Consider the following 55,267-nt stretch of genomic DNA (forward strand, 5'->3'; position numbering starts at 1 on the left):
GCACTGACTTTCAGGGAGACATGACCCTGCGCGGTGCCGACGACGTCGGTATCCCCGTACGGACGACGCTGTCCGGCTACGTCGACCCGCTCGACGGGCGCTTCCACTGGGGCGGGCGGATCGCGCCGAGCGGGCCCGTGGTCGCGTTGCTGCGCGCCGGCCGGCGCGACGTCACGCTCCAGGCCGAGGGCGGGGACCCGTTGCCGGCGCGTCTCACCGAGGTCGACCCGTGGGGCGGCGTCGTCGTCTCCGCGACCGGCCGGCCGCCCTGGCCCGCGGAGGAGCTGGACGCGCCGGCTACGTGAGGTGGCGGCAGAAGAAGCGCTCCCAGCTCTCCGCCTCGAACGACGGCGTCGCCAGGTGCCCGCCGGGGTTGAGGTGCAACGACTTCTCCCGCGACGCGAACGCGTCGAACAGCGCGAGACCCGCGTCGCGCTCGACGATCTCGTCGTCGGACTGCAGCACGAACTCGATCGGCACCGTGATCCGGGCGGCGGCCGCGGGCAGCGTGTCGTCGCCCGGTGCGAGGCCCGACAGGCCGAACACGGCGGCGACGATCCGTGGCTCGTCGGCCACCAGCGGCACCCCGATCCTCGTGCCCATCGACACGCCCCAGTAGCCCACCGGTCCCCATGCCTGGAGGTGGTCGAGGGCGGTCCGCCACTCCGGCACGGCCTCGGCCGCGCGCCGCGCCGCCGCCGCGGCGTCGGCCGGCGAGAGCTTGCGGCGCTCCGCGAGCCGGCGGCGCAGCTTGACCGCGGTCAGCGTCGCCTCGTGGGAGCTGACCCGCTCGCCGTGGCCCGGCGCGTCGAGGGCGGCGACCGCCCAGCCGTACCGCTCCACGTACCGGGCGGCCCGGCGGGCGATCGTGTCGACCTTCTTGTGCTGGGAGCGGCCGTGGCACATCAGTACCAGCGGCCGCCCGCCGTCGACGCCGTCCGGGGTCCAGAGGACGCCGGGCACGTCACCGACGGAGAACGGGGACTCGCGCACCTGCATGGGGAGAGAACCTACCGGCAGACCGCGTTCTCGGCGGCGGTGACGATCAGCCGGGCGACGTCGTCGACGGGCAGCCCGCGTCCGGTGTAGAGCGCGTCAAAGGAGTCGAAGCCGGTGAGCACGAACAGAATGTGCGCCGCCTCGGACTCGGCGAGGCCGGGCCGGAGCTCGCCCTGCGCGTGGAGGCGGCCGGCCAGGTACTCCATGCCGCCGGCGCGGCCGTCGTCGGCGCGGCGCATGGCGCCCGCGGTGGCCTCCGGGTCCAGCGCCGAGGTGGAGAACAGCACCCGGTGGACGTCGCGGTACGCGCCGTAGACCTCCATGCCGGCGCGGATGGCCTGGCGCAGGTGCTCGCGGGCGTCGGGGTGCGCGACGGCGGCGGTGACCCGCTCGAAGCCGCCCCGGTACAGCACGTCCTGGGCCAGCGCGTCGAACAGGCCGGCCCGCGACCCGAACGCCTGGTACACGGTCGATCGGGCGACCCGGGCCGCACGGGCGATCTCCTCGAGGCCCACCGGCCGGGTCGGCGCCGCCCGGACCCGGGCGTAGACCGCGTCGAGGATGCGCGCGCGGGTCTCGGCCGCCGACTCCGCGCGTAGTTTCTGCTCGTACTTCCGCGTGGCCATCGTCGGGCAGCTTACATTCGAGTTGACACCCTGTCTTCCGAAAGACAGCCTGTCTTCTGAAAACAAGGAGAGGGGACGCACATGAGGATGTCCGAGGCCATGGACCGCCTCCGGGCCGAGCTGAGGTACGAGCCGACCGGGAAGCGGGTGCGGGCCGAGGGCGGCGGCCACCTCGTCGTCGACACCACCCGGGCCGTGCTGGTGTGGGAGCCGCGCCGGATCACGCCGACGTACGCGGTTCCCGAAGAGGACCTGTGGGGTGCGCTGAGCCCGTCGACGCGTGCGGAGCCGGCGCCCGACGGCATCCTGCACCCCGGCATCCCGTTCACCGCGCACTCGACGCCGGGCGAGCCGCTCACGCTCTCCGCGCACGGGGAGATCCACGACGGCGGGGCGTTCCGCCCGGCCGACCCCGACCTCGCCGGGTACGTCATCGTCGACTTCGACGCGCTCCAGTGGTTCCAGGAGGACGAGCGGCTGCGCGGACACCCGCGCGACCCCTACCACCGCGTCGACGCGCACGCGTCCTCGCGGCACGTGCGCATCGTCCACAAGGGACGGACGGTGGCCGACACGACCGCCGCGACGCTCGTGTTCGAGACCAGCCTGCCGACGCGCTACTACATCCCCCGCGCCGACATCACCGTGCCGCTGACCCCGAGCGACCTGAGGACGTACTGCCCCTACAAGGGCGAGGCGAGCTACTTCTCCTTCGCCGACGGCGAGAACCTCGCCTGGTCGTACGAGAACCCACTGCCCGACGGCCCGCCGGTGCGGAACCTGATCGCGTTCTACGACGACCTGATGGAGGTCACCGTCGACGGGGTACGCAACGAGCACGTCGACAACCCGATCGCGCGCACCCTGCTGGACGAGTTCGGGGTGAGCTGACCTAGGGTCCCACCACGACGGTCCCGCCGGAGCGGACGCAGTTCACCGCCGGCCCGCCGGCGGTGAGCGCGCCGGTCAGGCACTGGCCGAGCACCGCGTGGCCGGCGGCGTTCGGGTGCCACGACTCCTGGCACGTCTGGAAGTACGTGACGCACGAGTTGGCGATGCGCTGGATGGCGATCTTGTCGTAGCCCGACAGGCTCGTCACGAACACGCCGGACGGGCCGTCCTGCAGGCGGATCGGGGTCGCCAGCGTGCCCGCCGGGCTGCCGCCGGCCTCGCACAGCCGGGCGCCGTCGAAGGCGCGCTGCACGTTGAGGTAGCGCAGGTCGCGACCGGGGAACTCGGCGGCCAGCTGTGCGCGGGTCTGCTGCACGAGCGTCCCGAGGCCCTGGGAGAACAGGTGTCCGGCGGCGAGGCTGGCGCGGTGCACCGGGCATCCGGCGGCATAGCGTTCGGCGCCCAGGGCCCGGAACTTGTCCCGGTCGTCCTCGCGGTTGTCCTCCTCGACGTACGGCTGGGCGACGTCGAACGGCAGCGGGTTCGTGTAGTCCTGGAACACCACCGTGTGCTGGCCGTCGGCGTCGACGGCGGCGAGTGTCTGCAGCAGGGCGCGGGTCGCGGTGATGGTTTCCGCCTGCGCGGCGGCGAACTGCTGCGCGGTGGCCAGGTCGGCGGCCGAGCACGGGTTCTGCGGCACCGGCCCGCCGAGGTAGGCCCAGAACTCCCACCAGCCGGTCCAGGCGTCGGCGATGAACCGGTTCGCGCACTTCGACGCCACGTCGCCGAACGTGAACGAGCTGTTGTTCGAGCCGAGGCCGACGAGCACCACGTCGATGTCGTGGGTCTGCGCGACGGCCCGTAGCTGGTCGAGCTGCGCGGCCACGTTGCGGCCGTTCGTCCTCGTGTGGGACGCGGACGCGAGGTCGTGCGGCTGGCCGCCCGAGCAGGCCAGGTTGAACCGGGCCTGTATCCCCGGCAGCGCGGCCCTGAAGATCGACGCGTTGGCCGAACGGTGGCAGAAGTACGCGTTGCCGTTCGGTGCCGACCAGCCGGGGAAGCCCTGTGCCACGCCGGCGGCGTCGACCACGGGCTGGTAGCCGCCGGCACCCTCGCCGCTGATGAAGCTGTCGCCGATGGCGACGGCCGCGGTGGGCAGGGCATTGACGGAGGCCGCTGCCGGCGCGGCGGGCAGAACGAGCACCGTGGCGAACAGTCCGGCGACGAGAACCCGCATGGCGCCTCCCGAGCGTATCGAGGGACGACATGACATCACGTTTGTGAGACGGCGGTCAACGGCGACATAGCCCCGAACTCGGGGATAGATTGATATGCACCTATAGATGTCGCGCGCCGATAGTTTCAAGCCTTCGAACTGCTCCGTCTGACCCTCGAGGAGCCCGCAATGCGTCTGCGCACCACCATGCTCGCTCTGCTCACCGCGGCGACGGCCGTGTTCGCCACCCCGGTGGCCGCACAGGCCGACGACCCGGGCGTCTACATCATCGGTGGCGGCACGGTGTCGTCCGCGCCGTGGAGCGCCCAGATCTACCGCAACGGCTCGTTCACCTGCTCCGGCACGATCATCGCGTCGCGGTACGTGCTCACAGCGCGCCACTGCACCGGTTCCGGGATGACCGTGCGGATCGGCAACGTCAACCGCGGTTCCGGGACGCTCGTGAGCGTCACCACGTACTCCAGCCGGTACGACCTCGCGGTGCTGACGCTCGCCAGCGCCGTCAACACGTCGTACATGCCGCTCGGGTCGACCAACCCGCCCGTCGGCGCGACGAACAACATCTACGGCTGGGGCATGACCTGCTACAGCGGCTGCTCGGCCAGCACCGTGCTGAAGACCGCGACCGTGCGCGTCACCGGCTTCTCGACCGACGCCTACGGCGGCCAGGCCATCGCCAGCACCCGGATCAACGGCAACGCCTGGCGCGGTGACTCCGGTGGACCGCAGGTCTACAACGGCGTGCAGGTCGGCGTCGCGTCGACGGCCGACGGCCAGAGCCGCCAGTACTACGGCAGCGTCCCCAACAGCCGCTCCTGGATCCGTTCCATCGCGGGCGTCTGACGCCCGTCCGCGGTCGACCCCGTGGATCGTGCCCGCGATCCACGGGGTCTCCCGTGCGGTCGTAAGGTTGACCGCATGAACTACGTGGTCTACGGAGCCGGCGCGGTCGGTGGGGTCATCGGCGGCAACCTGCACCGGGCGGGCCGGTCGACCACGCTGGTCGCCCGTGGCGAGCATCTGGCCGCGATCCGCAAGGGCGGGCTGCGCCTCGACACCGCCGACGGCGTCCACGTCATCGACGCGCCGGCCACCGACGGCGCCGCGGGCGTCGACTGGTCGGCCGGGCCGGTGGTCCTGCTGACCGTGAAGTCGCACCAGACCCACGCCGCCCTCGACGACCTGGCCGCGCACGCCCCCGCCGACACGGTCGTGGTGTCGGCGCAGAACGGTGTCGCCAACGAGGCCGGGATCCTGCGGCGTTTCCGGAACACCTATGCCATCACGGTGATGCTTCCGGCGACGCACCTCGAGCCCGGCACGGTGGTGCAGCGCGTCCACCCGGTCCCCGGGATCCTCGACATCGGCCGGTTCCCGACCGGAACCGACGCCACCACCGACGCGGTGTCCGCCGACCTGCGGGCGGCCGGCTTCGAGTCGGTGCCCCGTCCGGACATCATGGCGTGGAAGTACCGCAAGCTCCTGATGAACATCGGCAACGGCATCGACGCCGCGTGCCGCCGCGACAAGGCGGCCGAGGAGCTCATCGGCCGCGCCACCGCCGAGGGCGAGGCCGTCCTCGCGGCGGCGGGCATCGAGGTCGTCAGCCGGGATGTGGACCGGGAGCGCCGCGGCGACCTCCTGCGGATGCGCACCGACCCGGGTAGGCCCGACATGGGTGGCTCGACGTGGCAGAGCATCGCCCGCGGCACCGGCAACGTCGAGATCGACTACCTGTCCGGCGAGATCGTGCTCCTGGGCCGGCTGCACGGGCACCCGACGCCGGTGAACGACCTCGTGGTCCGCGTCACCACCGACCTGTCGCGCACCGGCGGCGAGCCGCGCAGCGTCGAGGCCGCCGACCTACTGTCCGAACTCGGGTAGTCCTTCGGTGTCGCCGGCCACGGCGACTACCCCGGCGGCGATGTCCGCGCCCAGTCGCGCCGCTTCGAGGGGACCCGCACCGCGCAGCCGCGCGGCCAGATACGCTCCCGCGAACGCGTCACCGGCGCCGACGGGGTCGACCACCTCGGCCGGTACCGCGGGCACGTGCACGTCCTCCGGGAGGAAACAGCCGTCGGCGCCGGCCTTGAGGACGGTTTCCCCCACGCCGGCGCGCCTGGCCGCCGCGAACACCGCGGCCGGCTCGTCGACGCCGAAAACCGGGCCGGCCTCGTCGGTGCCGAGCAGCAGGAAGTCGGCGTACGGCACCAGCTCGCGCACGGTGGCCGCCTGGTCCTCCAACGGGCCCAGGGCCGGCCGCAGGTTCGGGTCGAGTGCCAGCCGGATCCCGGCCCGGCGGGCACCCGCGGCGAGCGCGAACACCGCCCGGCGCGGGCCGGAGCCGAGGGCCGCCGTGATCCCGGAGACGGCCACCAGGCGCGGCCGCGCGGCGAGCACGCGCTCGGCGTCCACTGTGTCCAGTGCCGACGCGGCCGACCCGGCGCGGTAGTAGTGGACGCGACGCCGCCCGTCGGGCAGGGCCTCGCGGAGGAACAGCCCGGTCGGCCGGCCGTCGTCGACCTCGATGAGGTCGGTCGCCACGCCGAGGTCCGCGGCCGCGGCACGCACCCGGCGGCCGAACGGGTCGGCGCCGACGCGCGTGCAGAACGCCGCCGACAGGCCGAGCCGCACGACGGTCGCGCACAGCGTGAGCTCCGCGCCGGCGACGCTCATCCCGAGAGACGTGGCCGCTTCCAGCGGCACGCCCGGCGACGGCTGCAGCAGCACCATCGCCTCGCCGATCCCCACCACGTCGGTCACGGCAACCATCGTGCCCGCAGATCGGGGCGCAGGAACGCGGCCGGCGAGGCGATCGACAGCCCACCGCGGCGGGCCGTCGACGAACTCGACCTCCTGCTGCACCGCGCCGCCCAGGCCGTCGCGCAGGCCCGCATCCGGCTCGGCGGCGGCAAACCCGACTCGGCCACCCGGCTGGTCAGCCTGCACGACCCGCACGCCCGCCCGATCCGCAAAGGCCGCGTCGACCGGCCGGTCGAGTTCGGCTACAAGGCCCAGATCGTCGACAACGTCGACGGGATCGTCCTCGACCACACTGTCGAGGAGGGCAACCCGCCCGACGCGCCGCAACTGGAACCGGCGATCGGCCGCATCCGTCAACGCACCGGCCGGGTCCCCCGCGCGGTGGTCGCAGACCGGGGCTACGGCGAAGCCCGGGTCGAGGCCGGACTCCACGACCTCGGCGTCGAAAACGTCGCCATTCCTCGCAAAGGGACCACCGGCACCAGCCGCCGACAACACGAACAACGACCAGCCTTCCGCCGCCTGGTCAAATGGCGCACCGGCTGCGAAGGCCGCATCAGCCACCTCAAACACCGCTACGGCTGGCACCGCACCCGCCTGACCACCCTCACCGGCGCCCGAACCTGGTGCGGACACGGCATCCTCGCCCACAACCTCGTCAAAATCACCACCCTGGCAGCCGACCAAACCCGCTAACCAGCCGCGGACGGACCAGCATCATCGTCAGCGCTACCCACGTGCCGTCCGACGGACTTTTTCCGGTCGAAGTAGCTAGACACCTTCAGGGGTCAGGGTTTCGCCGGCCACTCGGCGCTGGGCCCGGTTGTTCCACCGTGAGGATCGGTCAGGGCTGCGGTGAGAGCCCGGTCCGCCGCAGAACCCAACCATGATCGAAAGTGGTGGGACTTTTCTGCTGTTGTGGCCGTGCCAGAACAGCAGAAGGTCGCCACCACTTTCGATCATCAGCTGACGCGGCACCGCACGATAGCGTTCCGTGCCCGGTCGTGGGTGCTGCACGGTCCAGCCCGGACCCTGACCCCAAAATGTCCCTAGAGCCGCAACTGCAGGAACGTGACCGGTCCCTCCCGGCGGACCTCGGGTACGACGACGGTGTCGCCGACCGCGGTCGGTGCCCCGAGCCACGCGCCGGGCCGGTCGACCGTGACGAGCACCCGGCCCCGGGTGCCGTCACGGTCGACCAGGTACAGGTGCGACCGTTGCGGTGCGTCGTCGGCGTCGACGCAGGTGTGGGTCACCAGCCACCGGTCCCCGATCCGACGTGGCCCGGAGACGGTCGCGCCCTGCCCGGCACCGCACGGGGATTCGACGACCGGCTGCCAGGCGACGCCGTCGGTGGAGCGCACCAGGACACCGGTCCGGGTCGTCGGAGCGGTCAGTGTGACGGCCGAACCGAGCCAGCCGCCACCGGGCAGGGCGACCGCGTCCTCCACCCGCGGGACGCTCGACGTGCCGACGGTCACGGGCTTCCAGGTTCGCCCGGCGTCGAGCGAGACGTCGGCCCCGCGCAGCCACAGGTCGCCTCCGGCGTCGCGGGGCACCTCGCACCGCGGTGAGCCCGCGGGCCGGAACGTCGCCGGGCAGTCGACCACCTGCCAGGTGGAACCGCCGTCGGCGGTGACCACGAGGCGGGCGTCGTCGCTGCCCTGGGTTCCCACGACGACCCGGCCGTCGGGCTGCCGCACGGCGGCGGCGAGCAGCGCGCCGCCCGGCTGCGTCGGCACGGGGCCGCCCCGCCAGCCCTGCCCGTCGCCGGTGACCCACGCGGAGTCGTTGTCGGTGCCGCCGGTGGCCACCACGAGCGGACCCGCCTCGGCGAGCCCGAGGCGCACGAGCGACGCCGTCAGGCCCGGCAGGTCCACGTACCGCCACGTCCGCCCGAGGTCGGCCGACCGCGCCACCCCGAGGACCTCGCCCTCCCGGTCGGTCGTCACCGCGACGAGTGAGCCACCGGCCGCGAACACCGGGGGCACGTCGGCACGGGTGTCGAAGTGCAGGTTCCGGTCGACCTCCGGTACCACCCGGACGGCCCGGATCCCGGCCGCGGCGAAGGGGTCGAGCGCCACCAACGGCTCCGGCGGCGGCCCATCGGGGGCCGGATCGTCGTCCCGCGCCGCCACACAGCCGCCGACCAGCAGCAGCACGCTGACGATGACACCGATCCCCGTTCGACGCATCCCACCATCTAAGCGGGTCGGTGCCACCCGCGCGGACCGCCGCGACCGCCTCCGGCGCGCACTTCGACGGGTTCAGCCCAGGAAGAAGCGCGTGAGAACCGCGGCCATCACGTCGGGGTCGGGCACGTGGGTCTGTCCCTCGACGACGAGCCGTTCCGCCTTCGGCACGGCGGCCGCCCGTCGCCGAGGCACGCGCCATCGTGGGCGAGGGTCGGCGCGAGCGCCTCCAGCGCCGGCCACACCGGCGCCGCCCGCGCGCCGGCGATGTCCTCCTCCGAGGCGCCGGCCAGCCGCATGAACAGGCCGACGGCGTCGCCCCGCCGGCCGGCGGCCAGGGCGGTGGCGAGGTCGTCGCCCCGCCCCCGTCGGACCACGTTGCACACCGTGAACCCGGGCGCGAGCGCCACGGCCAGCGGGGCGTTCTCCGCCCCGTCGTCGAGGTTGCCGCCCACCAGCACGACGGTGGGGCCGGCGCACAGCGGCGGGATTACAAGTACCCGGTGCCGACCGGTGCCGACCGGGGAAAGCAACGCGGCAGCCGGGCGGCGACGGCGCGCCGGCCGTCGACCGTCACCGTGCCGGCCTTCTCGGCCGCCGGCAGCGACGCACGGGCGAACACCAGCCCCTGCGGCGTCGGCGCGTCGGTGGTGAGCGTGACGTCGGCCTGTTCCGGAGCGCCGCGCGCCACCCGCACCCGGCCGTCGGCGACGTCGACCGTGAACTCGTCGTCGCCGACGCGGAGGTGACAGGCGACCCGCAGGTCACCGGCGGCCGCGGGGTCGAACGTGGTGCGCGCGAACGCCAGCGCGTCGACGCCCAGTTCGGCGGGCGCGTCGGCGGGCGGCTCGATGCGGCTGCCCCAGCGGCCGAGCGCGAGCAGCACCGGCATCAACCCTCGCCGTGCGGCGTCAGCTCGTACACGTGGGCCCGGCTGGGCGGCCCGAGCCGGTGCCGCCGCACCACGTCCACGGCCTCCAGCTCGCGCAGCCGTTGCGACAGGACGTTGTCGCTGACGCCGGGCAGCCCGGCCCGGAGGTCGGTGAACCGCTTCGGGCCGAAGGCCAGCTCCCGGACCACGAGCAGCGCCCACCGCTCCCCCACCGCGTTCAGCGCGCGGGCGATGCCACACGGGTCGTCGTACGACCGCATACGGAAAGGTTGGCGGTAGCTCCTGATAACTGAGCTAGTGGATGCGGCGGCCGTGTGCGTCGGGGACGCCGGACTTACGGAAGAAGTAGGTGTTGATCTGGTCGCGCCACTCGGTGGCCGACCGGACCTGCTCGTCGAGGAGGGCGGCGACCTTCGCGTGGAGGTCGGGGTCGACCGTTCGCACCTCGTGCCAGCGGGCGCGCATCCGTTCGGCTTCGGCGGCACCGGCGAAGTGGGTGTCGTAGATGTGCTGGATCACGGTGCGTCCGCTGTGGAGGACGTGGTCGTAGGGCACGTGGTGGAAGAACAGGAGCAGCTCGTCGGGGCAGGTGTCGAGGTGCTCGTACACGTCGCGCCAGGGCTCGGGGTACTGGCCGGTGAACCCCGTGCCGGTGGCCCTCGTGCGGTCGACGCCGACGCCGTCGCGGTCGGCGAAGTGGTAGGTGCCCCAGGGGGTGTACTCGTAGCCGTCGACGTCGGGGCCGTAGTGGTGGCCCGGGCGCACCATGAAGCCGACGCCGAGCGGTGCGGTGTACGACTCGTAGGCCCGCCAGGAGTGGTCGAGGATGTCGTGCAGCGGCTCGCGCAGGTGCGGGCCGAAGGTCAGGTCGGTCCACTCGTCGAGGATGGCGGCCGGGTCGAGGCGCGGGTTCCAGGCCAGCCGGCCGAACGCGTACAGGTTCGCCTGGGCCAGCGGGTGGCCGGTCCAGTACCCGTCGGCGCCGACGTTCGACACCGCGACGAGGCCGTCGCCGTCGGCCGCGATCCCGGCGACGCGGTCCCAGCCCAGGAGCTCGCTCCACTGTGGACCCAGGTAGCAGGCGTGCTTCTGCTGCCCCGTGTACTCCTGGGTCACCTGGAGCTCCACCGCGAGCGCGGTATCCGGCATCGCGAGGATCACCGGTGACACGGGCTCCCGCGTCTGGAAGTCGATCGGGCCGTACTTCACCTGCACCACGGCGTTGTCGCGGAACCGGCCGTCGAGCGGGGCGAAGTGGTCGTACGCGGCGCGGGCGCGGTCGGTGGACCGGTCGCGCCAGTCCTGCCGGTGGTTGTAGACGAACGCCCGCCAGTGCACCACGCCGCCGTGCGGGGCGAGCGCGTCGGCGAGGAGGTTGGCGCCGTCGGCGTGGTCGCGGCCGTACCGGAACGGGCCCGGCTGACCCTCGGAGTCGGCCTTGACGACGAATCCGCCGAAGTCGGGGATGCGGGCGTAGACGCGCGCCGCCGCATCGGCCCACCAGGTGCGCACGTCGGGGTCGAGCGGGTCGGCGGTCGACAGTCCACCGAGGACGATCGGCGCGGCGAACGACACCGACAGGTGGGTGCGGATCCCGTACGGGCGGAAGCGGTCGGCGAGCGCGGCCACGTCGTCGAGGCGGTCGGTCAACAGGCGGAAGGCCGCCCCGCTGACGTTGACGTTGTTGACCGACACGGCGTTGATGCCGGTGGAGGCGATCAGCCGGGCGTAGGTGGAGACGCGGTCGAGGTCGTCGGTGAGCCGTCCGGCGTCCCAGAAGAGGGAGCCACCCGAGTAGCCGCGCTCGACCTGACCCATGACCGGGTGCACGTCGACGTTGTCCCAGTGGTCGAGCATCCGCCGGCGCATCACGGGCCGGTGCTCCTCCGGCGGGAAGTCGGCGCCGAAGGCCGCCTCGCCGCGGCGGACCACCTCGAAGAAGCCGTACAGGAGGCCGTTCGCGTCGCCGGCCCGCACGTACGTCACCCCGTCGCGTCTCTGCAGCGAGAACTGCTCACCTACCCCGTACCCGGAGCCGAGGTGAAGATCGATCGGGTCGGTGCCCGTCTCCCCGGACACGACGCGGCCTCCCGCCGACGTGATCTCGTCGACCACCGTCTGCGCGACGGGGCCCGACGAACGCACGACGGCGCGGCGCGATGCGAGATGCCGCAACGCCTCCGGCGGCAGCCACGCGGGGTTCACCATGAGTGCACCGTTCCGTCCAGCAGTCGGTTGACCGGCAGTTGCGCGGGCCGGTAAGGGAAGCGCGCGGCGGCCTCCTCGTCGAGGTCGACGCCGAGGCCCGGTTCCTCCGACGGATGGAGGTACCCGTCGGCGAAGTGGTACGTGTGCGGGAAGACCGCGTCGGTCTCCGGCGTGTGGCGCATGTACTCCTGCAGGCCGAAGTTCGGGATGCTGATGTCGACGTGCAGCGCGGCGGCCATGCACACCGGCGACAGGTCGGTGGCGCCGTGCGAGCCGCTGCGCACGTGGTACAGCGCGGCGAGGTCGAAGATGCGGCGCAGGTGCGTGATGCCGCCGGCGTGCACGACCGTGGTGCGGATGTAGTCGACGAGCTGTTCGGTGACGAGCTGCCGGCAGTCGTGGATCGAGTTGAACACCTCGCCGACCGCGAGCGGCGTCGTGGTGTGCCGGCGGATGAGCCGGAAGCCCTCCTGGAGCTCGGCGGGCACCGGATCCTCCAGCCACGTCAGGCTGTACGGCTCCAGGCTCCTGCCCAGGCGCGCGGCTTCGATCGGGGTGAGTCGATGGTGCACGTCGTGCAGGAGTCGGAGACCCGGCCCGAACTCCTCACGGACGCGGGCGAACACCGACGGCACGTGCGCGAGATACGCCTCGGTGCTCCACGCGGTCTCGGTGGGCAGGGCGGCGTCGGCGGGCTCGTAGACCTCGCTCGTCGACACGCCGTACGTACCCGGGAGCCCGGGCACGCCGGTCTGCACCCGCACCGCGCGGTACCCCCGTTCGACGTAGCCCGACACCTCGACGAGGACGTCGTCGACGGTCTCGGCGTTGGCGTGCCCGTACACGGTGACGCCCTCGCGGCTGCGGCCGCCGAGCAGCTGGTACACCGGCAGTCCGGCGACCTTTCCCTTGATGTCCCACAGGGCCGTGTCGACGGCGGCGATCGCGGTCATCGTCACCGGGCCGCGCCGCCAGTACGCGCCCTTGTAAAGGTACTGCCAGGTGTCCTCGATGCGGGCCGGGTCGCGCCCGATGAGCACCGGCACCACGTGCTCGGTGAGGTACGCGGCCACGGCGAGCTCGCGCCCGTTGAGCGTGGCGTCGCCGACGCCGGTGACTCCCCCGTCGGTCACGAGCTTGAGCGTGACGAAGTTGCGGCCGGGACTGGTGACCACGACCCGCGCGTCGGTGATCCTCATCGGTCCTCTGCCACCACGAGAACCCCGTACGGGTCGACCTTCACCGTCTGTCCACCGTGGAACCGCGTGTCCGTGAGGAGGTCGACGCCGCCGGCGTGGACCGGGATCTCGACCGGCCCGGTGCGGTGGTTCAGCACGAACCGGATCCGTCGTCCCGCCGGGTCGACCCGCACGGTCGTCTCCACGTCGGCGAGGTCGGCGTACGGGCCGAGGAGGTCGTGCCGGGCGAGCACCCGCCGCACCACCCACGCGACGCCCGCACCGTCGAGGCCGGCCCCGACGTACCAGCCGTGCCCGGCGCCGAACGCGTGGCGCGTGACCGCGGGCGTACCGGCGTAGAAGTCGGCCCCGTACGTGCCGACGACCTCCGCGCCGTCGGGCACCACGAGCTCGAAGATCAGCCGCGACTCCACAGTGGAGGAACCCAGGCGCACCGGGTTCACCACGTCGGGCGGGCGGGCGTCCCACTCGTCGACCCGGATGCCCATCAGCGGCGCCAGCGGACCGGGCACGTCGGAGGGGAACGCGAGGTCGTCGACGTCGACGCGGCCGGAGAGGAACGTCGTCAGCACCGACCCGCCGCGCGCCGCCACCGCCTCCAGCCGCGTCGCCAGGTCGCCCTTGACCATGTGCAGCGCCGGCGCCACCACCACGTCGTACCCGGTGAGGTCGGCGGTGACCGGCACGACGTCGAGGTCGGCACCGGCGTCCCACAGGGCGCGGTGGTAGGCCAGCACCACGTCGAGGTAGCGCACGAGGCGGTTCGGGCCGTCGGAGATCTCCAGGACCCACCAGCTGTCCCAGTCGAACAGCAGCGCGACCCGCGCCGGGGTGCGGGCGCCGAGCGTCGCGTCGCCCAGCCGTTCCAGCTCCGCGCCGAGGTCGGCCACCTCGCGGAAGACCCGGGTGTCGGACCGGTCGCCGTGGCCGATGACCGCGCCGTGGTACTTCTCGCACGCCCCGCGCGAGGCGCGCATCTGGAAGTAGAGGACCGCGTCGGCGCCGTGGGCGACCGCCTGCCAGCTCCACAGCCGCAGCAGCCCCGGACGCTTGAGCGGGTTCACGTCGCGCGAGGCGGTGCAGCTCGGGGTCTGCTCCATCAGCCAGAACGGCTGTCCGCCCTTGAGCCCGCGCATCAGGTCGTGGGCGAGCGCCATCCGCGCCTGCGAGGTGTCGTCGGGCGGGTAGTTGTCCCACGAGGCGAAGTCGAGGTCGTCGGCCCACCGGTGGTAGTCGATGGGCCGGTACATGCCCATGAGGTTGGTGGTGACGGGAAGGCCGCTGTGCGCGCGGATCGCGGCCTTCTCGGCGCGGAAGTTCGCCAGCATCGCGTCGGACATGAACCGCAGGTAGTCCAGCGTGATGCCCTGGAACGCGGTGTGGTCGGGGCCCCGCCAGTGCTCGGTGAGCGCCGACGGTGGCTCGATCTGGGCCCAGTCGGTGAACCGGTGCGACCAGAACGTGGTGTACCAGGCGGCGTTCAGCGCGTCGAGGGTCGTGTACCGCTGCCGGAGCCAGGCCCGGAAGGCCTCGCCGCAGAGGTCGCAGTAGCACGCGCCGCCGTACTCGTTGCCGACGTGCCAGGCGACCACCGCCGGGCTGCCCGCGTAGCGCTGCGCCACGCGCCGGGCCAGCTCCGCCGACAGCCGTTGGAACGCCGGCGAGCTCGGACACGAGTTGTGCCGCTGGCCGAACCGGTGCCGGCGCCCCTCGAAGTCGGTGCGGGTCACCTCCGGGTACGCGCGCGCCAGCCACGGCGGGTGGGCGCCGGTTCCGGTCGCGAGGCACACCGAGCGGCCCTCGGCGGCGGCCCGCTCGACGATCCGGTCGAGCACCGCGAAGTCGTAGACGCCCTCGGCCGGATTGGTGAGCGCCCACACGAACACGCCGACCGTCAGCGTGTCGATGCGGGCCAGGTCGAACAGTTCGTGGTCGCGGTCCCACACCGCGTCGGGCCACTGTTCGGGGTTGTAGTCGCCGCCGTACCGGACCTTCCTCACGCGGTGAACTCCGCGCGGATCCGCCCGGTCATCGGCGCGCACACGCGCACCAGGGCCAGCACGAGCAGCGGGGCCAGCAGCAGCGGCACGACCTCCGACAGCAGCACCGTCGCGCCCACGGTGACGACGAGCACGCAGGCCACGCCGACCGTCACCCCCGGAGCGGCGCCGAGGAAGTACGCGGCGAGCCGGGCCACGTCGCGCGCCCGGAACGAGAACAGCGAGGTGACCACGAGCGCGAGCACCACCCACAGCGTCACCGCCACCGCGATGACCACGAGCAGCACGGCCCACCACCCCGGCACGCCGGCCGCGGTGAAGTTCGCCAGCGTCACGGCGACGACGGTGAGCCACGCCAGCGCCGGGACCCACACCGCCAGCGCACCGCGCGCGTTCACCCGGTAGCCACGCACGAACGCGGCCGCGGGCGCCAGGTCGGTGATGTCGTTGCGCCGGTGGTGCAGCGCGTAGATCGCGGCCGACAGTGCCGGGCCGAGCGGCACCGCGCACAGCGCCACCAGCGGCAGGTTGCTGACGTCGCGGTCGAGCAGTGCCAACGGGACCAGCCCCGGCAGCGTGGCGAGCACGAGGAACAGCCCGACCACCAGCACCGTGTAGACGTGCGCCGCGGCGCGCGACAGTGGGCCGTCACCCAGTTGGCGCGGGGCGCCCACGTCCGTCATGTCGACAGCCTTTCATGGAGGCGGCCCGGCCGCGCCGACGCGGCCGGGCCCCGATGAAGGATCAGCTGTTGGCCTTCTTGAAGCGCTCGTAGGCCTTGTTCTTGAGGTCGATGTACTGCTGGCTGTTCTTCGCCTTCAGCTCGGCCACGTAGGCGTTCCACTCCGACAGCGGCCGCTGACCGAGGATGAACTTCAGCGTCATCTGGGTGACGTGGTCCTTGAGCGCGGTCTCCCAGAGGGTGGCCTGTTCGCGTTCCTCGTCGGTGAACGGCGCCGGCGGCTGGGGAGCGACCGGCTTCCGCGCGCCCATCACCTTCTGGATCTCCTGCTCCTCGGCGGAGAAGAATCCGTTGACCAGTTCCGGGTTGCCGCCGTACGCGAACACACCGTTGTAGAAGCCGAAGTCCTTCTGCAGGTGCTTGGTGCCCGACGGGTTGAGCCCGACGACGTTGACGTCCGACGCCAGCGACCGCTTGCCGGACCCGTCCTTGGTGAACGTGGTGCCCTCGACACCCCACTTGGCGAACTCCTGGCCCGCGTCGGAGTACCAGAGCCAGTCGATGAACTGCATCATGGCCACGAAGTTCTTGCTCTCGCGGGCCTTCTTGGAGATCATGATGCCGTTCTCGGTGCGGCTGGCCGGGTTGATCTCACCGGCGGGGCCGACCGGCAGCGGGATCTTCGCGAGCTTCGCGGTCGGGAGCGTCTTGGCGAGGTCGGCCCGGTAGTCGTTCACCAGCGTCTGCGCGTTGCTGCTGATCACGAACGACTTACCGTTGGCCAGCTTCTGCCGGGCCTGGTCGTCGCTCTGGATGAAGCTCTCCGGGTCGAGAAGCCCTTCGGACACGAGCTTGTGCAGGTACTCCACCGACTGCTTGTAGGTGTCGGACGCACCGTTGTACTCGAACTTCTTGGTTCCCTCGTTGAACTTGGCGTGCTGGTAGTTCCAGCCGCCGAAGGCCCCGAACGACGCGGTGACGATGTTGATCAGGTTGCCGCCCGGGGTCGGCTTGCTCCACCGGTCGGAGAACGGGTACGTCGACGGGTTCGCCGCCTTCATCGCCTTGAGCATCGTGTACACGTCGTCCCAGGTCTTCGGGACCTGGAGGTTGAGCTGCTGCAGCACGTCGGTGCGCACGGCGATCGAGTAGTCCTGCCACGGCCTCTCGTGCAGGCCCGGCAGCAGGTAGTACTTGCCGTCCTGCTGCCGGAGCGAGTCGATCTCCGGCTTGAGGTTCCACTTGGCGACCTTGTCCTTGAAGTTCGGCATCAGGTCGACGTAGTCGCTCACCGGCAGGATCGCGCCCGAGGACACGAACGCGTCCTCCTGCGGGTGGTAGGTCTTCGGGATGATGAACGGCGCGTCGCCGGCGCCGATGAGAAGGCTGCGCTTCTGCTCGTAGTCGCTCAGCGGCACCGCGACGTTCTCGAGCTTCACGTTGGTGCGCTTCGACAGCTCCGACCAGAACAGCCAGTCGTCCTTGAGCGCGTAGCTCGGGTGGTTGTTGTACAGCATGGAGAACGACAGCGCCTCGGTCGCCTTGAACTGGTCGCCGAGCTTGTAGTCGGCCATCGCGCCGGTGCGGTTGCCGCTCAGGTCCTCGGCCTCGGACTCGTCGGGACCGGTGTCGCACGCGACAAGCGTCAGCATCAGCGCCCCTGCGGCGAGTATCGCCGCGCGCCGGGATGTGCGGAACATCGGACTTTCCTTTCGGGGGTGGGTGGGTGGCGATTGCGGAGAGGATCAGCCCTTGACGGCGCCGAGGAGGACGCCGGAGACGAAGTACCGCTGGATGAACGGGTACAGGACGAGGATCGGCAGTACGGTGAGGACGATCGTCACCGACTGGATGGTGGCGCCGGACTGCACGAGGTCGTCGGGGCTGCCGCCGAGCGCCTCGGCACCGGTGGCACCGGCGAGCAGGTTCCGCAGGTACACGGTCACCGGGAACATGTCGACCTGGTCCATGTACAGGAACGCGGTGAACCACGAGTTCCAGAACGACACCGCGTAGAACAGCACCATCGTGGCGACCACGGCCTTCGACAGCGGCAGCACGATGCGCCACAGCACGCCGTAGGTCGACAGGCCGTCGACGGCGGCGGCCTCCTCGAGCTCCAGCGGCAGGCTCTCGAAGAACGCCTTCATCACCAGCAGGTTGAACACGTTGATGGCGTTGGGCAGCACCACCGCCCAGATCGTGTTCGTCATGTTCAGGCTGCTGATGAGCACGTAGTTGGGGATCAGGCCGCCGGAGAAGAACATCGTGAACACGGCGATGCCGACCAGGAACGTGCGGCCCTTGAGGTGCTTCTTCGACAGCACGTAGGCGTAGCACGTGGTGAGCACGATCGAGATGACGGTGGCGACGACCGTGTACACCACGGTGTTGCGGTAGTTGGTCCAGAACATCGGGTCCGACATCACCAGCTTGTACGAGGTGAGGTTGAACCCGCGCGGCCACAGGCTCACCCGGCCGGCGATGATCTGGGCCTCGTCGCTGAGCGAGCGCGCGACGACGTTCACGAACGGGTACAGCGTCACGACGACGACAACGGTCAGGACGACCACGTTGAACACCTGGAACACCCGGTACCCGCGGCTGACCCGCTGACGGCTCTTCCGCGGCCGCAGCGGGCTCCGGACGGCGGTCGCGGCCTCCGGCGCGGGGTCGGGCGTGCGGTGACGGGCGGGGGTGGCTACCACAGGCTCGCTCCCACGGTGCGTCGGGAGATGGCGTTCGCGCTCAGGACGAGCGTCAGGCCGATGAGGGCCTCGAAGAGACCGATCGCCGCGGCGTAGCTGAAGTTGTTGGACTGGAAGCCCATCCGGTACAGGTACGTCGAGATGACGTCGGCGGTCGGGTACGTCAGCGGGTTGTACAGCAGCAGGATCTTCTCAAAGCCGACCGCCATGAACGTGCCGATGTTGAGGATCAGCAGCGTCACCATCGTCGGCCGGATGCCCGGCAGCGTGATGTGCCAGGTCTGGCGCCAGCGGCTCGCGCCGTCGATGCGGGCCGCCTCGTAGAGGTTGTCGTCGATGGTGGTCAGCGCGGCGAGGTAGAGGATCGTGCCCCAGCCGACGGTCTGCCACACCTCTGACGACACGTAGATGGTCCGGAACCACTCCGACTGCTGCAGGAACGGTGTCGGCTCGCCACCGACCGACCGCACGATCTGGTTGACCGTGCCGTCGATCGACGTCAGCTGGAACACCATCGCCGCCACGATGACGATCGACAGGAAGTGCGGCAGGTACGACACCGACTGCACGAACCGCTTCATGAACCGGTTGCGCACCTCGTTGAGCAGCAGGGCGAGCACGATCGGCAGCGGGAAGCAGAACAGCAGCGACAGCGCGCCGATGACGAGGGTGTTGGTGAACACGTCCCAGAACGTCGGGTCGCTGAGGAACATCTTCACGTACCGCAGCCCGACCCAGTACTCGCCGAGCACGCTCCCACCGGGCCGGAACCGGCGGAACGCGATGACGTTGCCGACCATCGGCGCGTACCGGAACACCGCGAAGAACAGCAGCGGCAGGATGGCCAGCGAGTAGAGCTGCCAGTCGCGGCGGATCGCCCGGCTCCACGACGATCGCCGTGGCTTGGCGACCTTGCGCGGGGCGATCGTGGTCATGACACGTCCTCCGCGGCCTCGATCCGCACCGGCACGGCCAGTCGGCGGTGATGACCGACCGGGCGCTCCGGCCCCACCAGCCGCAGCGGCAGCGTGGCGGCGACGTCACCGCTGGACCGGCCGAACCGCAGCTCCACGTCGCCGGGCTCGACCAGGCGGTGGCCGTCGACGCCGGTGAACGAGGTCGCGTCGGCCGGAACGGTGAACACCACGCGGGCCCGCGCACCCGGCGCCAGCGGCACCCGGGCGTAGCCGACGAGCCGCACCACCGGGCGGGTGGTCTGCGCGACCGGGTCGTGCAGGTACAGCTGCACCACCTCGGTGCCGGCCCGGCGGCCTGTGTTGCGCACGGTCACCGCCGCGGTCACCTCGCCGTCGGTGGTCCAGATGCCGTCGGAGGAGGCGTCGGTCCACTCGAACGTCGTGTAGCCGAGGCCGTGGCCGAACGGGAAGGCGGGCGTGGGGTCCACGGAGGACACGTCGCTGCGCCGGCCCAGCGGCGGCGACAGGTACGTCGTCGGCACCCCGCCGGCGTCGCGCGGGATGCTGACCGGCAGCCGCCCCGACGGGTCGACCGCGCCCGTGAGCACCTCGGCGATCGCCTGCCCGCCGCGCTGGCCCGGAAAGAACGCCTGCACCACGGCGGCGGCCCCGGCGACCTCGTCGCCCAGCGCGTACGGCCTGCCGGACAGCACGACCAGCACGGTCGGGGTGCCGGTGGCGAGCACCGCGCGGACGAGGTCGCGCTGCACGCCCGGCAGGGTGAGGTCGACGGCGTCGCAGCCCTCGCCGGAGGTGCCGCGCCCGAACATGCCGGCCCGGTCGCCGACCGCGAGCACGCACACGTCGCTGTCCCGGGCCGCCGCCACGGCCGCCGCGATGCCGGACGTGTCGTCGCCGGCGACGGTGCAGCCGGGCTCGAACACGTCCGGCGCGAGCGACTCCCGCAGCGTCGGCAGGTCGAGCCCGATCTCGACGTCGGGGTGGTTGACGCCGACGTGGGTCGGGAAGGCGTAGCAGCCCAGGAACCCGAGCGGGTCGTCGGCGACCGGCCCGACGAGCGCGACCCGCCGGCCCGGCGCGAGCGGCAGCACACCGTCGTTGCGCAGCAGCACCACCGACTGCCGGGCCAGCCGCAGCGCGATGTCGCGGCCCGCTTCGTCGTCGAGGTCGAGGGCGTCGGGCGGCGCCGGGCGCCAGCCCTCGTCGAGCAGCCCCAGCTCGGCCTTCTGCGCGAGCACCCGGACGAGCGCGCGGTCGACCAGCGCCCCGTCGACGTCGCCGCGGCGCAGCGCGTCGACCAGCGGCGCGCCGAAGGTGTCCACGGTGGGCAGCTCGACGTCGATCCCGGCCCGCAGCGCGAGGCCGGCGGCCGCTGCCCCGTCGGCGGCCACGAAGTGGGTGCGCTCCAGGAACCGCACCGAGAAGTAGTCCGACACGACGATCCCGGTGAACCCCCACTCGTCGCGCAGGAGCCGCGTGAGCAGACCGGCGTCGGCGGCGACCGGCACGCCGTCGATCTCGGCGTAGGAGTTCATCACCGAGCGGGCGCCACCGATCCGCAGCGCCATCTCGAACGGCGGCAGGATCACGTCGGACAGCTCGCGGGGGCCCATCGGCACCGGCGCGTGGTTGCGGCCGCCCCGCGACGCCGAGTACCCGGCGAAGTGCTTGAGCGTCGCCACGATCCCGGCGTCCTCGAGCCCACGCACGTACGCGGAGCCGACGGTGCCGACCAGGTACGGGTCCTCGCCGATGGTCTCCTCGGTGCGGCCCCACCGGTAGTCGCGGGTGACGTCGAGCACCGGCGCCAGCCCCTGGTGCACGCCGGCCGCGCGCATCGACCGTCCAATGTGGCCGGACATCTCGGCGACCAGGTCGGGGTCGAACGAGGCGCCCCAGGCCAGCGGCGTCGGGAACACGGTGGCGCGCCAGGCGGCGAAGCCGGTCAGGCACTCCTCGTGGACCTGCGCCGGAATCCCGAACCGGTTGGCGGCCACGATCTCGGCCTGCGCCGCGGCCAGCGACCGGGCGCCGCGCACGGGGTCGACGGGCGCGGTGCCGAACGGGCGGGTCAGCTGGCCGAGGCCGTGCCGGATCACCTCCGACCACGGCGGCATGTCACGCGTCATCTCGTCCTGGCGCGGGGCGACCCCCGCGCCCGACCCGTCGGCACCGACCCACACCCCGTAGAGCTGGGCCACCTTCTCCTCGACGGTCATCAGCGCGACGAGCGCCCTGGCCCGTTCGACCGGTGACAGCGTCGGGTCCCGCCAGGCCGGCTGCGCCGGTGGCGGGCTCTCGTCGACAGGAGTCTGAATGCTCATGCCGTCCTTTCACACGCCGGAGCGCAGCCGGCATCGGCCGACGACGATGCCGGCGGTGGATGTCCGAGGAGCGGTGAGGGCGAAGAGTGTCGAAAGTTTCGGAAAATTGTTCGGTACTTCGACGCAACATAGGTCCGCGGCTATGTCATGTCAAGGCTGTACAGTGCCTGTCTGTCCCGTTTCCCGGGCGCGACGGGGATTCTGCTCACGCGCATCCGGTGCTAGCGTCTTGCCGAAACTTCCGGCAATCGCGATACGAGGTTTCGATGACACTGCCGCAGGAGGCCGAGCGGGCTCCGACGACGATCGCGACGATCGCCGGCGAGGTCGGCGTCTCCGTCACCACGGTGTCGAAGGTGCTCAACGGCCGGGCCGACGTCGCGCCGGAGACCCGTGCCCGCGTCGAGGCGAGCCTGCGGCGGCACCAGTACCAGCGGCGCACCCGGCGCCAACCCACCGGCACCGCCCAGGTCGACGTGGTCTTCCACGAGTACAACGCAGCCTGGACGATGGAGATCATCTGCGGGATCGACGCGGTCGCGGCGGCCGCCGACGTCCGCATTGGACTGTCGCATCTGGACGGTCGGCACCGGCCCACCCAACGCTGGCTCGACGGCGTGCTCGCCCGCCGCCCGACCGGCGTGCTGTTCGTGCTGTGCACGGTCACCGACGCGCAGCGGCATCAGCTGGAGCGGCAACGGATCCCGTTCGTGGTGGTCGACTCCGACAGCGCGACCTCGGCGTCGGTGCCCACCATCGGCGCGAACAACTGGAACGGCGGCCTGGCCGCGACGCGGCACCTGATCGAGCTCGGGCACCGGCGCATCGCGGTCATCTCCGGCCCGGCCGACGTCCTGTGCAGCCGGGCCCGGGTCGCCGGGTTCAGCTCGGCGCACGACGAGGCCGGCATCCGCGCCGACGCCGGCCTCGTGCGGTACGGCAACTTCCACGTCGGCGGCGGGTACGAGCACGCGATGGCGCTGCTGACCGGTCCCGACCGGCCGACGGCGGTCTTCGCCGGGTCCGACATGCAGGCGATGGGCGTGTACCGCGCGGCCAACCAGCTCGGCCTGAAGATCCCCCGCGACCTCTCGGTGATCGGGTACGACAACCTGCCCGTCGGCCAGTGGATCGGTCCGGCGCTCACCACCGTCAACCAGCCGCTGCGCGACATGGCCGGCACCGCCACGCGGATGCTGCTCGACCTCGCGCGCGGCGTCGAACCGGCGACGACCCGCATCGACTTCGTGACCGAACTCGTGGTGCGGGAGAGCACCGCGCCACCCGGAGGCTGACGATGGCGCTGTTCGACCTTCCGCTCCCGGAGCTGCGCCGGTACTCCCCCGAGGTGCCGGAGCCCGACGACTTCGACGCGTTCTGGAAGGCGAGCGTGCCCAGCGGCGAAGCGCTCGTCGAGGTGCGGCCGCACAGCACGTCACTGCGGCTGGTCGACACGTTCGACGTGACGTTCACCGGCTTCGGCGGCGCGCCCGTGAAGGCCTGGTACACCCGTCCCGCCGGCACCCGGGAGGCGCTGCCGGCGGTCGTCGAGTACCTGGGATACGGGCGCGGCCGCGGGCTGCCGCACGAGCGGCTCACGTGGGTCACGGCCGGCTACGCGCACCTGCTCATGGACAGCAGGGGCCAGGGGGACCAGTACGGCAGCGGCGGCGGCACGCCCGACCCGCACGGCGGCGCGCCCGGCGGTCCGGGACCGGTGACCCGCGGGATCCTGGCACCCGAGGACTACTACTACCGGCGGCTGATGTCCGACGCCGTGCGCGCGGTCGCCGCCGTACGCGAACTGTCCGGTGTGGACCCGACGCGCGTGGCCGTCTGCGGCAACAGCCAGGGCGGCGGGCTCGCGCTCGCCGTCGCGGGTCTGGTGCCCGACCTCGCCGCGGTGCTCGTCTCCGCGCCGTTCCTCTGCCATGTCCAGCGGGCCATCGACATCACCGACGCGGCGCCGTACGGCGAGATCGTCGCGTACCTGTCCGTACACCGCGACGCCGAGACCGCCGTCCGCCGCACACTGTCCTATGTAGACGGCGTGAGCTTCGCCCGGCGCGCCACCGCACCGGGCCACTGGGGCGTCGGTCTGCGCGACACGGTGTGCCCGCCCAGCACGGTGTTCGCCGCGTACAACCGGTACGGCCACGACGACCGCACCATCGAGGTCTACCCGTTCAACCACCACGAGGGCGGCGACGCCCACCACGTGGCCCGCCAGCTCGACTGGCTCGCCGCCAGGATCTGACCCACCCCGCGAGGCCGGGTGGACACCGCGCGCCCAGGTACGTAAACTTTTTCTTACGTACCTCAAGAAAGGGTGTCAGGGTGCAGGGTGACGAGCTGGTCCGGCTGCTGACCGCGCTGGCCAGCCCGCAGCGGCTCCGGATCCTCGCCGCACTGGTCGAGGGCCGGAAGTACGTCACGGAGCTGGCCAGGCAGGTCGGCCTGAGCCGGCCGCTGGTGCACGCGCACCTCACCAAGCTGGCCGCGGCCGGCCTGGTCACCAGCGAGCTGGAGCTGGCCGAGGAGGGCCACGGAATCCGGTACGTCCAGGTCAGCCCGTTCGCGCTGCACCTGACCCCGGAGCTGATCGCCGAGGCGGTGGCGACGATGTCGGACAAGGAGAAGGACAGATGACCTGGCAGGAAGCGGTGATGGGAGCGTCCGGGATTGCGTTCGTCCTGGTCGTCACCGTCGCGATCATCATTCAGGGCGGGGCCACGTGGCGGGCGCGCATGGTGGTGGCCCGCGAGGAGGCGCACCGCCGGCTCGCCGAGGACGCGCTGGCCGCGCAGCGGCAGACCGCCGAGCGGCTCGACACGGTGCTCGCCGAGCTCGCCGTCGTCCGCGAGAAGACGGCCACGCTGGAGCGCACGCTCGCCGAGGTCGGTGAGCCGTGGCAGTCGGCGCGGTGATCGAGGTCGACGGGCTCACCAAGCGGTACGGCGACACGACCGCGGTCGACGACCTGACCTTCACCGTGCCCGGTGGCAGCATCGTGGGGCTGCTGGGCGCCAACGGGTCCGGCAAGACCACGACGATGCGCATGCTGCTCGGTCTCGCCGCGCCCACGACGGGCCGGGCCACGATCGGCGGCCGCGCCTACGCGGCGATCCCCGAGCCGGCGCGGGTGGTCGGCGCGGTGCTCGACGCCGCGCAGTTCCATCCGGGCCGCACCGGGCGCGACCATCTGCGGGCCTTCGCGACCGCGGCCGGGGTCGCGACCGACCGGGCCGACGCGCTGCTCGCGCGGGTCGGGATCGCCGACGCGGGCAACCGGCGGGTGCGGGGGTACTCGCTCGGGATGCGGCAGCGGCTCGCCCTGGCGACCGCGCTGCTGGGTGACCCGCGTGTGCTGGTCCTCGACGAACCCGCCAACGGCCTGGACCCGCACGGCATCCGCTGGCTCCGCGACTTCCTGCACGCCCAGCGCGACGAGGGTCGCACGGTGCTGCTGTCGAGCCATGTCCTCGCCGAGGTCGCCCGGGTGGTCGACCACGTGGTCGTCCTGTCCCGCGGCCGGCTGGTCGCGCAGGGCGACGTCGCCTCGATCATCGCGCTCACCGGTGCGGGCACCCTCGAAGACGCGTTCCTCAAGCTCACCGGAGACCCCTCATGACGCCGGTGCTCGCCGCGGAACTGGTCAAGCTGCGCACCGTCCGCGTCACCTACGCCCTGCCCGCGGTGGCCCTCACGCTCGGCGTCGCGCTCACGCTCGCGATCGTGCTGACCGGCGAACCGGCCGAGCTGTCCAGCGAGGTCGGCGGCCGGCTCACGCTGTCGGGTGGCGGGAACATGGCCGGCATCATGGCCCTGCTGCTGGGGATCATCACCTCGGGCGGCGACTACCGCCACGGCACGATCCTGCCGACGCTGTTCATCACGCCCGACCGGGGGCGCGTCGCCCTGGCCACCGTGCTCGCGAACGCGACGGTCGGCGGCCTCATGGGCGCCGTGGCGGTGGTGACCAGCGGCGCGGTCGGCCTGGCACTCATGGCCTCGCGCGACCTGACGGTCGGCCTCACCGGCGCCGAACTGGCCGGGATCGCCGCCGGCGGCGTCGCCTTCCCGGCGCTCTCGGCCGCGTTCGGCTCGGCGCTCGGGACGCTCGTACGCAGCCAGGTCGCGGGGCTGAGCATCGCCCTGATGGCGCTGTTCGTCGTCGAACCGGTGCTGACCGAGCTGGTCGACGGCTATCAGCGCTACTCGCTGACCGGCGTGCGGGTCGCCCTGGTCGGCGGCGGCGCCGAGGCGGCCGGCGCGGCCGACGGCGGCCTGCCACCCGCGTGGTTGGCGGCGCTGCTGTGGACCGGCTACACCGTCGCTCTGGTCACGGTGGCGATCACGGTCACCAGGCGGCGCGACGTCTGACCGGTGAGCGAAGCCGTCTAGGCGGAAACCCGCAAACCCGCTCGAAGCAGTCCGTAATCTACCTATCGTGAGCCGTGGCCTCTGATCCGATTCTCGGTGCCGCGCTACCGGTGCACGTCGGGCGGCAGCCGATCTACCACCGCACCGGCGACGTGGCGGCCTACGAACTGCTGTTCCGGGCCGATGCCCGCTCGGTCGACGCGACCGACCGCGGCAGCTTCGCGACCAGCCAGGTGATCGTCACCGCGTTCAGCGACTTCGGGGTGGCCGGGCTGTGCGGCACCCACCCGTGCTTCGTCAACGTCACCCGCGAGTTCCTCGTCGGCGACCTGCCGCTGCCGTTCGAGGCCGACCGGGTCGGCATCGAGGTGCTCTCCGACATCGAGGTCGACGACGCCGTCCGCGAGGGCGTGGCGGCGTTGTCGCGGCGCGGCTACCAGATCGCGGTGGACCAGAGCGGCACCGACCCCGGCCAGGAGGCGCTGCTCCCCTACGCCACCCACGCCAAGATCGACATGCTGGTGGACGACGAGGCGACCATCAACATCGCGCTGCTGCGGTGCGCGCAGTACCCGAACGTCCAGCTGATCGCGGAGCGGCTGGAAACGCGGGAGGCCGTGGACACCGCCACGGCCCTGGGGTTCCAACTGCTGCAGGGCCACGCTCTCGGGCGTCCCCACGCGTTGAACGCCACCGCGCTCGGACCGCTGCGCCTGCGCCGGATCCAGCTGCTCGTCGAGCTGAACCGCTCGGACATCGACCTGGACCGGGTCGTGTCGATGGTGCAGACCGACCCGGGCCTGGCGCTGCGGGTGCTGCGGCTGGTCAACTCGGCCGCCAGCGGCACCCGCCGCACCGTGTCGTCGATCGCCGAGGCCGTGATGCTGCTCGGCACCCGGCAGCTGCAGCAGTGGGTCACCCTGATGGTGATCGCCGACATCACCGAGGGCGACGAGGCCGCGCTGACCGCCGCCGCCACCCACGCCCGGCTGTGCCGCCTGGTCGCCGAGCGCAACCGGATCAACGGCGACACCGCGTTCACGGCCGGCCTGCTGACCGCGGTCAGCGACCTGTTCGGGCTGCCGGTCGCCGACCTGTCCGCGGAGCTGCCGCTGGCCGAGGAGCTGCGCACCGCGCTGATCGACGGGACCGGTCCGCTCGCCGAGGTGCTCGAACTCGTGCAGGCCTACCGCGCCGGCTACACGTTCGACGTCGGGATCACCGCCGACATGCTCGACGCGATCCGCTGGAGCAACATGGTGCCGACGTAGGCGTATGGATGCCTCCGTGCGGGGTAGGGCCGTCGGGAACAGACCGAAAGGAGACGACCATGCCGACCGCACGGGAGATCATGACGGCCGACGCGACCTGCGTCGGCGAGACCGAGAACGTGCTCGAAGCAGCCCGCAAGATGGCCGATCTGGGGGTCGGGTCGCTACCGATCTGCGGAACCGACAACCGCCTCAAGGGCATGCTGACCGACCGCGACATCGTGGTGAAGGTGCTCGCCCAGGGCAAGGATCCGGGCAGCTGCACCGCGTCGGAGCTCGCGCAGGGCAAGCCGGTCACCATCGGGGCCGACGACGACGCCAAGGAGATCCTGCGCACGATGGCCCAGCACAAGGTGCGGCGGCTGCCGGTGATCGACGGGCATCAGCTCGTCGGCATCGTCGCGGTGGCCGACGTGGCCCGGGCGCTGCCGGACAACCCGGTCGGCGACCTCATCGACGCGATCTCCGAGAACTGAACCGCCGCGGTGGGACCCCGCACGGGGTCCCACCGCTCTTCTCAACTGTGTGCCCGCCGAGCCGATCAGGTCTCCGTGGTGACGCTCTTCAGGCGCGACTCCCCCGAGGGGACCCCCGGGCCGGTCGACGGCGTGCCGGTGGACCGCGTCGTGGCCGAACGCCTCGTCACCGCGCACTTCCAGCCGATCGTCCACCTCGACACGCGGGAGGTCGTCGCGTTCGAGGCGCTGGCCCGCGGTCCCGCCGGCACCGTGCTGGAGCGGCCCGACGCGTTGTTCGCCGCCGCCGGGAACGCCGGGCTCGCCTGGGAACTGGACACGATCGCGCGGGTGGCCGCGTTCCGCGCCGCGCTCGATGCCGACCTGCACCCGTCGACGTCGTTGTTCGTCAACGCCGATCCCGCGAGCGTCGGCCGGCCGGTGCCGCCGGAGCTGGTGTCGACGCTCGCCGAGGCGCTCAGCCGGCTGCGGGTCTTCCTCGACATTTCCGAGCGCGCGCTCGGCTCCAGCCCGGCGGCGACGCTCGTCGGCATCGAGCGCGCGCGCTCGACCGGCTGGGGCATCTCGCTGGACAACGTCGGCCTCACCGCCGACTCGCTGGCGCTCATGCCGTTCGCGCGGCCCGATGTGGTCAAGGTCGACGTGTCGCTCCTTCAGGGTGACGGGCACCAGCGCGCTCCGCGCGTGCTCGGCGCGGTGACCGCCCACCGCGAGCGCACCGGAGCGGTGACCCTGGCCTCGGGCATCGAGAACGCGGAGCACGTGCGGCTGGCCCGCGCCCTCGGCGCCACCTACGGACAGGGCTTCCTGTTCGGCCGGCCGGCACCGCTGCCCACCCGCACCCGCAACCCGGTGCACCCGCTGCCGCTGATCGACAGCCTGCAACAGGTGGAGGCCGACGACACGCCGTTCCGGGTGGCGTGCGGCAACGGGCGTCCCGCGCTGGCCTCGCGCGCGGTGGTCGAGGCGCTCGCCGACGACCTCGAGCAGCGCGCCGCGCTCGACCAGGACCCGCCGGTGTTCCTCGCCTGCCTCCCCGCGCCGCACCTCATGTCGGGCAACCCGCTGGCGTTCCTCGAGGTGATCGCCCGCAGCGCCTCGTTCGCCGCCGCGCTGTGCGCCGAGCCGCCGCGGCACCCCGTCGCCGGCGCGCACGTGCAGGCGCTGGACAACGGCGACCCGCTGCGCGGCGAGTGGGTGACCATCGTCATCGACCCGCACCGCGCGGTGCTGCTGGCCGCCCGCGGCGACGACGAGGACGGATCGCTGGCCTACCGCCTCACGTTCGACCGCGCGGTGGTGGTGCGGGCCGCGCGCATCCTCATGCGCCGCATTACGACATGACCCGGTAAACCTCGAACACGAAGTCGGGACAGACGAGCTGGCACGCCGTGCAGCCGGTGCAGCCCGGGGTCAGCTCCGGGTAGCGGTAGCCGATCTCGTTGACGGCCTTCGACATGACGAGCACGTTGGGCGGGCAGGCCGCGATGCACAGCTCGCAGCCCTTGCATTTGTCGACGTCGATGACGAGGGTGCCGCGGGAGGTCCGTGGGGTGTCGGTCATCGTCAGCCTCCGGGCTCTGTCTCGTCCGGCTCGTCCGGCTCGTCCGGCGGGAAGACGCCCCGCCGGCGGAGGGCGGCGACCGCGTTGGTCGCCGTCATGTCGATGTGGTCGAGGGCGGCCCGGCCGGCGGCCTCCGGGTCGCCGGCTCGCAGCGCGTCGAACTCGACCCGCAGCGCGGCGCGCTCGTCCTGCAGCGCGTCCTCGATGGCGAAGCGGGCCGCGGCGGGCACCAGGCCGCTGAACGTGCGCAGCAGCGCCCGCAGGTGGTTTCCGGCCGACGAGACGTTCACGACGCGGCGGAACTCGCGGGCCAGCCGTTCGAACTCGTCCACCGTGGACGCCCTCTGCAGGGCGTCGTCGAGCTTCTCCAGCGACTCCAGCACCCCGGGGTCGCCCTTCGCCGCGGCCCGGCGGTTCGTCAGGGCGCTCAGCATGCCGTAGAGCTCGAAGGCCTCGAAGACCGTGGCGGCGTCGAACCCGGCGACGAACGCGCCGCGGTAGTGCGGCATCCGCACGAGGCCGTCGCGTTCCAGCGACATCAGCCCCTCGCGCACCGGCACCCGGCTCACGCCCAACGTGGTGGCGATGCCGTCGATGTCGATGCGGTCGCCGGTGCGCAGCGTGCCATCGAACAACAGGCCGAGGATGTGGTCGGCGACCGCCTCGCTCGTCTTCGTGCGTACCAACGTCATGGGGTCACCAGTTCGCCGATGGGATAGGCCTGCTCCATCGTGCCGCCCTGGTAGTTGGCGCCCTCCGCCGCGGGTACGAACCAGCCGGTCGGGCACATCGTCAGGATCTCGACGAGACCGAAGCCCTTACCGGCCAGCTGGACCTCGAACGCCTTGCGCAGCATGCGTTTGGTCTGCGCGACGCCGGCGGCCGTGGAGACCGCCGCCCGCGCCACGTACGCGGTGCCGCGCAGCTTCGCCACCAGATCCGCCACCGGCACCGGGAAGCCGTGCGTCTCCGCGTCGCGGCCCTCGAGGCTGGTCTTGGTGCGCTGGCCGATCACGGTGGTGGCCGTCTGCTGGCCGCCGGTGTCGCCGAACACGCCGTTGTTGAGCATCACGCAGGTGATCTTCTCGCCGCGGGCGGCCGCGTGCAGCACCTCCTGCAGTCCCTCGTTGGCCATGTCGCCGTCGCCCTGCAGCGTGAAGACCGCCGTGTCCGGCCGCATCCGCTTGATGCCCGTGGCGCAGGCCGGCGCGCGCCCGTGCAGGCACTGGAGGACGTCGACGTCCATGATGCGCACGAAGCTGCCGTAGCAGCCGTGCCCGACCACCCCGATCGTGCGCTGCACGATGTCGAGGTCCTGGAGCACCTCCAGCAGCACCCGCAGCGCCACCGGCTCGCCGCAGCCCGGGCACAACGAGTGCTCCCCGAGCAGCAGCGACGGCTTCGCCGCAGCGACCAGGCGGCCGCCGGTCGGCGGTTGGCTGGTGTCGATCGTCATTCGCTGCCTCCCAGGATCAGCCGGCGGATCACGGGCGCGTCGAGGAGTTCCCCGTACGCCAGGCCGGACTCGGCGATGCTGACGCCGCCGATGAACTCCACGACCTCCCGCCGGGCCGCGTGGATGCGGACGTCGTCGAGCATCTGGCCGGCGTTCAGCTCGTAGACCAGCACCCGCTTCGCGTTCCGGGTCGCCTCGGTGAGCGCCGCGCCCGGGAACGGCCACAGCGTGACGGGCCGGAACCAGCCCACCCGGTGCCCCTCGGCCCGCAGCTCGCGCACCACGTACTCGACGAACTTGGCCGCGCTCCCGAACGCCACCACGACCGTGTCGGCATCGTCCACATCGGACTGTTCGTGCCGCTGCTCGGCGTCACCGATGGTCTGGAACTTGCTGGCGATGGCCCGCCAGTGCCGATCGGGGCCCGGCCCCGGATCGGTGGCCTTGCCCATCGCCCAGGTCCAGATCTGGCGCGACCGGCCGGTGCCGCCGCCGCTGCCGTCGAGCGCCCAGTCCTTCGGCGGCAGCGGCCCGAAGTCCCGCCGTTCGACGTGGACGCCGACGCGCGTCTGCGCGAGCAGCGGGTCGCCGTACAGGATCACCGGCGCGCGGTACCGGTCGGCGAGGTGGAACAGCAGCTGCGTGTGCTCCACGGCCTCGGGAACGTCCTTGGGCGCCAGCGTGACCGTGCGGTAGTCGCCCCAGCCGCCGCCGCGGGTGCACTGGAAGTAGTCCTGCTGGTTGCGGGCCATGTTGAACACGACCATCGGCGTCTCGTTGAGGGCGGCCTCCGCGATCGCCTCCTGCATCAGCGCGATCCCCTGCCCGCACGAGCCGGTGGCCGCGCGCGCTCCGGTGGCCGCCGCGCCGATCGCCATGTTGACGCCCTCGATCTCGCTCTCGGCGTTGATGAAGACGCCGCCGGCGGCGGGCAGCTTGTGGGACATGTTCTCCAGCAGCCCGGTGAACGGCGACATCGGGTAGCCGGCGAAGAACCGGCACCCGGCGGCGATCGCCGACTCGGCGATGGCGGCGGATCCTTCAAGCAGTTCCATGACCTGCCTCCAGGGCCTTTCTGTTGGCGGGCGCGTGCTGCCGGCGGTACGGCGGCAGCAGTTCCTCCATGGCGTCGGCCAGCGCCTCGGGCGACACCATCCGCGCGACCGCGTTGTACGCGCCCAGCAGCACGAAACCGACCGCCTGCGGCGCGCCGACCGACTTGGCGACGGCGGTCGCGTCGACGGTGTGTATCTCCATGCCGGCGGGCAGCGCGTCCGGGTCGACGAGCGGGACGTTTGCGATCACCGGGCCGCCCGGCCGCAGCCTCGCCAGCACCGGTTCGCTGAACCGGTGGTGCGCGACGATCGCTGACCAGGCCGACGCGAGCACCGGCAGCGAGCGCAATGGCTCGTCACCCACGACGACGCTCGCCTTCGACGGGCCGCCGCGCATCTCGCCGCCGTAGTCGGCCGCGAGCATGGCGTGGTGCCCCTCGCGGGTCGCGGCCAGCGCCAGGGTCTTGGCCAGCAGCTGGATGCCCTGGCCACCGATGCCGGTGACGATGACCTCGCGCTCCACAGCCCCTCCTTGACTCGGTTTAGATATTGAATACAAAATCTAATCAGCCGGCAAGAGGGGACCCTGACATGCGCGCGGCCGTCCTGCACGGGTTCGGGAAGCTGACCGTCGACGAGGTGCCCGATCCGGTGCCCGGCCCCGACGAGGTCGTCGTCGACGTCACCTGCGTGCAGCCGAGTGTCACCGAGTGCGGGCTGATCCTGGGTGAGCCCATCGCCCTGCACGGACACCTGGCCAGGTCGCTGCGCGCGGGCCCGGTGCGCTTCGGCGGCCACGAGTTCTGCGGCGTGGTCAGCCACGGCGCCGCCGGGGTTCCGGTGGGAGCGACGGTCACGGCCGTCGAGACCATCCATTGTGGACGCTGCGCGGCCTGCCGCCGTTCGCGGCCCGACGCCTGTGCGCGTCCCGACTTCATCGGCTTCACGCGGCCCGGCGCGTTCGCCGAGCGGGTGGCCGTACCGGCGGCGAGCGTGGTGCCCGTGCCGGCCGGCGTCAGCGCGTCGGCGGCCGCCGCGATCCAGCCGCTGGCCGGCGCCGTCCACGCCCACGCGGAGGCCGACGTGCGGCCGGGCGAGAGCGTGCTCGTCATCGGCGCCGGCGTGATGGGACTGCTCGCGGTGCAGGTCGCCCGCCACGGCAACGCCGGCGCCGTCATCGTGGCCGGACGCAGCCCCGCGAAGCTCGACCTGGCCCGCCGCTTCGGCGCCGACCTCGTCCTGGGCGCCGACGACGACGTCCGGCGGGCCGTGCGCGAGGCCACCGACGGCATCGGCGCCGACGTGGTCGTCGAGACCGCCGGCGGGCCGCCGGAGGCCGGCCTGGCCGGTTCCGCGACGCTCGACCTGGCCGCCCGGTGCGTACGCCGCGGCGGGCGGATCGTGATGGTGTCGGTGCTGCCGCAGCGCTTCGAGGCCCCGGTCGGCCTGTTGCGCGAGAAGTCGGTGGCGCTGCTGCACCCCCGCTCCGGCGCCGGCGGCTACTCCCCCGGCGCCACCGTCTTCGAGTACGCGCTACGCCTGGTCGCCCGCGGCGACGTCGACGTCGAGTCGCTGGTGACCCACCGGCTCCAGGGGATCGACGCACTGCCCACCGCGGTCGAGATGACCGCGAACAAGGCCGCGCACGGCGCCATCAACCCCGTGCAGGTGTCTCTCTGAGCTCCTCGCGCAGCTGCGCCTTGGCGACCTTGCCGCCCGAGCCGCGCGGAAGGTCGTCACGCAGCTCCAGGCGTTCTGGCCAGTTCTCCGGTGACACGCCGCGGGCGCCGAGGTGCTCGCGCAGGGCCGGCAGGTCCAGGCTCGCGCCCGCGCGCAGGACCACCACGGCGCAGACGCGTTCGCCGTAGACGGGGTCGGGCACCGCGACGGCGGCGACCATCGCCACCGCCGGGTGGGTGCCCACCTCGTCCTCGACGGCGGCGGCGCTGACGTTCTTGCCGCCCCGGATGATGAAGTCGGTCTTGCGGTCGACCACGCGCAGGTAGCCGTCGGCGTCGACGGTGCAGATGTCGCCGGTCAGCATCCACCCGTCCGGGGTGAACAGGCGGGCGTTGGCCTCGTCGTCGGCGAAGTAGCCGAGGCAGGTCGCCGGACCGGCGCACGCGGCCTGCCCCGGGCCACCGGTCGCGGTGACGTCCGTGCCGTCGTCGGCGAACAGGCGCACGTTCATCGCCTCGATGACGCGGCCCGCCGTGCGCAGCCGTTGCTCGCGCGTGTCGGTGACCGTCGTGCGGGACAGCGCGCCGGTCTCGTTGCTGCCGAAGAACTGCAGCACGGCGGCTCCGGTGCGGCGCTCGAACTCGGCGGCGCGCTCGAACGGCACCGCCTCGCCGCCGGTGAACATGCACCGCAGCGACGACAGGTCGACCCGCTCGGCCAGCGGCGAGTTGAGCATCATGATGAACTGCGTGCTGACGCAGCACACCACGGTGACCCGCTCGCGCTCGATGAGCTCCAGCGCCCGGTCGGCGTCGAAGCGCGGCATCACCACGGTGGGGGCGCCGAGCAGCGTCGGGGTGAAGTTCGCCGTCCACTGCGCGAAGCCGTACGGGGCCGGGATCACCGTGAGGAACACGTCGTCGGGCGTGAAGGCGCCGGCCTCCACCGCCAGTTCGTGGTAGTACAGCCACCGGTTCTGGTTGTGCACCACGCACTTCGGCCGTCCGGTGGTGCCCGAGGTGCCGTTCAGCAGGTGGATCTCGTCGACGCCCAGCGGCCGCAGCGCCGACAGTTCGGCCTCCGTCGGTGGTTCCGGACGCAGCGGCAGCACGAGGTGGTGCGCGATCGGCAGTCCGTCCACAAGGGACGCCACCGGCTCGCCGCGGTGCTCCGCCAGGCTCACCAGCGCGGTCGCCCGCGCCGTCGCGAGCAGGTGCCGCACCTCCTGCCGGCCCGCACGCGGTCCGATACCGACGACCACAACCCCGGCCTTCAACGCGGCCAGGTACACGACGTGCACCGCGACACCGTCGGGTAGCAGCACGCCCACCCGGTCGCCGCGGCGCAGTCCGGTGCGCAGCAGCAGCGCCGCGAACGCGTCGGACTCCCCGTCGAACCGGCGCCACGTGAGGCGGTCGTCGTCCGCGATGAAGGCAAAGGCGTCGGGACGCGCGTGCGCGTGCTCCCGCACCGCGGCCACCAACCCGCCGGTGCCCCAGCGGCCGGCCTCGGCGAGCCGGTCGGACACGTAGCGCGCGTGGACGCTGCCGGGCGGCGGCTCCGCCCCTGGTGGGAACACCGGCATGCCGCCTCCCTGCTGCACGACGAAGACCTGTCAAACAAGCGCTTGGTTGTGTCATTCTGGTCCGGTTCCGGAAGCGGTGTCAACGAAGGACGGACGGATGGACCCCTGGACCGCGCCACTCGGCGGGGAGACCGACCTGCCCGCGTTCGCACCGCTGCGCACGGCCGCCGACGCCCTCGGCCGCCTCGCCGCGCACCTGCACGGATTCGACGGGACGCTCGACGCGCTGCACTGGTACGCCGGCGACACCCCGCCCGGCGACGCACCGCGGCTCCGCGTACAGGCCCGCTCCCCCGACGGCCGCCTCGTGACGCTGCGCCTGTGCACAGTGGACGGTCAGCCACTGGCCGACGTCCGCCTGCGGCGCGCCGGCGGTTCCGCCACCGCCGCCGGTCTCCTCACGCCCGTGCCGGAGCGCGGCGAGTCGATCCACCGCCGGTTCGCGGTCGCCGCGCCGATGCTCACCGACCACGTCCCCGGCCGCGAACCCGTGCTCACCACACCGGACCTCATCGCGTTCCTCGAGGACACGGCCGCCGACCTGCTGCGTCCCCGCTTCACCGACGGCGTCTCCTCGGTGGGCACCTGGATCGGGATCCGGCACACCGGGCCCGCGTGGCTGGGCGAACACGTGGACGTGACGGCGGAGGTGCTCGAGGTGCGCGGCCGGCGGTTCACGTTCGACGTACGGGCGGTCGTGGGTGACCGGGAGATCGGCACCGGCCAGGTCGGGCAGACCCTGATCCGCACCTAGTTTGCGGAGCCTCCTGGCGAAACTTTCGAGAACGGACACGGCCTGGGAGCCCGAAACTATTCCGAAAGTCATTGACGGCGATGGATCGGGCTGCCATCTTCGCAACACACCGATCCCTCACCCCCAGGGAGTCCGCGCATGTCCCAGCTCCGAAGAATGCTCACCGCGGCCGCCGCGTTCGCGGCCGTGGTCGCGCCCGCCGCAGCCGTCGTCACCGCCACCGCGACGCCCGCGGCCGCCGCCACCTGCAACGGCTACGTCGGCCTGACGTTCGACGACGGCCCGACCGGCAGCACCGGCAGCCTGCTCACCACCCTGCGGAACAACAACGCCCGCGCCACCATGTTCAACGTCGGCCAGAAGGTGCAGCAGAACCCGGGCGCGGCGCAGAGCCAGATCTCCGCCGGGATGTGGGTCGGCAACCACAGCTGGTCGCACGCGCACATGACCCAGATGAGCCAGTCGCAGATGCAGTCCGACCTGTCGCAGACGCAGAACGCGATCCGCTCCGCCACCGGGCAGACGCCCCGGCTGTTCCGCCCCCCGTACGGCGAGACCAACGGCACGCTGCGCTCCGTGGCGTCCTCGCTCGGGCTGACCGAGGTCCTCTGGGACGTCGACTCGCAGGACTGGAACGGCGCCAGCACGGCCTCGATCGTGCAGGCGGCCGGCCGTCTGCAGAACGGTCAGGTCATCCTCATGCACGACGGCATCCAGAACACCATCAACGCGATCCCGCAGATCATGGCCAACCTGACCAGCCGCAACCTGTGCCCGGGCATGATCTCGCCGTCCACCGGCCGCGCCGTCGCGCCGGACGGCAGCAACCCGGGCAACCCCGGTAACCCCGGCGGGGGCAGCTGCACGGCCACCCTGTCCGCCGGGCAGCAGTGGAGCGACCGCTACAACCTCAACGTGACGGTCACCGGCTCCACGACGTGGACGGTGACGCTGAACATCCCGTCGCCGGCCCGGGTCATCAACAGCTGGAACATGAGCGCCAGCTACCCGAACCAGCAGACGCTCGTCGCCCGGCCGAACGGTGCCGGCAACACGTTCGGCATCACGATCCAGCACAACGGCAACTGGACCTGGCCCGGCGTCAGCTGTTCAGCCTCGTAGGAGCCTCGATGGGACGGGCGCGCAGGGCCGACTTGTCGACCTTGCCGCCCGGCCCCAGGGGAAGCTCGGGGAGCACCACGAGGTACTCGGGCCAGTCCTGTTTGGACACCCCCGCCGCCGCCAGGTGCGCGCGGAGATCCTCCAGCGTCAGCGGTCCGCGGGCGACCACGTACGCGCAGGCGCGTTCGCCGAGCACCTCGTCGGGCACGCCGACGACCGCGACCTGTGCGACCCGCTCGTAGGCACCCACGGCGGCCTCCACCGCGGGTGCGCTCACGTTGTGACCGCCCCGGATGATGAAGTCGGCGGCGCGGCCGGTGAGCGTCAGCCAGCCGTCGGCGTCGAGGCTCGCGAGGTCCCCGGTGAGCATCCAACCGTCCTCTGTGAACAGTCGGGCGTTGGCGGCGTCGTCGTCGACGTAGCCGGGCGTGCACCCCGGTCCGCGCACACCGAGCTGGCCGTCGGCGGTGAAGCGCACCTCGGTGCCGTCGACCGGCCGGCCCGACGTGCTCAGGCGGCGCTCACGCGGGTCCCGGATGCTCGTGACCGAGATCGGGCCGGCCTCGTTGGAACCGTAGAACTGGAGCACCGAGCAGCCCGTGCGGCGCTCGAACTCGGCGGCGCGCTCGTACGGCACGCGCTCGCCGCCGGTGAACATGACCCGCAGCGACGACAGGTCGGCGGTCGCCATCGCGGGGTGGTTGAGGAGCATGACGAACTGGCTCGTCACCGCCGCCAGCACGGTGACCCGGTGCCGTTCGATGAGCCGCAGCGTCTCCCCGGCGTCGAACTCCCCGGTGAGCACGGTCGGGAAGCCGTACATCGCCGGCACGAGGTGCGCGCTCCACAGCCCGAACCCGTACGGCGCCGGGAGGACGCTCGCCACCACCTCGTCGGCGCCGAAGCCGGCGGCGGCGTGGGCGAGCGGCCCGAAGTACTTGCGGACGTTCATGGTCTGCGCGACGCACTTGGGCAGCCCGGTGGTGCCCGAGGTCGAGTTGATGAAGAACAGCTCGTCGGGTCCGAGGCCTGTCGTACGCTCCACGGTGGACGGTGGGAGGTCGAGGTCGAGCTCGACGTGCCGGACGCCGGCCCGGTCGGCGATCTCCTTTCCGGGACGGCCGCGATGCTCGCGCCGGGTGGCCAGCGCGACGGCGCCGGTGTGCCGCAGCACGTGGGTCACCTCGGCGTCGCCGGCCCGCGGGCCGAGCCCGACGGTCACCAGCCCGGCCTTCTGCGCGGCCAGGTACGCGACGTGGGTGAGCGCGCCACCGGTCAGCAGCACGGCCAACCGGTCGCCGCGCTTCCAGCCCTGCGCCACGTACCGGCCGGCCAGGCGGGTGGACAGGTCGTCGTACTCGCGCCAGGTGAGCGTCGCGTCGGGGGCGTGGAACGCGACCGCGTCGGGCGGGTTGGCCCGCACCAGGTCGGTGACCGTGCGGGCGTCCCAGTGACCGGCCGCGGTGTGTGCCGCCACCACCTCGGGAGGGAACGCGTCAGGCACCGGCGCCGCCGTCCATCCGCAGCACGGCGCCGGTGGCGAAGCGCGCCTCCTTCGAGCCGAGGAACGCGATCGCGGCCGCGATCTCCTCGGGGTCGGCCACCGGCGGGTCGACGAGGGCGCGACCGTGGGTCAGCAGGTCCGGGTCGGCGTCCGGCACGGGCTCGATCGCCTGCCGCAGCGGGGTGTCGACCGATCCGGGGCACACGCACGCGAACCGCACGCCGGCCTTCGCGTACTCGACGGCGAGCGAGCGGGTCAGCGCGACGAGGCCGCCCTTCGACGCCGAGTACGCGGCGCTGTACCGCCAGCCGCGCACCCCCGCGAGCGACGCCACGTTGACGACCGCGCCCTTGCTCTCGACCAGGTGCGGCAACGCCTCGCGGGTGACGAGGAACGGGCCGGTGAGGTTGACCTCCAGTACCCGCTGCCACTCCCGCCACTCGACGTCGGTGGTGTGCGCGAACGAGGCGACCCCCGCGGCGTTCACCACGAGGTCGAGCCGGCCCGCCCACGACACGGTCTCCTCGACGGCGGTGCGGACGGCGGCCTCGTCGGTGACGTCGACCTCCAGGTCGAGGGCGGCCCCGCCGAGCCGGTCGCCGGTGATACCCGGCCGGATGTCGAGGCAGGCGACGAGCGCGCCGTCCCCGGCGAGGCGCAGCGCGGTCGCCAGGCCGATGCCGGACCCGGCACCGGTCACCAGCGCGACCCGTCCGGCGTACCTCATGCGTCCTTCTTCTTCTGGGCGTCGCGCATCGACCGGGCGTCGTGACCGGCGAGCGCGTCGGCGCCGACCTCGGCGTTGTGCGCGTGCGCGACGTGGTGCAGCCCGAACACCGAGTCCATGCCCGCGTGCAGGCCCATGAGGTCCTCGGCCTGGTTCACCGCGCGCTTGGTGAGCGCGAGGCCAAGACGGGGCATCGTCGCGATCCGGCCGGCTATGTCCAACGTGGACGGTTCCAGGTCGGCGCGCGGCACCACCCGGTTCACCATGCCGAGCTCGTGGGCGCGCTTCGCGTCGACCCGCTCGCCGAGGAACAGGAACTCCTTGGCGAACCGGGGACCCATCACCCACGGGTGGGCGAAGTACTCCACGCCCGGGATGCCCATCCGCACCACCGGGTCGGCGAAGAACGCGTCGTCGGCGGCGACCACGAGGTCGCAGCACCAGGCGAGCATCAGCCCACCCGCGACGCACGCGCCCTGGACCATCGCGACGGTCGGCTTCGGGATCTCCCGCCAGCGCCGGCACATCCCGAGATACACCTCGGACTCGCGGGCGTAGCGGCTCTCCGCGCCGGGCTTGCCCACGTGGTCCCACCACATGCCGGCGCGGCGCGGGAACGACGTGTCGATGTCGCGCTCCGGCGTGCCGATGTCGTGCCCGGCCGAGAAGTGGTCGCCGGCGCCGCCGAGGACGATCACCTTGACCCCGTCGTCGTCGCAGGCGGTGCGGAACGCGTCGTCGAGGGCGTAGGTCATCGCCGAGTTCTGGGCGTTGCGGTAGCGCGGCCGGTTCATCGTGACCACGGCGACGGGACCCTCGGTGCGGTACTCGACCACTGTCATGGCGCCTCCTCCAGTTCGAGCGCGCGGGCCAGACGCGACAGGTGCGCGTCGAGGTCGCAGGTGGCGGCCAGCGCCCAGGCCCGCTTGGCGTACAGGTGCAGGTCGTACTCGACGGTGTAGCCGATCGCGCCGTGGCACTGGATCGCCTGCCGCGCGACGAACCGCGCCGCGTCGGTCGCGAGCACGGCCGCGGCGGAGACGTCGCGTCCCCTGTGGACGGACCCCGTCGCGACCGCCCAGGCCGCCGCGTACACCACCGGCTCGGCGAACTCCAGCTGCAGCAACGCGTCGGCGAGGTGGTGCTTGACCGCCTGGAAGCTGCCGACGGGCACGCCGAACTGCGTCCGGGTCCGCACGTACCCGACGGTGAGGTCGAGCATCCGGCGACCGAGCCCGAGCAGCTGTGCCGCGGTGGCGAGGTCGGCCCGGTCCCGGGCCAGCGCCACCAGCTCCGGGTCCTCGGTGACGACGGTCCCCGGCGCCTCGTCGAGCACCCGGGCGGCGCGGGAACCGTCCATCGTGGACACCCCGGCGCCCCCGACCGGGCGCATCCACGCGACGGACCCGGTGAGGTCGAGCACCACCGACGCCCGTCCGGCCCACGGCACGGGCCCGGCTGCCCGCCGCACCGCCACCCACGCGCCGCCCGGGCCTTGCATATACGATGCTCTATCCAGTGCGGAGCCCGGCGCCGAACCCACACCGGATAGAGCGTCGTTTATATCAACCCCAGCCGCGGCGAACAGGGGCACGGCCACCGCGGCCGTTTCCGCCACGGGCAGCGGCACCGCCGCGTACCCCACCTCGGTCAGCACCGGTACGAGGTCCACATCGGACAGTCCGAGCCCGCCGTCCTTCTCCGGCAGGGCCATCCCCGGCAGACCCAGCTCGACCAGCGCCACCGACACCCGGTCGACCGGGCCGCCGGCCCAGGCTTCCCGCACCGCGGCGGGCGGGCAGGTGTCGGCGAGCACCTCGCGGACGGCGTCCCGCAGGGCGATCTGGTCGTCGGTCAGCGCGAACCGCATGCGGTCACCCGCTCCGTGGCAGACCGAGCAGGCGCTCGGCGACGATGTTGCGCTGGATCTCGTTGGTGCCGGCGTAGATCGGCCCGCTGAGGCTGAACTGGAAGCCGCGCGTCCACGCGTCGTCGCGTTCGGCGTCGGGGCCCAGCAGCTCCAGCGCGGTCTCGTGCAGGGCCACGTCGAGCTCCGACCAGTGCAGCTTGGTCAGGCTCGACCGCGCTCCCGGCGAGCGTCCCGCGAGCAGCCCGTCGACCTCCCACGCGGTGAACAGCTCGTAGGCGCGGGCGCCGAGCCAGGCGCGCACCACCCGCTCGCGCAGCCGCGCCGACGCGGCCCGCGCACGCGCCAGGTCGGTCAGTCGCCACGACGCGGCCATGAACCGTCCCGGCGACCGCAGCGTCAGCCCCCGCTCCGACCCGGTGGTGGCCATCGCCACCCGCCAGCCCTCGCCGACGCCGCCGAGCACGACCCCGCCCGGCACCGCGTCGTCGGGCAGGAACACGTCGTCGAAGAACACCTCGGCGAAGCCCTCGTCACCGTCGAGCCGCCCGAACCCGCGCACCGTGACGCCGGGCGTGTCCAACGGCACGAGCAGATAGGTGAGCCCCTTGTGCCGCCGTTCGGCCGGATCGGTGCGGAAGAGGCCGAACAGGTGGGTGCAGAACGCGCCGCGCGTCGTCCACGTCTTCTGGCCGTTGATTCGCCAGCCGCCGTCGACCCGCTCGGCGCGGCTGGTGATCGACGCCAGGTCGCTGCCGGCGCCCGGCTCCGACCACCCCTGGCACCACAGGTCCTCGGCCGCCGCCATCCGCGGCAGGAGGAGCTGTTGCTCCGGGTTGCCGAACTCGAACAGCGTCGGCGCCAGGAGGAAGATCCCGTTCTGGGTGACCCGCTGCGGCGCGCCCGCCGCGTAGTACTCCTCCTCGAAGACGAGCCACTCCCACAGCGACGCCTCGCGCCCGCCGTACTCCGACGGCCATGACACCACCGCCCACCGGGCCGCGAAGAGCTCCTCCTCCCACTCGACGTGCCGCGCGAAGCCCTCCCGCGTGTCGCCCGAGGGCAGCCCCGACGGCACGTGCGCGCGCAGCCAGTCGCGCGCGGAGGCCCGGAACGCGGCCTCGGCGGGTGTGTCGGTGAGGTCGATCGTCACCGGCCGAACTCCTCGCGCACCTTGTCGGCGACGCCCGACAGGTTCAGCTCGAACGTGAACCCCTGCTCGAACCGGTAGCTGCGCCGCACGTCCCACGGGTCGATGCCGTTGAGCGACTCCTTCGCCGCCCGGATCACGGCCGGGTCCTTCGCCGCGATCTCGCCCGCCACCGCGAACGCCGCGTCGCGCAGCTCCTCCCGGGGCACCACGCGCAGCACCGAGCCGTACGCGTGCAGTTCGGCCGCCGTCGCGGTCGCCGAGGTGTACACCATCGCCCGCATGCGGTGCTGCGGGACGAGCCGCGACAGGTGGGTCGCGGCGCCCAGCGCCCCGCGGTCGACCTCGGGCAGCCCGAACGTCGCGTCGTCGCTGGCGACGATGATGTCGGCGTTGCCGACGAGCCCGATGCCGCCGCCGAGGCAGAACCCGTGCACGGCCGCGACCACCGGCACCGGGCACTCGTACACGGCGGCGAACGCGGCGGCGCAGCCCTTGTTGACCCCGATCAGCGCCGTGAAGTCGGTGGCCTTCTGCAGCTCCTTGATGTCGACGCCGGCGTTGAACCCGCGCCCCTCGGCGCGCAGCACCACGACCCGCACCGCGGGGTCGGCGCCCAGCTCGCCCAGCACCGACGCCAGCTGGAACCACCCGGCGACCGGCAACGCGTTCACCGGCGGGTTGTCCATGACGACCTCGGCCAGACCCAGCTCGTCCACAGTAGACGTGATCACGACCCCACCTCGAACGTCGCCCAGCCCCGTACCGCCAGCGTGCCGTCCTGCGTGTGGCAGAACAGCTCCAGGTCGACCATCGACGCACCGTCCACGGTGTACTCCCGCTCGACCCGCCCCGAGCAGGAGACGGTGTCGCCCGGGAACACCTGGGCGGCGAACCGCACCTTGAACCGCCGCACGGCGTCGGCGCCGAGCCAGTCCGTCGCCCACGTCGCCATCAGCCCGGCCTGCAGCATGCCCAGCGACAGCGGCGCCGGCAGCCCGATCGACCGCGCGAACGGCTCGTCGTGGTGGATCGGGTTGAAGTCCCCCGACGCGCCCTGGTACTTCACGAGATCGGTGCGGGTGAGCGGCTCGACCACCAGCGGACCGGGCGGGCTCTGCCTGCTGTTGCCCTCGCGCAAGCGCCCGGTCATGTCTCCACCCCCGTGAGCGTCGCCGTCGCCACGAGCGTTCCGGCCTCGTCGCGGAACTCGGTGACCATCACCGCGAACGTCAACGTGCTCCCGGACCGGCTGTCCTTCTCGTAGACCTCGGTGACCCGCGACGTGCCGATGAGCCGCTGCCCGGCCCGCGGCGGCGGCCCGTGGAACACGAACTCCTGCTCGGCGTGCAGCCCGCGGCTCTGGTCCATCGCCACCGCGCTCCAGGGGTCGGAGTCGCCGGTCTGCCAGAAGAACATGGTGGTGAGGAACGTCGGCGGGATCACCGGGCCGTCGGAGGACGACCGCACGGCGCGGGCGAACTCGCGGACCTTGCCGGCCTCGAGGTCCATGACGAACGGTTCACCGGTCGCGCCGACGGCGGCGGGGTCGACCACTGGTTCCTCCTTACGGATGCTGGCTGCTCACCGAGACGACCTCGCCGACCATGTAGGACGCGTAGTCGCTCGCCAGGAACACGATCACGTTGGCGACCTCCCACGGCTCTGCCGCGCGGCCGAAGGCCTCCCGCGCGGTCAGCTCGGTGAGAAGCTCGTCGGTGGTGACCTTCGACAGGTGCGGGTGCATCGCCAGGCTGGGCGCCACCGCGTTGACCCGCACGCCCGCCTTCGCGGCCTCCAGCCCGGCGGTGCGGGTCAGCGCCATCACGCCGGCCTTCGCGGCGGCGTAGTGCGCCTGGCCCTCCTGCGCCCGCCACCCGGTCACCGACGCGTTGTTGACGATCGCGCCGCGGCCGCGCGGCATCATGTGCCGCAGCGCGGCCCGGGTGCAGCGGAACGTGCCGGTGAGGGTCACGTCGAGCACGGTGTGCCACTGCTCGTCGGTCATGTCCACGATGGACGCCGTACCGCCGAGGCCGGCGTTGTTCACCAGCACGTCGAGGTGTCCGAAGTGGCCGACGGCGCGGTCGATGAGGTTCTGCACCTGCGCCTCGTCGGTGACGTCGCACGGTACGGCCAGCGGCTCGTGCCCGAGCACCCCGGCCAGCCGCTCGGCCGACTCGAGGAGGCGGCGCTCGTGCCGGTCGCTGATCGCCACGTCGGCACCCTCGAGCGCACACCGCTCCGCGGTCGCGTACCCGATCCCGGTTCCGGCAGCGGCGGTGACGACGACGGTCCGACCCGCGAGAAGCCCACGCGCCGCGGGCGCCTTCACGAGGTCCTCCGCCGGTACTCGCCGAGCGGCACCGAGGTGCTCTCGTCACCGGGCAGCGTCGGGCGGTCGGGCTCGGCGGCCGGCAACGGGGTCACCTCGCGCATCGTCGCCCGGTACCGGACGCCGAGGTCCTGGTACACCTTCGTGCCGTTGGCCTTCCACGCGAGCTCCGCGTCGCTCAGGTCGCGGGTCACCTTCGCCGGGATGCCGCGCGCCAGGGTGCGCGGCGGTACCTCGAAGCCCTCCGGCACCACGCTGTGCGCGGCGACGAACGCGTACTCCCCGATCACCGCGCGGTCCATCACCACCGCGTTCATGCCGATCAGCACCCCCACGCCGACGTGACAGCCGTGCAGGACCGCGCCGTGCCCGACGTGTCCGTCCCGGTCCAGCACCGCCACCGCGCCCGGGAAGCTGTGGAACACGCAGCTGTCCTGGAAGTTCGCGCCCTCCCGCACCTCGATACGGCCGAAGTCGCCGCGCACCGTCGCGAGTGGACCGACGAACGCGTGCGGTCCGATGTGGACGTCGCCGACCAGCACCGCCGTCGGGTGCACGAAAGCGGTCGGGTCGACGACGGGCACCAGCCCCTCGAACTCATACGCCGGCATCGAGCCTCCCCAGGCGTTGGAGAACCGCTTCCGCCTCCGCCATGATGCGCCCGATCAGGTCAGCGCACGAGGGCAGGTCGTCGATGAGCCCGGTGACCTGACCGGTCGCCATCACGCCGGCCTCCGGCCGGTCGTCGACCATCGCCGCCTTCAGCAGCATCGGGGTGTTCGCGGCGAGCAGCACCTGGCCGAGGCTCAGGTCGTGCGAGCGGCGCATCACCAGCCCCTCGCGCACCAGGTCGCGCCATTTCGCGCCGGTCACCTTGCGGAAGCCGGCGGCGCTGCGGGCGGCGCCGGCCAGTCGCCGGGTCCCGCCGCGTCCGGCGAGTCGCGCCACGGCGGGCGTGCGCAACAGGCGCTGCGGGACCCCGTCCAGCGCGTCGGTCACCACCGTGTCGTTCACCGACGCGGCGAGGTAGCGGGCCTTGACGGCCGCGCCGACCGGGCTGTCGGAGGTCAGCAGGAACCGGGTTCCCATGGCGATGCCGGCCGCGCCGTACGCCAGCGCCGACACCAGCCCGCGTCCGTCGAAGTATCCCCCCGCCGCGATCACCGGGACGTCGACGGCGTCGACGATCTGCGGCACCAGCAACGACGTCGGCACCTGACCGGTGTGCCCGCCGCCCTCGGCGCCCTGCACCACGACCGCGTCGACGCCCCAGGCGGCCACCTTCTCCGCGTGCCGCCGCGCGCCGACCGACGGCACCACGGCCACCCCGGCGTCCTTGAGCCGCGCGATGAGGTCGGGCTTCGGCGCCATGGCGAACGACGCGACCCTCACGTTCTCCCGGATCAGGAGGTCGACGCGTTCCTTGGCGTCCGGCGCGTCGGCCCGCAGGTTCACGCCGAAGGGTGCCGTGGTGCGCTCACGCAGGTCCCGTAGAGCCTTCTGCAGTTCCTGCAGCGAGAGCGTCGCGGCGGCCAGGATGCCGAGTCCGCCCGCGTTCGACGTGGCGGCGGTGAGGCCGGCGTCGGAGACCCAGCCCATGCCGGTCTGCACGATGGGGTAACGGATCCCGAACAGGTCGCACAGCGGCGTGCGGATGCTCATCTACGCGACCTCACCGGACCGCTTGTCGGTCGGGTCGATCACGCGACGGATGAGGTCGAGCTCCTCCTCGGTCGGCTGCCGGGTCTCCGGTACGTCGTCGGCGACCGCGAGCTCGAACGCCGTCGCCGCCTGGATCTCCTCGACGGTGACGCCGGGATGCCGGGAGGCCAGCCGCATGCGGTGGTCGGGGGTGTCGAAGTCGAACACCCCGAGGTTGCTGACCACACGGCGCAGGTGGTGGTACCGGCTCGCCTCCGGACCCGCCGCCGCGGCCCGGTCGTACCCGATGCCACTGACCATGTCGACAGTGTCGACGAACGAGCGGGGCGCGTGCCGCGGAACCCAGTAGCTGGTCGGGTGGTTCACCGTGTTCCCCGGCGCGCCGCGCACGCCGAGCAGCTGCACCTTGGGCTTGTGGAAGTCGCCGATCGCGGAGATGTTGGCGTTGCCGTACCGGTCGATCTGGCTCGGTCCCATCATCACGTGCCGGCGCCCCGACCACAGCACGTCGAACGCGAACCGGAACGGCATCCAGCCCTCGACGACCGGTGGCTTGTCACCGATCGCCCAGGTGCCCCGGGTCAGGTAGGCCTCGCCGTCGGTCAGCAACAGGTCGGGTTCGAACGTGGCGCGGGCGAGCCGCGCGCCGATCATCGGGATGAGACCGATGGGACTGGCGAGGATCTCGCCGTCGCCGCGCCAGGCCTCGGCACAGGCGACGACGCACACCTCGGCTCTCGTCGCGCCGCTCATGAGACGGCCGCCTGGTACGCGCCTTCGTCGACGTCGAGATATCGGGCCTGGAACGCCGCCCACGCCTCGGGATCGCCGGCCGCCTTCACGTACTCGCGCTGGAACGCCTCGTCGCGGCCGTAGTCGGGGTCGCAGGACGTGAAGTGCGCGCCACCCGGCGCCTCCACCACCCCGCGCACCATGAACCGCTTGATGAGCAACGTCTGCACGGGCGCGGTGGCCGTCAGCTCCTCGGTCGGGACGATGCGCTCGCACGAGACGTAGGCGCGGTCGGCCGCGGCGCAGTACAGCTCGTCGAAGTACGGGTCGGGGCCGAGGTACTGGGCGTTGCCGTACTCGTCAGCCCGGTTCAGGTGCACCAGCGCCGCGTCGAGCTTCAACGCCGGCACGGCGACCAGTTCCTCGCCGCCGTACGGGTTGGCGACCGTGCGCAGGTCGGGGTTGACCGTCATGACGTCGGACCCGAGGCCGACGCGCGTGGGCAGGAACGGCAGGCGGTTCGCGGCCGCGTAGAGACCCCACTGCAGCATGCCCTCGTCGTACTCGGTGACCCGCACCGAGCCGGACTGGCGGGCGGCGCGGAAGTGCGGCTCCAGCGGGATCGAGTCCAGCGACACGAACCCGTAGACGAGGTGCTTCACCTTGCCCGCGGCCAGAAGCAGCCCGACGTCGGGGCCGCCGTAGCTGACCACGGTGAGGTCGGTGAGCCCGGACCGCAGGATCGCGCGTACCAACGACATCGGCTTGCGCCGCGAGCCCCAGCCCCCGATGCCGATGGTCATGCCCGACGACAGCTCCGCCACGACCTCGGATTCGGTCATCCGCTTGTTCGCCATCGTCACCTCTTGCGCTCGCGGCCGGTCGGGTCGGCGTCAACATAGCAAGCGCTTGGTTGGTTACGCTACACTGCGCTGGGCGTTATCGCGGAGTACGCACCGAATACACTTCAGCTGCACCGGGAGACGAAACGAGAGGCGACCATGGCGCGTGAACCCGGAGACCGTCGGGAACGGATCCTCGCGAGTGCCGCGGGACTGTTCGCCCGCAAGGGGGTCTCGGCGACGACGGTCCGGATGATCGCTGACGAGGTCGGCATGCTCTCCGGCAGCCTCTACCACCACTTCGACTCCAAGGAGGCGATGGTCGACGAGATCGTCGCGTCCTACCTGGAGGACCTGCGGATCCGGTACAAGGCGGTGCTCGCCCGCGACACCGACCCGCGCGCGAAGCTGCACGACCTGGTGGTCGCCTCGCTCGAGGTGGTGGAGGCGCACCCGCACGCCACCGAGATCTACCAGAACGAGGTCAACTACCTCACGGAGATCGAGCGCTTCGGCTACCTCAAGAGCGCAGGCAAGGAGGTCCAGAGCACCTGGCTCGAGGTCATCAACGCCGGCGTGCGCGACGGGGTGTTCCGCGGTGACCTCGACCCGAAGGTGCTCTACCGCCTCATGCGCGACTCGGTGTGGCTGTCGGTGCGTTGGTTCAAGCCCACGAAGGACTACCCCGTGAGCCGGTTCGCGGAGGACTGCATCAGCCTGTTCCTCGACGGGCTGGGTACCAGGCCGCTGAACTAGGCGCTGAACTAGGCGCTGAACTAGGCCCTGAACAGGCCGAGCGGCTGAAGGCAGCCGGCCAGTTCCCCGGTGAAGGCGGCGGCCACCGCCTCCACCGTCCACTCTGGATCGTCGAGCCCGTCGCCGATCACCGCGGGGTGGCGGATCAGCGACAGCTCCGTGCCGTCCATCCGCACGACCTGGCCGTGCACCGACGCCGACAGGTCGGACAGCAGGTACACCACCGCGGGCGCGTTCTGCTCGGCGGGCTTCCCGATGTTCTGCCGCTGCGCCTTCTCCCCCAGGTGCTTCTCGAAGGCCTCGGCCATCCGGGTCTGTGCGTTCGGCGACACGGCGTTGACGCGGATCCCGCTGCCCGCGAGGTCGACCGCCCAGCAGTAGGTCAGCGACGCGACCCCGCCCTTGCTGGCGCCGTAGGCGCCCATGTCGGCGGACCCGGCGTGCGCCCCCGAGGTCACGTTGACGATCGAACCGCGCGTCATGGCGCGGATCGCGTGCAGCCCGCAGTACGCGGTGCCGAGCAGGTTCACCTCGACCACGGCGCGGAAGTCGTCGGGGTCCTGGTCGTACGGGCCCGCGAGCCGGAAGATGCCGGCGTTGTTGACCAGCCCGTCGATCGCCCCGAACGCGTCGACGCAGTGCGCCACGAGCGCTCCGGCGCCGTCCCACGACGCGATGTCCGACCCGTCGGCGACCGCCCGGCCGCCGGCGGCCCCGATCTCGGCGACCACCTCGCGCGCCCGCTCCACGTCGACGTCGTTGACCACGACCGCCGCGCCCTCCGCCGCGGCGAGGGTGGCGTAGGCGGCGCCGAGCCCGCGGCCCGCGCCGGTGACGACGACGGCCTTGCCGCGCAGGGCGTTCACAGGCGCTCGACGACCATCGCCATGCCCTGCCCGCCGGCCGTGCACATGGTCTCCAGCCCGAACTGCCTGTCGCGCCACCGCAACGAGTTGACGAGCGTGGTGGCGATGCGGGCGCCGGTCATGCCGAACGGGTGCCCCAGCGCGATCGCTCCACCGTGGACGTTCACCCGCTCCGGATCCAGGCCGAGGTCGCGGATGACGGGCACCACCTGGGCGGCGAACGCCTCGTTGATCTCGACGAGGTCCACATCGGACACCGCGAGACCGGCGTTCGCCAGTGCCCGCCGTGACGCCTCGATCGGCCCGAGGCCCATGATCTCGGGGCTGAGCGCCGAGACACCGGTCGACACGATGCGCGCCAGCGGTTGCAGCCCGAGCTCGTTGGCGCGCGACGCGCTCATCACCACCACCGCCGCCGCGCCGTCGTTGAGCGGGCACGCGTTGCCGGCGGTGACCGTCCCGTCGGGACGGAACACCGGCGCGAGCGTCGACACCCTGGCCAGCGTCGTGCCCGCGCGGGGACCGTCGTCCTTCGCGACGACCGTGCCGTCGGGCCGGGTCACCGGCGTGATGTCGACGTCGAAGAAGCCGTCGGCGATCGCCTTCTCGGCCAGGTTCTGGCTGCGGACCGCGAACTCGTCCTGGTCCTCCCGGCTGACGCCGCGCAACTGCGCGACGTTCTCCGCGGTGAGCCCCATGGCGATGTGCAGGTCGGGAAGCCCGCCGTTCTCCCGCGGATCGACCCACCGGTCGGCGGGCTCGAACGCCGGGAAGGCGGGGTTTCTCGTGTCGGGCATGCCGTCGGCCTTGCCCCGGTCGTACCGCGACACCGACTCGGCGCCGGCGGCGAGGAACGCGTGCCCCTCCCCGGCCCGGATCGCGTGGAACGCCATCCGGATCGCCTGCAGCGACGACGCGCAGTACCGGTTCACGGTGGTGCCGGGCACGCCGTCGAGGCCGAGGCGCACCGCCACCGACCGGGCGAGGTTGTACCCCTGCTCGCCCGCCGGCTGGGCGCAGCCCATCATGATGTCGTCCAGTGTGGACGGATCCAGCGCGGAAACCTGGCCGAGGGCCGCCCGCGCCATCTCCACGGCCAGGTCGTCGGCGCGCATGCCGGCGAGCGATCCCTTGTGCGCGCGTCCGATCGGCGAACGCGCCGCCGCCACGATCACCGCATCCGTCACAGCGGACCCCCTTACAGGTTCGACTTGATGACCTTGCCGCTCGCGTTGCGCGGCAGGGCCGCCACGAACTCGACGCTGCGCGGCACCTTGAAGTTCGCGAGCCGCTCGCGGCACCACGCGGTGATGTCCGCCTCGGTCGCCGACCGGCCGTGGCGCAGAACCACGACCGCGCGGCCGACCTCGCCGAGGCGCTCGTCGGGCGCGCCGACGACGGCCGCCTCGGCGACCGCCTCGTGGTGGGCGAGCACCTGCTCGATCTCGGCCGGGTAGACGTTGAACCCGCCGGAGATGTACATGTCCTTGAGCCGGTCGGTGATCTTCAGGTAGCCGCGCTCGTCGATCACGCCGATGTCGCCGGTGTGCAGCCAGCCGTCCTTGTCGATGGCCGCCGCGGTGGCGTCGGGGTCGTCGAGGTAGCCGACCATGACGTTGTAGCCGCGGATGAGGACCTCGCCGGGCTCGCCGACCAGGGAACCACCGTCGGCGTCCACCACCGCGATCTCCACGCCGGGAACCGGTCCCCCGCATGTGTTCGCGACGGTCTCCGCCGTGTCGTCGGGCAGGCACATCGTCGCGGTGCCCGCCGTCTCGGTGAGCCCGTACGCGGTGAGCACGCGCTCCAGGGTCAGCTCGGCGTGCAGCCGTTCGATCAGCGCCACCGGCACCGTGGTGGCGCCGGTGACCGCGACCCGCAGGCTACTGAGGTCGAACCGCGAACGGGAGGGGTGGTTGAGGATCGAGGTGTACAGCGTCGGCGGTCCCGGCATCACGGTGATCCGCTCGCGCTCGATCAGCGCGAGCGAGGTGTCGACGTCGAACACCGGCTGCGGCACGATCGTGGCGCCGCGCAGCAGGCACGCGAGCACGCCGGCCTTGTAGCCGAACGTGTGGAAGAACGGGTTCACGAGCAGGTACCTGTCGCCGGTCGTGAGACCGGCGAGGTCGCTCCACGTCGTGTAGAGGGCGATCGCCTGCGCGTGGGTGAGCATCGCGCCCTTCGGGTTGCCGGTGGTGCCCGAGGTGAAGAAGATGTCGCTGACGTCCGCCGGGTCGATCGCGTCGGCCCGCGCGGCGACGGTGTCGGTGGTGACGCGCGCGCCGCCGGCCACGAACTCTTCCCAGTCGTTGGTGAGCACGGTCGTTTCCAGGTGCGGAACGTCCTGTGTGGACAGCATCCCGACGTAGTCGTTGTCGAGGAACCCGCTGACGGTGACGAGCAGCCTGGCCTTCGTCCGGTTGAGGATGTACGCCGCCTCGGCGCCCTTGTAGCGGGTGTTCAACGGGACCAGCACCGCGCCCGCGCGCACCGCGCCGAGCGCGGCGACGATCCACCGCCATCCGTTGGGCGCCCAGACCGCCACCCGGTCGCCCGGTTCGACGCCGGCGGCCACCACCGCCCGGGCGAACCCGTCGATGTGACCGGCCAGCTCCGCGAAGCGGATGCGCGTGTCTCCGTCGACAATGGCCTCACGGTCGCCGTACGCGGCCGCCGCGGCCTCGACCAGGGCGGGCAGCGTTCCTGCGGAGAGCGGATCGGGCTGCACGGTTGGCAGCTTACCAAGCGAATGCTTGCTTGGTAAGCTGTCGGGCATGACCGTCGCTTACCTGGTGGACGCGCTGCGCACCCCGGTCGGCCGGCGCGGCGGCGCGCTGGCCGGCGTCCACCCCGCCGACCTCGGGGCACACGTGCTGCGGGCGCTGGTCGACCGCACCGGCATCGACCCGGCCACCGTCGACGACGTGATCTTCGGCTGCGTCGACACCATCGGCCCGCAGGCCGGCAACATCGCCCGCACCTCGTGGCTCGCGGCCGGGCTGCCCGAGGAGGTTCCCGGGGTCACCGTCGACCGGCAGTGCGGCTCGTCGCAGCAGGCCGTCCACTTCGCCGCGCAGGCCGTCCTGTCCGGAACGGCCGACCTCGTGGTCGCCGGCGGCGTGCAGAACATGAGCATGGTGCCGATCGCCTCGGCGATGACGGCGGGCGGCCACTCCGGTCCCTTCGCGGGATCCGTCGGCTGGAGCGAGCGCTACGGCGACCAGGAGATCTCGCAGTTCCGCGCCGCCGAGCTCATCGCCGCGAAGTGGGACCTGTCGCGCGAGGAGATGGAGGAGTTCGCGCTCGGCAGCCACCAGCGCGCGGTGCTCGCGACCATGGAGGGCCGCTTCGCCCGCGAGATCGTGCCGGTCGGCTCCTTCGACACCGACGAGGGTCCGCGCCGCGACACCTCCCTCGACAGGATGGCGAAGCTGCCGACGCTCTCCGAGGGCGGACGGGTCACCGCCGCCCTGGCGAGCCAGATCTCCGACGGCGCCGCCGCCCTCCTCGTCGCCTCGGAGCAGGCGGTCGCCCGGTACAACCTCAAGCCCCGGGCGGCGGTACGACACCTCGGAGTGCGGGCCGCCGACCCGGTCTACATGCTCACCGGTCCCATCCCCGCCACCCACCGTGCGCTGGAACGCAGCGGCCTCACCGTCGACGACATCGACCTGGTCGAGATCAACGAGGCGTTCGTGCCGGTGGTCCTCGCCTGGCAGCGCGAGCTCGGGTTCGACCTCGCGCGGGTCAACGTCAACGGCGGCGCGGTCGCGTTGGGCCACCCGCTCGGCGCCACGGGTGCGAAGCTGATGACGACGCTGCTGCACGAGCTCGAACGCACCGGCGGACGCTACGGCCTGCAGACCATGTGCGAGGGCGGGGGAACCGCGAATGTCACCATCATCGAACGCGTCTGATGTGGACGGTCGCGCCGTCCTGGTGACCGGCGGCAGCCGCGGCATCGGCCGCACCATCGCGGCACGCTTCGCGGCCGCCGGGGCCCGGGTGCTCGCCTGCTCGCGCCGCGAACCGGCGGTCGCTGTTCCCGGCGTCGAGTTCCTTTCCGGTGACGTGCGTGAGCCCGACGTCGCCACCTCGCTCGTCGACGAGGCGGTGCGCCGCTTCGGCCGCCTCGACGTGGTGGTGAACAACGCCGGCGGCGGCCCGTCGGTGCCGGCCGCGGACGCGTCCCCGAACCTGGTGACCTCGGTGGTGCGGCTCAACCTCCTGGCGCCGTTCTTCGTCGCCCAGGCCGCCAACGCCGTGATGCGCGCCCAGGACGGCGGCGGCCTGATCATCAACATCGGCAGCGTGTCGGCCACCGACCCGGTTCCCGGCACGGCGGCCTACGCCGCGGCCAAGGCCGGCCTGTCGGTGCTGACCCGCGCGCTCGCCGTGGAGTGGGCCCCGGCCGTGCGCGTGGTCGAGGTGATGGCCGGCCTGGTCCGCACGGAGGAGAACGGGCACCACTACGGCAACGAGGAGACGCTGTCCGCCGTCGACGCCACCGTCCCCCTGGGCCGCATGGCCACCCCCGACGACATCGCCGACGCGTGCCTCCTCCTGTGCTCCCCGTTGGCCACCTACCTGACCGGCACCACCCTGCGAGTCGACGGCGGCGGCCAACTCCCCGCCTTCACCACCCTGACCACCCGCTGACCCCCGCCGCCGCGGGGGCGCGGGGTCAGCGTAGGGCGGGGGTGGCCAGTTCGCGGCGTAGGGTCACCGGGTCGCCGGCCAGGAGGCGGTTGGCCGTGGCGCGCTTGAAGTAGCGGTGGGCGTCGTGCTCCCAGGTGAAGCCGATGCCACCGAACAGCTGGATGCACTCGCCGGTCACCGTGTACGCGGCCTCCGTCGCCACGAGCTTGGCCACGGTCGCGGCCACCGGGAACTCGTCGGTGCCGGCCACCCGCACCGCGTACCAGGCGCTCGACGTCGCCGCCTCCAGCCGCACGGTCAGGTCGGCCACCCGGTGCCGCAGCGCCTGGAACGTCGCCAGCGGCGCGCCGAACTGCTCCCGCGTCCTCAGGTGCTCCACGGCCGCCGCCAGCGCGGCCCGCGCCACCCCGACCGACTCCACCGCCAGCCCCGCCCGCAGCAGGCTCGACGCGTGCCCGCCCGACGAACCGACCCGCGACGCCGGTGCGCCGTCGAACGACAGGGAAGCCTGCGACCGCGTCTGGTCGAGGGTCGGGTGGACGGTGCGGGTGGCGGGCCCGAGCGGCACCGCGAACAGTCCCCCCGCGCAGGCGACGACCGCCACGTCGGCGCGGTCGCCGTCGAGCACGTGAGAGGCCGTGCCGTCGACGCGGTACGCGTCGCCGTCGGCCGTGGCGCGCAGGTCGCCGAACGCCAGCGTCGCCACCGCAGAGCCGGACGCCAGGTCGGGCAGCAGGGCGGCGCCCGCCGGCGTCGTCGCGTCGATGGCCGCCGTCGCGGTCGTGGTCGCGAGCAACGGGACCGGCGTGAGCGCGGCACCGGTCTCCTCCAGCGCGACCGCGACCTCCACCAGCGACGCGCCGAAACCGCCGTGCTTGTCCGGGACGACGAGCGCGGTCAGCCCGAGCTCGTCGACCATCTTCGACCACAGCCGGTCGTCGGCCCGGTCGAGCAGCCGACGCACGGCCGCGCGCAGGTCCCGTTGCTCGTCGGTGAACGTGAAGTCCACGCCTCACCCCCGCCCGACGCGGCCGAGGACGTGGTTGGCGACGATGTTCCGCTGCACCTCGTTGGACCCGCCGTAGATGGTGTCGGCGCGGGTGAACAGGAACAGCCGCTGCGCCGCCGACAGCTCGTACGGCTCGCCCTCGGCCAGGGT

General features: G+C 72.4%; 59 protein-coding genes and 1 pseudogene (1 of these 60 cut by a window edge). 20 read left to right on the forward strand and 40 right to left on the reverse strand.

The window, feature by feature from the left end:
- A partial coding sequence (locus Voc01_RS08630; RefSeq protein WP_203926774.1) for a DUF4873 domain-containing protein occupies positions 1–305 on the forward strand: 305 nt, incomplete at its 5' end.
- Here the strand turns inward: Voc01_RS08630 and Voc01_RS08635 are convergent.
- Together Voc01_RS08635 and Voc01_RS08640 are read right to left on the reverse strand one after the other, a co-directional pair.
- Positions 298–999 (reverse strand): alpha/beta hydrolase, encoded by a 702-nt coding sequence (locus Voc01_RS08635; protein WP_203926775.1) that lies wholly within the window; start codon positions 997–999, stop codon positions 298–300. The two genes, Voc01_RS08630 and Voc01_RS08635, sit on opposite strands and share 8 nt — an antisense overlap.
- An 11-nt stretch (positions 1,000–1,010) precedes the next feature.
- Positions 1,011–1,625, reverse strand: coding sequence for a TetR/AcrR family transcriptional regulator (locus Voc01_RS08640; RefSeq protein WP_203926776.1), 615 nt, complete (start codon positions 1,623–1,625; stop codon positions 1,011–1,013).
- 81 nt (positions 1,626–1,706) lie between these two features.
- Here Voc01_RS08640 and Voc01_RS08645 point away from each other — a divergent pair, with 81 nt between their 5' ends.
- Entirely contained in the window at positions 1,707–2,516 is an 810-nt protein-coding gene (locus tag Voc01_RS08645) for a DUF427 domain-containing protein (RefSeq protein WP_203926777.1), read from the forward strand.
- 1 nt (position 2,517) lies between these two features.
- Here the strand turns inward: Voc01_RS08645 and Voc01_RS08650 are convergent, their stop codons facing one another.
- Positions 2,518–3,753, reverse strand: coding sequence for an SGNH/GDSL hydrolase family protein (locus Voc01_RS08650; protein WP_203926778.1), 1,236 nt, complete (start codon positions 3,751–3,753; stop codon positions 2,518–2,520).
- Between the two features lie 168 nt (positions 3,754–3,921).
- Between Voc01_RS08650 and Voc01_RS08655 the strand changes: the two genes are divergently transcribed.
- Together Voc01_RS08655 and Voc01_RS08660 are read left to right on the forward strand one after the other, a co-directional pair.
- Entirely contained in the window at positions 3,922–4,596 is a 675-nt protein-coding gene (locus Voc01_RS08655) for a S1 family peptidase (protein ID WP_203926779.1), read from the forward strand.
- A 75-nt stretch (positions 4,597–4,671) separates the two neighbouring features.
- Positions 4,672–5,637, forward strand: coding sequence for a ketopantoate reductase family protein (locus Voc01_RS08660; protein ID WP_203926780.1), 966 nt, complete (start codon positions 4,672–4,674; stop codon positions 5,635–5,637).
- Here the strand turns inward: Voc01_RS08660 and Voc01_RS08665 are convergent.
- The gene (locus tag Voc01_RS08665) at positions 5,617–6,525 is read right to left on the reverse strand and encodes a sugar kinase (RefSeq protein WP_307781565.1); all 909 of its coding nucleotides are present in this window, start codon (positions 6,523–6,525) and stop codon (positions 5,617–5,619) included. The two genes, Voc01_RS08660 and Voc01_RS08665, sit on opposite strands and share 21 nt — an antisense overlap.
- Positions 6,526–6,546: 21 nt before the next feature.
- Between Voc01_RS08665 and Voc01_RS08670 the strand changes: the two are divergent.
- Positions 6,547–7,212 (forward strand): annotated as a pseudogene (locus Voc01_RS08670) (transposase); the annotation flags it as partial.
- A gap of 353 nt (positions 7,213–7,565) precedes the next feature.
- On the opposite strand, the gene Voc01_RS08675 reads toward Voc01_RS08670, so the two are convergent.
- From Voc01_RS08675 to Voc01_RS08730, 12 genes are all read right to left on the reverse strand, one after another.
- Positions 7,566–8,711, reverse strand: coding sequence for a beta propeller repeat protein (locus Voc01_RS08675; RefSeq protein ID WP_203926782.1), 1,146 nt, complete (start codon positions 8,709–8,711; stop codon positions 7,566–7,568).
- 107 nt (positions 8,712–8,818) lie between these two features.
- Entirely contained in the window at positions 8,819–9,163 is a 345-nt protein-coding gene (locus Voc01_RS08680) for a hypothetical protein (protein ID WP_239160054.1), read from the reverse strand.
- 35 nt (positions 9,164–9,198) lie between these two features.
- Positions 9,199–9,600 carry an alkyl sulfatase C-terminal domain-containing protein gene (locus Voc01_RS08685; protein ID WP_203926783.1) on the reverse strand — a complete coding sequence of 134 codons (402 nt, stop codon included), beginning with the start codon at positions 9,598–9,600 and terminating at the stop codon, positions 9,199–9,201.
- Positions 9,600–9,860, reverse strand: coding sequence for a winged helix-turn-helix transcriptional regulator (locus tag Voc01_RS08690; RefSeq protein ID WP_203926784.1), 261 nt, complete (start codon positions 9,858–9,860; stop codon positions 9,600–9,602). Before Voc01_RS08690 ends, Voc01_RS08685 begins: the two co-directional genes overlap by 1 nt.
- A 34-nt stretch (positions 9,861–9,894) precedes the next feature.
- On the reverse strand, positions 9,895–11,808 hold the full coding sequence (locus tag Voc01_RS08695) for an alpha-glucuronidase (protein ID WP_203926785.1): 1,914 nt from the start codon (positions 11,806–11,808) through the stop codon (positions 9,895–9,897).
- The gene (manD, locus tag Voc01_RS08700; RefSeq protein WP_203926786.1) at positions 11,802–13,007 is read right to left on the reverse strand and encodes a D-mannonate dehydratase ManD; all 1,206 of its coding nucleotides are present in this window, start codon (positions 13,005–13,007) and stop codon (positions 11,802–11,804) included. Before manD ends, Voc01_RS08695 begins: the two co-directional genes overlap by 7 nt.
- Positions 13,004–15,007 carry a beta-galactosidase gene (locus Voc01_RS08705; protein WP_203926787.1) on the reverse strand — a complete coding sequence of 668 codons (2,004 nt, stop codon included), beginning with the start codon at positions 15,005–15,007 and terminating at the stop codon, positions 13,004–13,006. Before Voc01_RS08705 ends, manD begins: the two co-directional genes overlap by 4 nt.
- The gene (locus tag Voc01_RS08710; protein ID WP_203926788.1) at positions 15,004–15,690 is read right to left on the reverse strand and encodes a hypothetical protein; all 687 of its coding nucleotides are present in this window, start codon (positions 15,688–15,690) and stop codon (positions 15,004–15,006) included. The genes Voc01_RS08705 and Voc01_RS08710 overlap by 4 nt, the downstream gene beginning before the upstream one ends.
- A 61-nt stretch (positions 15,691–15,751) precedes the next feature.
- Positions 15,752–17,389, reverse strand: a complete 1,638-nt coding sequence (locus tag Voc01_RS08715; protein WP_203926789.1) for an ABC transporter substrate-binding protein — start codon at positions 17,387–17,389, stop codon at positions 15,752–15,754.
- 45 nt (positions 17,390–17,434) lie between these two features.
- Positions 17,435–18,397 (reverse strand): carbohydrate ABC transporter permease, encoded by a 963-nt coding sequence (locus tag Voc01_RS08720; protein ID WP_239160055.1) that lies wholly within the window; start codon positions 18,395–18,397, stop codon positions 17,435–17,437.
- Positions 18,391–19,332, reverse strand: a complete 942-nt coding sequence (locus Voc01_RS08725) for an ABC transporter permease (protein ID WP_203926790.1) — start codon at positions 19,330–19,332, stop codon at positions 18,391–18,393. Before Voc01_RS08725 ends, Voc01_RS08720 begins: the two co-directional genes overlap by 7 nt.
- On the reverse strand, positions 19,329–21,659 hold the full coding sequence (locus Voc01_RS08730) for a beta-xylosidase/alpha-l-arabinosidase (protein WP_203926791.1): 2,331 nt from the start codon (positions 21,657–21,659) through the stop codon (positions 19,329–19,331). Before Voc01_RS08730 ends, Voc01_RS08725 begins: the two co-directional genes overlap by 4 nt.
- A gap of 266 nt (positions 21,660–21,925) precedes the next feature.
- Here Voc01_RS08730 and Voc01_RS08735 point away from each other — a divergent pair, with 266 nt between their 5' ends.
- From Voc01_RS08735 to Voc01_RS08775, 9 genes are all read left to right on the forward strand, one after another.
- Positions 21,926–22,954: a LacI family DNA-binding transcriptional regulator gene (locus tag Voc01_RS08735; protein ID WP_203926792.1), complete on the forward strand. Its 1,029-nt coding sequence runs from the start codon at positions 21,926–21,928 to the stop codon at positions 22,952–22,954.
- Positions 22,955–22,956: 2 nt separating this feature from the next.
- Entirely contained in the window at positions 22,957–23,916 is a 960-nt protein-coding gene (locus Voc01_RS08740) for an acetylxylan esterase (protein WP_203926793.1), read from the forward strand.
- A gap of 80 nt (positions 23,917–23,996) precedes the next feature.
- A complete protein-coding gene (locus Voc01_RS08745) occupies positions 23,997–24,308 on the forward strand; it encodes an ArsR/SmtB family transcription factor (protein ID WP_203926794.1) in 312 nt (103 codons plus the stop codon).
- Positions 24,305–24,586 (forward strand): hypothetical protein, encoded by a 282-nt coding sequence (locus Voc01_RS08750; RefSeq protein ID WP_203926795.1) that lies wholly within the window; start codon positions 24,305–24,307, stop codon positions 24,584–24,586. The genes Voc01_RS08745 and Voc01_RS08750 overlap by 4 nt, the downstream gene beginning before the upstream one ends.
- Entirely contained in the window at positions 24,568–25,290 is a 723-nt protein-coding gene (locus Voc01_RS08755) for an ABC transporter ATP-binding protein (RefSeq protein WP_239160056.1), read from the forward strand. Before Voc01_RS08750 ends, Voc01_RS08755 begins: the two co-directional genes overlap by 19 nt.
- Complete coding sequence (locus tag Voc01_RS08760; RefSeq protein WP_203926796.1) at positions 25,287–26,042, forward strand: hypothetical protein; 756 nt, start codon at positions 25,287–25,289, stop codon at positions 26,040–26,042. The genes Voc01_RS08755 and Voc01_RS08760 overlap by 4 nt, the downstream gene beginning before the upstream one ends.
- A gap of 74 nt (positions 26,043–26,116) precedes the next feature.
- Positions 26,117–27,313, forward strand: a complete 1,197-nt coding sequence (locus Voc01_RS08765) for an EAL and HDOD domain-containing protein (RefSeq protein WP_203926797.1) — start codon at positions 26,117–26,119, stop codon at positions 27,311–27,313.
- Positions 27,314–27,372: 59 nt separating this feature from the next.
- On the forward strand, positions 27,373–27,789 hold the full coding sequence (locus tag Voc01_RS08770) for a CBS domain-containing protein (protein ID WP_203926798.1): 417 nt from the start codon (positions 27,373–27,375) through the stop codon (positions 27,787–27,789).
- A gap of 78 nt (positions 27,790–27,867) precedes the next feature.
- Positions 27,868–29,133, forward strand: a complete 1,266-nt coding sequence (locus tag Voc01_RS08775) for a sensor domain-containing phosphodiesterase (protein WP_203926799.1) — start codon at positions 27,868–27,870, stop codon at positions 29,131–29,133.
- Here Voc01_RS08775 and Voc01_RS08780 read toward each other — a convergent pair.
- From Voc01_RS08780 to Voc01_RS08800, 5 genes are read right to left on the reverse strand one after another with little or no spacing between them, the layout of a single operon-like run.
- Positions 29,123–29,353, reverse strand: coding sequence for a 4Fe-4S dicluster domain-containing protein (locus tag Voc01_RS08780; RefSeq protein ID WP_203926800.1), 231 nt, complete (start codon positions 29,351–29,353; stop codon positions 29,123–29,125). The genes Voc01_RS08775 and Voc01_RS08780 overlap by 11 nt on opposite strands.
- Positions 29,354–29,355: 2 nt before the next feature.
- Positions 29,356–30,045, reverse strand: coding sequence for a GntR family transcriptional regulator (locus tag Voc01_RS08785; RefSeq protein WP_203926801.1), 690 nt, complete (start codon positions 30,043–30,045; stop codon positions 29,356–29,358).
- The gene (locus Voc01_RS08790) at positions 30,042–30,809 is read right to left on the reverse strand and encodes a thiamine pyrophosphate-dependent enzyme (protein WP_203926802.1); all 768 of its coding nucleotides are present in this window, start codon (positions 30,807–30,809) and stop codon (positions 30,042–30,044) included. The genes Voc01_RS08785 and Voc01_RS08790 overlap by 4 nt, the downstream gene beginning before the upstream one ends.
- Entirely contained in the window at positions 30,806–31,864 is a 1,059-nt protein-coding gene (locus tag Voc01_RS08795) for a hypothetical protein (RefSeq protein WP_203926803.1), read from the reverse strand. Before Voc01_RS08795 ends, Voc01_RS08790 begins: the two co-directional genes overlap by 4 nt.
- Positions 31,851–32,387, reverse strand: a complete 537-nt coding sequence (locus Voc01_RS08800) for a 2-oxoacid:ferredoxin oxidoreductase subunit gamma family protein (protein ID WP_203926804.1) — start codon at positions 32,385–32,387, stop codon at positions 31,851–31,853. Before Voc01_RS08800 ends, Voc01_RS08795 begins: the two co-directional genes overlap by 14 nt.
- 68 nt (positions 32,388–32,455) lie before the next feature.
- Here Voc01_RS08800 and Voc01_RS08805 point away from each other — a divergent pair, with 68 nt between their 5' ends.
- On the forward strand, positions 32,456–33,544 hold the full coding sequence (locus Voc01_RS08805; RefSeq protein WP_203926805.1) for a zinc-dependent alcohol dehydrogenase: 1,089 nt from the start codon (positions 32,456–32,458) through the stop codon (positions 33,542–33,544).
- Here the strand turns inward: Voc01_RS08805 and Voc01_RS08810 are convergent.
- Complete coding sequence (locus Voc01_RS08810; protein ID WP_203926806.1) at positions 33,519–35,129, reverse strand: class I adenylate-forming enzyme family protein; 1,611 nt, start codon at positions 35,127–35,129, stop codon at positions 33,519–33,521. The genes Voc01_RS08805 and Voc01_RS08810 overlap by 26 nt on opposite strands.
- A 97-nt stretch (positions 35,130–35,226) precedes the next feature.
- Here Voc01_RS08810 and Voc01_RS08815 point away from each other — a divergent pair, with 97 nt between their 5' ends.
- Together Voc01_RS08815 and Voc01_RS08820 are read left to right on the forward strand one after the other, a co-directional pair.
- Positions 35,227–35,883 (forward strand): thioesterase family protein, encoded by a 657-nt coding sequence (locus Voc01_RS08815; RefSeq protein ID WP_203926807.1) that lies wholly within the window; start codon positions 35,227–35,229, stop codon positions 35,881–35,883.
- 138 nt (positions 35,884–36,021) lie between these two features.
- Positions 36,022–37,005, forward strand: a complete 984-nt coding sequence (locus Voc01_RS08820; protein ID WP_203926808.1) for a polysaccharide deacetylase family protein — start codon at positions 36,022–36,024, stop codon at positions 37,003–37,005.
- Here the strand turns inward: Voc01_RS08820 and Voc01_RS08825 are convergent.
- From Voc01_RS08825 to Voc01_RS08885, 13 genes are read right to left on the reverse strand one after another with little or no spacing between them, the layout of a single operon-like run.
- The gene (locus Voc01_RS08825) at positions 36,986–38,509 is read right to left on the reverse strand and encodes a class I adenylate-forming enzyme family protein (RefSeq protein WP_203926809.1); all 1,524 of its coding nucleotides are present in this window, start codon (positions 38,507–38,509) and stop codon (positions 36,986–36,988) included. The two genes, Voc01_RS08820 and Voc01_RS08825, sit on opposite strands and share 20 nt — an antisense overlap.
- Entirely contained in the window at positions 38,502–39,236 is a 735-nt protein-coding gene (locus Voc01_RS08830) for an SDR family NAD(P)-dependent oxidoreductase (RefSeq protein WP_203926810.1), read from the reverse strand. The genes Voc01_RS08825 and Voc01_RS08830 overlap by 8 nt, the downstream gene beginning before the upstream one ends.
- Entirely contained in the window at positions 39,233–40,078 is an 846-nt protein-coding gene (locus Voc01_RS08835) for an enoyl-CoA hydratase (RefSeq protein WP_203926811.1), read from the reverse strand. The genes Voc01_RS08830 and Voc01_RS08835 overlap by 4 nt, the downstream gene beginning before the upstream one ends.
- Positions 40,075–41,106, reverse strand: a complete 1,032-nt coding sequence (locus Voc01_RS08840) for an acyl-CoA dehydrogenase family protein (RefSeq protein ID WP_203926812.1) — start codon at positions 41,104–41,106, stop codon at positions 40,075–40,077. Before Voc01_RS08840 ends, Voc01_RS08835 begins: the two co-directional genes overlap by 4 nt.
- A 4-nt stretch (positions 41,107–41,110) precedes the next feature.
- A complete protein-coding gene (locus Voc01_RS08845; RefSeq protein ID WP_203926813.1) occupies positions 41,111–42,256 on the reverse strand; it encodes an acyl-CoA dehydrogenase family protein in 1,146 nt (381 codons plus the stop codon).
- Positions 42,253–42,987 (reverse strand): enoyl-CoA hydratase family protein, encoded by a 735-nt coding sequence (locus tag Voc01_RS08850; protein ID WP_275423703.1) that lies wholly within the window; start codon positions 42,985–42,987, stop codon positions 42,253–42,255. The genes Voc01_RS08845 and Voc01_RS08850 overlap by 4 nt, the downstream gene beginning before the upstream one ends.
- The gene (locus Voc01_RS08855; RefSeq protein ID WP_203926814.1) at positions 42,984–43,406 is read right to left on the reverse strand and encodes a MaoC/PaaZ C-terminal domain-containing protein; all 423 of its coding nucleotides are present in this window, start codon (positions 43,404–43,406) and stop codon (positions 42,984–42,986) included. The genes Voc01_RS08850 and Voc01_RS08855 overlap by 4 nt, the downstream gene beginning before the upstream one ends.
- A complete protein-coding gene (locus Voc01_RS08860) occupies positions 43,403–43,810 on the reverse strand; it encodes an FAS1-like dehydratase domain-containing protein (RefSeq protein ID WP_203926815.1) in 408 nt (135 codons plus the stop codon). Before Voc01_RS08860 ends, Voc01_RS08855 begins: the two co-directional genes overlap by 4 nt.
- A 10-nt stretch (positions 43,811–43,820) precedes the next feature.
- A complete protein-coding gene (locus Voc01_RS08865) occupies positions 43,821–44,588 on the reverse strand; it encodes an SDR family oxidoreductase (RefSeq protein ID WP_203926816.1) in 768 nt (255 codons plus the stop codon).
- Positions 44,585–45,199 (reverse strand): transferase hexapeptide repeat family protein, encoded by a 615-nt coding sequence (locus Voc01_RS08870; protein ID WP_203926817.1) that lies wholly within the window; start codon positions 45,197–45,199, stop codon positions 44,585–44,587. The genes Voc01_RS08865 and Voc01_RS08870 overlap by 4 nt, the downstream gene beginning before the upstream one ends.
- The gene (locus tag Voc01_RS08875; RefSeq protein ID WP_203926818.1) at positions 45,186–46,250 is read right to left on the reverse strand and encodes an NAD(P)H-dependent flavin oxidoreductase; all 1,065 of its coding nucleotides are present in this window, start codon (positions 46,248–46,250) and stop codon (positions 45,186–45,188) included. The genes Voc01_RS08870 and Voc01_RS08875 overlap by 14 nt, the downstream gene beginning before the upstream one ends.
- A complete protein-coding gene (locus Voc01_RS08880) occupies positions 46,251–47,003 on the reverse strand; it encodes a CoA-transferase subunit beta (RefSeq protein ID WP_203926819.1) in 753 nt (250 codons plus the stop codon).
- Positions 47,000–47,839, reverse strand: coding sequence for a CoA transferase subunit A (locus Voc01_RS08885; protein WP_203926820.1), 840 nt, complete (start codon positions 47,837–47,839; stop codon positions 47,000–47,002). The genes Voc01_RS08880 and Voc01_RS08885 overlap by 4 nt, the downstream gene beginning before the upstream one ends.
- A 144-nt stretch (positions 47,840–47,983) precedes the next feature.
- On the opposite strand from Voc01_RS08885, the gene Voc01_RS08890 reads away from it, so the two are divergent.
- On the forward strand, positions 47,984–48,580 hold the full coding sequence (locus tag Voc01_RS08890) for a TetR/AcrR family transcriptional regulator (RefSeq protein WP_203926821.1): 597 nt from the start codon (positions 47,984–47,986) through the stop codon (positions 48,578–48,580).
- Between the two features lie 20 nt (positions 48,581–48,600).
- On the opposite strand, the gene Voc01_RS08895 is transcribed toward Voc01_RS08890, so the two are convergent.
- Genes Voc01_RS08895 through Voc01_RS08905 form a run of 3 tightly spaced genes read right to left on the reverse strand, consistent with a single transcriptional unit; the run spans position 48,601 to position 52,177 of the window.
- Positions 48,601–49,446: an SDR family NAD(P)-dependent oxidoreductase gene (locus tag Voc01_RS08895; RefSeq protein WP_203926822.1), complete on the reverse strand. Its 846-nt coding sequence runs from the start codon at positions 49,444–49,446 to the stop codon at positions 48,601–48,603.
- Entirely contained in the window at positions 49,443–50,633 is a 1,191-nt protein-coding gene (locus Voc01_RS08900; protein WP_203926823.1) for an acetyl-CoA C-acetyltransferase, read from the reverse strand. Before Voc01_RS08900 ends, Voc01_RS08895 begins: the two co-directional genes overlap by 4 nt.
- An 11-nt stretch (positions 50,634–50,644) precedes the next feature.
- A complete protein-coding gene (locus Voc01_RS08905) occupies positions 50,645–52,177 on the reverse strand; it encodes a FadD3 family acyl-CoA ligase (RefSeq protein ID WP_373873800.1) in 1,533 nt (510 codons plus the stop codon).
- Positions 52,178–52,223: 46 nt separating this feature from the next.
- Here Voc01_RS08905 and Voc01_RS08910 point away from each other — a divergent pair, with 46 nt between their 5' ends.
- Together Voc01_RS08910 and Voc01_RS08915 are read left to right on the forward strand one after the other, a co-directional pair.
- Positions 52,224–53,366, forward strand: a complete 1,143-nt coding sequence (locus Voc01_RS08910) for an acetyl-CoA C-acetyltransferase (protein WP_203926825.1) — start codon at positions 52,224–52,226, stop codon at positions 53,364–53,366.
- Positions 53,341–54,108 (forward strand): SDR family oxidoreductase, encoded by a 768-nt coding sequence (locus tag Voc01_RS08915; RefSeq protein WP_203926826.1) that lies wholly within the window; start codon positions 53,341–53,343, stop codon positions 54,106–54,108. Before Voc01_RS08910 ends, Voc01_RS08915 begins: the two co-directional genes overlap by 26 nt.
- A 25-nt stretch (positions 54,109–54,133) precedes the next feature.
- Here the strand turns inward: Voc01_RS08915 and Voc01_RS08920 are convergent, their stop codons facing one another.
- Together Voc01_RS08920 and Voc01_RS08925 are read right to left on the reverse strand one after the other, a co-directional pair.
- Positions 54,134–55,117, reverse strand: a complete 984-nt coding sequence (locus Voc01_RS08920) for an acyl-CoA dehydrogenase family protein (protein WP_203926827.1) — start codon at positions 55,115–55,117, stop codon at positions 54,134–54,136.
- Between the two features lie 3 nt (positions 55,118–55,120).
- Positions 55,121–55,267: the 3' end of an acyl-CoA dehydrogenase family protein gene (locus Voc01_RS08925; RefSeq protein ID WP_203926828.1), read on the reverse strand. The gene runs 984 nt beyond the window's last position; only the last 147 of its 1,131 coding nucleotides appear in the window; the start codon falls outside the window, past its right edge; the stop codon is at positions 55,121–55,123.

The organism is Virgisporangium ochraceum, assembly GCF_016863655.1.
Lineage (GTDB): Bacteria > Actinomycetota > Actinomycetes > Mycobacteriales > Micromonosporaceae > Virgisporangium > Virgisporangium ochraceum.

Excerpts from the sequence above, each read along its gene's own strand:
- Voc01_RS08635 (WP_203926775.1), bottom strand. The coding sequence starts at position 999 with ATGCAGGTGCGCGAGTCCCCGTTCTCCGTCGGTGACGTGCCCGGCGTC.
- Voc01_RS08640 (WP_203926776.1), bottom strand. The coding sequence starts at position 1,625 with ATGGCCACGCGGAAGTACGAGCAGAAACTACGCGCGGAGTCGGCGGCC.
- Voc01_RS08645 (WP_203926777.1), top strand. The coding sequence starts at position 1,707 with ATGAGGATGTCCGAGGCCATGGACCGCCTCCGGGCCGAGCTGAGGTAC.
- Voc01_RS08650 (WP_203926778.1), bottom strand. The coding sequence starts at position 3,753 with ATGCGGGTTCTCGTCGCCGGACTGTTCGCCACGGTGCTCGTTCTGCCC.
- Voc01_RS08655 (WP_203926779.1), top strand. The coding sequence starts at position 3,922 with ATGCGTCTGCGCACCACCATGCTCGCTCTGCTCACCGCGGCGACGGCC.
- Voc01_RS08660 (WP_203926780.1), top strand. The coding sequence starts at position 4,672 with ATGAACTACGTGGTCTACGGAGCCGGCGCGGTCGGTGGGGTCATCGGC.
- Voc01_RS08665 (WP_307781565.1), bottom strand. The coding sequence starts at position 6,525 with ATGGTTGCCGTGACCGACGTGGTGGGGATCGGCGAGGCGATGGTGCTG.
- Voc01_RS08675 (WP_203926782.1), bottom strand. The coding sequence starts at position 8,711 with ATGCGTCGAACGGGGATCGGTGTCATCGTCAGCGTGCTGCTGCTGGTC.
- Voc01_RS08685 (WP_203926783.1), bottom strand. The coding sequence starts at position 9,600 with ATGCCGGTGCTGCTCGCGCTCGGCCGCTGGGGCAGCCGCATCGAGCCG.
- Voc01_RS08690 (WP_203926784.1), bottom strand. The coding sequence starts at position 9,860 with ATGCGGTCGTACGACGACCCGTGTGGCATCGCCCGCGCGCTGAACGCG.
- Voc01_RS08695 (WP_203926785.1), bottom strand. The coding sequence starts at position 11,808 with ATGGTGAACCCCGCGTGGCTGCCGCCGGAGGCGTTGCGGCATCTCGCA.
- manD (WP_203926786.1), bottom strand. The coding sequence starts at position 13,007 with ATGAGGATCACCGACGCGCGGGTCGTGGTCACCAGTCCCGGCCGCAAC.
- Voc01_RS08710 (WP_203926788.1), bottom strand. The coding sequence starts at position 15,690 with ATGACGGACGTGGGCGCCCCGCGCCAACTGGGTGACGGCCCACTGTCG.
- Voc01_RS08715 (WP_203926789.1), bottom strand. The coding sequence starts at position 17,389 with ATGTTCCGCACATCCCGGCGCGCGGCGATACTCGCCGCAGGGGCGCTG.
- Voc01_RS08725 (WP_203926790.1), bottom strand. The coding sequence starts at position 19,332 with ATGACCACGATCGCCCCGCGCAAGGTCGCCAAGCCACGGCGATCGTCG.
- Voc01_RS08730 (WP_203926791.1), bottom strand. The coding sequence starts at position 21,659 with ATGAGCATTCAGACTCCTGTCGACGAGAGCCCGCCACCGGCGCAGCCG.
- Voc01_RS08735 (WP_203926792.1), top strand. The coding sequence starts at position 21,926 with ATGACACTGCCGCAGGAGGCCGAGCGGGCTCCGACGACGATCGCGACG.
- Voc01_RS08740 (WP_203926793.1), top strand. The coding sequence starts at position 22,957 with ATGGCGCTGTTCGACCTTCCGCTCCCGGAGCTGCGCCGGTACTCCCCC.
- Voc01_RS08750 (WP_203926795.1), top strand. The coding sequence starts at position 24,305 with ATGACCTGGCAGGAAGCGGTGATGGGAGCGTCCGGGATTGCGTTCGTC.
- Voc01_RS08760 (WP_203926796.1), top strand. The coding sequence starts at position 25,287 with ATGACGCCGGTGCTCGCCGCGGAACTGGTCAAGCTGCGCACCGTCCGC.
- Voc01_RS08770 (WP_203926798.1), top strand. The coding sequence starts at position 27,373 with ATGCCGACCGCACGGGAGATCATGACGGCCGACGCGACCTGCGTCGGC.
- Voc01_RS08780 (WP_203926800.1), bottom strand. The coding sequence starts at position 29,353 with ATGACCGACACCCCACGGACCTCCCGCGGCACCCTCGTCATCGACGTC.
- Voc01_RS08785 (WP_203926801.1), bottom strand. The coding sequence starts at position 30,045 with ATGACGTTGGTACGCACGAAGACGAGCGAGGCGGTCGCCGACCACATC.
- Voc01_RS08790 (WP_203926802.1), bottom strand. The coding sequence starts at position 30,809 with ATGACGATCGACACCAGCCAACCGCCGACCGGCGGCCGCCTGGTCGCT.
- Voc01_RS08795 (WP_203926803.1), bottom strand. The coding sequence starts at position 31,864 with ATGGAACTGCTTGAAGGATCCGCCGCCATCGCCGAGTCGGCGATCGCC.
- Voc01_RS08805 (WP_203926805.1), top strand. The coding sequence starts at position 32,456 with ATGCGCGCGGCCGTCCTGCACGGGTTCGGGAAGCTGACCGTCGACGAG.
- Voc01_RS08810 (WP_203926806.1), bottom strand. The coding sequence starts at position 35,129 with ATGCCGGTGTTCCCACCAGGGGCGGAGCCGCCGCCCGGCAGCGTCCAC.
- Voc01_RS08815 (WP_203926807.1), top strand. The coding sequence starts at position 35,227 with ATGGACCCCTGGACCGCGCCACTCGGCGGGGAGACCGACCTGCCCGCG.
- Voc01_RS08820 (WP_203926808.1), top strand. The coding sequence starts at position 36,022 with ATGTCCCAGCTCCGAAGAATGCTCACCGCGGCCGCCGCGTTCGCGGCC.
- Voc01_RS08830 (WP_203926810.1), bottom strand. The coding sequence starts at position 39,236 with ATGAGGTACGCCGGACGGGTCGCGCTGGTGACCGGTGCCGGGTCCGGC.
- Voc01_RS08835 (WP_203926811.1), bottom strand. The coding sequence starts at position 40,078 with ATGACAGTGGTCGAGTACCGCACCGAGGGTCCCGTCGCCGTGGTCACG.
- Voc01_RS08840 (WP_203926812.1), bottom strand. The coding sequence starts at position 41,106 with ATGCGGTTCGCGCTGACCGACGACCAGATCGCCCTGCGGGACGCCGTC.
- Voc01_RS08855 (WP_203926814.1), bottom strand. The coding sequence starts at position 43,406 with ATGACCGGGCGCTTGCGCGAGGGCAACAGCAGGCAGAGCCCGCCCGGT.
- Voc01_RS08870 (WP_203926817.1), bottom strand. The coding sequence starts at position 45,199 with ATGCCGGCGTATGAGTTCGAGGGGCTGGTGCCCGTCGTCGACCCGACC.
- Voc01_RS08875 (WP_203926818.1), bottom strand. The coding sequence starts at position 46,250 with ATGAGCATCCGCACGCCGCTGTGCGACCTGTTCGGGATCCGTTACCCC.
- Voc01_RS08880 (WP_203926819.1), bottom strand. The coding sequence starts at position 47,003 with ATGAGCGGCGCGACGAGAGCCGAGGTGTGCGTCGTCGCCTGTGCCGAG.
- Voc01_RS08885 (WP_203926820.1), bottom strand. The coding sequence starts at position 47,839 with ATGGCGAACAAGCGGATGACCGAATCCGAGGTCGTGGCGGAGCTGTCG.
- Voc01_RS08890 (WP_203926821.1), top strand. The coding sequence starts at position 47,984 with ATGGCGCGTGAACCCGGAGACCGTCGGGAACGGATCCTCGCGAGTGCC.
- Voc01_RS08910 (WP_203926825.1), top strand. The coding sequence starts at position 52,224 with ATGACCGTCGCTTACCTGGTGGACGCGCTGCGCACCCCGGTCGGCCGG.
- Voc01_RS08915 (WP_203926826.1), top strand. The coding sequence starts at position 53,341 with ATGTCACCATCATCGAACGCGTCTGATGTGGACGGTCGCGCCGTCCTG.